The sequence below is a fragment of the Corynebacterium sp. KPL2850 genome (assembly GCF_040225855.1).
Taxonomy (GTDB): Bacteria; Actinomycetota; Actinomycetes; order Mycobacteriales; family Mycobacteriaceae; genus Corynebacterium.
Window position 1 is genome coordinate 1 of sequence record NZ_JBEHFV010000003.1, and the last position, 56,820, is coordinate 56,820.

Sequence of the window (56,820 nt, forward strand, 5' to 3'; positions counted from 1 at the left end):
CGAAGCCGCCGGATCAGCTACACTTACTATCGCATCTTGATTAAATCCCCGTGTCCACTTTCCGGGGTTCGGGCCCCGCGGAGGTAGGTGCGGAAAGTTAACACTAGGCAAAGTGCAGTTTACTTCTTAGAAACACTATTGGCTCAGCTTATTATTGCGGAGTACGCTGCACTTCGTACGCGACGCGTGACGGCGCCGTAATTGCACTTTCTTCTCATTTGTTAATTGCTTACAAGGGGCCAATGCTGTGACAGCGACTCTGATTATCTTGGGCATTGTGGTGTTTACCGCCTTAGCCTTCGACTTCACCAATGGTTTTCACGACACCGCCAATGCGATGGCAACCTCCATTGCTACTGGCGCGTTGAAGCCATTTACTGCGGTGGCGATTTCTGCCGTACTTAACCTCGTTGGCGCATTCTTGTCCGTGAATGTCGCGGCAACGGTGGCCAAAGGAATCGTCAACCTCGATTCCTATGACCTTTCGGGTGCAGCCGCTGACTCGGACGGCCAGGCCCTGTTGATGGTGGTCTTTACTGGCCTTATCGGCGGTATTCTGTGGAACCTTTTCACCTGGTTGCTCGGGCTGCCGTCCAGCTCTTCCCACGCCCTTTTCGGCGGCCTTATCGGTGCAGGCTTTGCAGCGATGGGCACTGGGGGAGTGGAGTGGACCTCTATTATGGCCAAGATCATCATTCCGGCGGTGGCGTCCCCGATTATCGCCGCGTTGGTGTCCGCCTGCGCCACCTTCCTCGTTTATTGGGTGACCAACACCATTCCAAATAAGGAAAAGAACGAGCACTTCCGCCATGGCCAGATTGTGACCGCCTGCTTGGTATCGCTGGCACACGGTGCCGGTGACGCTCAGAAGACCATGGGCGTTATCTTCCTCGCGCTCGTGGCTTCGGGCCACGCGGCTGCCGATGCTCGCATTCCAACCTGGGTCATCTTCGGCTGTGCGATTGCCATTGCGGTTGGTACCTTGTCCGGTGGCTGGCGCGTTATCCGCACCCTGGGTAAGGGCTTGGTGGAGATCGAATCCCCGCAAGGTATGGCAGCCGAGGCTACGTCCGCGGCCATCATCTTGACTTCCTCAGCCGGTGGTATGGCTCTGTCTACGACCCACGTGTCCACCGGATCTATCCTTGGTACTGGTTTGGGCCGCCGCGGCGCGGAAGTGCGCTGGGGCGTGGCGATGCGCATGGTGGCCGCTTGGCTCATTACGCTGCCCTGTGCTGCCTTCGTTGGCTTCGCGTCGTGGTGGCTGGCGCACGGCGTCTCTTCCGCTACCAATGTGGCAACCGGCGCTATCGTGGACTTCGTTCTACTTTTGGCCATGACGGCGCTCATCGTCATCCGCTCCCGTATGAACCCAGTTGATGCATCCAACGTTAATAATGACTGGGATGAGAACGCTGAGTCCGTGGATTCGTCCTTGGAGCCACGCGTTGGTGCGAAAGAGTCTGTCGCAGCTTCAGGGGGCATGACCCCAGTAGCGGCGGTCAACGGGGACAACGACTCCACCTCATCTACTCCACAAGAGGAGCGCTAGAACATGACTGTTGCAGAAATCTTCGAATCTATACTCCGCGTCGCCGGCCTAGCCCTTGTCTTCGGCGCCGGTATTCCACTGCTCTTCGCCTTGGGTATGCGTTCCATGACGGGTGATCCCATTCGGGATGACAATGGTGTGGTGGTAGGAGATACTCCCGCTAGCCGCCAAATGAAGCTGTTGGGTTGGACCGTTTATGCCGTATTGGGTGTCGTTATCGTGGTGGCAATCGCGTGGATCGCGCGCGATTCCCTGGACCACTACTTTGGTTTCGCACCATTTGGCGACCTTTAAGAGTAACCCGCGGACTATATAGCAAGCCCGTGACCATGCAATATGCCTCACAGCCACTTAAAGTTAACAATAGATTAACTTTAAGTGGCTTAGGGGTTGCTTAGTGGGTAAGTACCAAGTATATTTGTACCTATCAACAGAGCAACATTGAGAGGTGAGAGAGATGAACACGATGCGGACCTTCATTGGTGGCATTAGCGATATGTTCAAGGACTCCACCACGGGTACGGGTTTGGATGCCGTGTCTCAGGCACCGGTTTCTGCCCGCGTAGCGGAAAATCTCGTTGACGCGGGGCTTACCCCCGCGACGACCAAGGACGTCGCTGAGTCCTTCGCATTCGTTGTTGGCCACGCGCCAGATGAGCTGGAAATGCTCGATGTCGAGGCATTCTTGCTCGACTTTGACTGGCTGCAATAAGAGCCGTACTAGATAACCCCGCCACGCACCATAACGGTGCCGGCGGGGTTATCTGTGTCTTAGGGCTGGGCATCGTCAAGCGCCAGCTGGGTGACCGGAAGCTAGGAGCGCGGCGGCAGGATGGCTTCGGGGGTTTCGGGCAAGAGCTGACCGCCGTCAATAATGAGCGTTTGACCGGTGATATATCCGGCCTCGGTGGAAGCGAGGAACGCCGCCGCGTTGCCAATATCGCGGGGGCTGCCAAGCCGGTGCAGCGGAATGGAGCGCGTCATCTCATCGAGGTACTCCTGGCCCTGTGCTTCGAGGCCTTCGGTGAGGATATTTCCGGGCAAAACGCCGTTGATAGTGATGCCATCACGGGCGATTTCCAAAGCAGCGGAGCGGATAAAGCCCTGTTGGGCTGCCTTGGAGGCGCCGTAATGCGCCCAGCCGGGAAAGCCAGTGTGGGAACCGGTAATGGAGGTGGTGATGACGATGCGCCCGTAGCCGCGTTCCTTCATATACGGCAGGGCTTCTTGCACGACCTTGAAGGTACCGTGGGTATTGATTTCAAACATGGTTTCCCACTGCTTATCCGTCATCTCTTCCAGCGGGCAGTTGGGAAAGACCCCGGCATTGGAACAGACGATATCGATTGCGCCGTGCGCGGCGTGGGCCTTGGCAAACAGTTCTTTAATGGAGCCCCTATCGGTGACATCGACAGGGTAGGCGGTGGCACCGAGCTCCGCGGCGGTGGCCTCGGCCTTGTCGGCATCAATATCGGCGATGATGACGTTGGCGCCGGCTTCGCGCAGGGAGGCAACGATGCCCTTGCCGATGCCAGCAGCACCGCCCGTGACAATCGCGGTACGGTGGGTGAGGTCAAACATGAAATGGCTCCTTCGGCGGTGGTGGAGGTAGTGGAGGATCCACATCCAAGTTTAGTGGTGTGAGCGGATAAAGATTTGCGAATTTCGCCACGCGGAGGGAATGAATAGGAGCCGTGTCGGGTTGATTTACTAAGGTAGATTTTTGAACAACCAACCGCGGGGATGGAAGTGAGCGAGCCTTCCGCCCCACTTTTAAAAGCGGTAAACAAGAGCGAGTGTGAAAGTACTGAATGGCACGTATGCAAGAAAGCGCTGATCTCCTGAAGTGTTCCTTCTGCGGAAAGAGCCAAAAGCAGGTGAAAAAGCTCATCGCCGGAGGCGGGGTCTACATCTGCGATGAGTGCATCGAGCTCTGCAATGAGATTATTGAAGAGGAGCTCGGCCACGAGCAGGCCGAGGAGTCTTCCGAGGCGGAGGTGCGCCTGCCCAAGCCTTCGCAGATTTCTTCCTTTTTGGATAAGTACGTCATTGGCCAGGACAAGGCCAAGCGCGTGCTGTCGGTTGCGGTGTATAACCACTACAAGCGCATTAAGGCAGAAGAATCCGCTGCGTTAGATGCACGCCGGAAGAAGGCCGAGGGCGAAGAGGTAGAGATCTCCAAGTCCAATATTTTGATGCTGGGGCCCACCGGTTCCGGTAAGACCTACCTGGCGCAAACCTTGGCGCGCCTGCTGGATGTGCCTTTCGCTATCGCGGATGCCACCAGCCTGACCGAGGCCGGTTATGTCGGCGAGGACGTAGAAAACATCCTCTTGAAGCTGCTGCAGGCAGCGGATTTTGATGTGGAGCGCGCCCAACGCGGCATCATCTACGTTGACGAGGTAGATAAGATCTCCCGCAAGTCTGAAAACCCCTCCATTACCCGCGATGTTTCCGGCGAAGGCGTGCAGCAGGCGCTGCTGAAGATCCTGGAGGGAACCGTGGCTGCCATCCCGCCGCAGGGCGGGCGCAAGCACCCGAACCAGGAATTTATCCAGCTGGATACCTCCAATATCCTCTTCATTGTCGCCGGCGCGTTTGCGGGCCTCGACCAGGTGATCGCGGATCGCGTGGGTAAGAAGGGCGTTGGCTTTGGCGCGAAGCTGGGCACGGAAGACGAGCGGGAAAAGGTGGACCTATTCTCCCAGGTGCGCCCGGAAGACCTGGTGAAGTTCGGCTTGATCCCAGAATTTATCGGCCGCCTGCCCGTGGTGGCGACGGTGGATAACTTGGACCGCGAGGCCCTGGTCAAGGTATTGACCGAGCCCAAGAATTCCCTACTCAAACAATACAGCCGCCTATTTGAGATGGATGATTGCGAGCTGGACATGGATGCCGGGGCACTGGATGCCATCGCGGAGCTCGCCCTCGAGCGTAAAACCGGCGCGCGCGGTTTGCGCGCAATTCTGGAAGAACTGCTTGTGCCGGTGATGTTTGAGCTGCCGGACCGGGAAGATATTTCCGCCGTGCACATCACCGCGGAGTGCGTCACCCAGGGCGCAGAGCCCGAATTCACCTACAAGGATGAGGCGAAGGAATCGGCCTAGCGAGAGAAAGGCTGCGGTAGGAAGAAAGGGGGCATCGGCAAGCAGCCGGTGCCCCTCTTTTTATGCCTCGCCGTAGATATCTTGCGGGGAGGCCTCATCGCCCTCGTCGGCATCGGAAGACACTAAATAAGACTCGTGGCCGGAATCGGGGATATTGGCGGTGAGGAACGCCAGCACGGTATCGACGGTAAGCCTGTGCAGGCCGTCGATATTTGCCTGGCTGGACATATCCACGCCTAAGAGGTTGTCCATCATTGCCTGGTTGGTCACGCGGTACGAGGTGAGCGAGGCGATGATGGTGAAAATATCGTTGGTGGAAATGCCCGGGCGGAAGGCGCCGGCGTCTTGGCCCAACATCAGCAGGCGGTCTAGGTGAAGGGCGACGCCGCTGAAATCTGCGACGGGATGGGTAGAAGAACCCACGATAGACTGCGCGGTTTCCCAGGTCATCATGCGAATGGCTTCGGGGTGGTTGACGTACCGCCAGAAGATCCAGTCCACCAGCTTGCGCACGCCTTCGACTGGGACGGCGGAATCGAGCTCCAGATCCTCTTCGTCGGGGCGGAGGCGCTCGGCGGCGGTGCTTAAAGCGCTCAAGTACAGGCCCTGCTTATCGCCAAAGTGGTAGTGAATCATGCGCTTGGACATGCCGGATTCCGCGGCGATGGTATCCAGCTTGGTTTCAGAAAAACCCAACGCGGAAAACTGGGAAATGGCGATATCCACCACGGCATCGGTGCTGATGGAATCCGCAGCGTGAGCGTCGGAGTCCTCCGCCTGCTCCGCAGCGTGCAGCGGTTCGGTGTGCTCAGTGCTCATAGCATGTGTCCTATCTCTGCTTCGCGGCGCCGATGTGGCGATAGTGGGTAGTGTCTCGGGTAGTGCGCGGCGGGCCTAATGCTGGTCATGTGCGGCAGCAAGGTGACCAACGTGTAGCCGCCCAAAAGCAGGGAATGTATCCCTGCACGCGCACTCCCCGGTGGGGCTGTGCCGCCTCTATCATGCCCGATTGTTCCCACCCCGCGGGAGGAATGTGCTCATTGGGGGCGTTAATTTGGAGGTAAATGGGGGTAATATCCGGAAATTTAGCGGCGTTTTCCCTCCGAAAGAGGGGGATAAATTTCACAACACGCTACCTCCGGATAGCGCTAAGCTCGGGGGTGGATACATCCCGTGGAGGGTGGCGTGCATGAGTGGCGCTTACAACTCCACGACATACGAGGAGGAATGAGCATGACCCAGCCAGTAAAAGTAACCGTCACCGGCGCCGCCGGAAATATCGCCTACTCCCTGCTGTGGAGGATTGCTGCAGGAGACGTATTTGGCAAGGACACCCCGGTAGACCTTGCCCTGTTGGAAATCCCAGCGGTAGTAGAAAAAGCTGAGGGCGTAGCCATGGAGCTGCGCGATTCCGCCCTGCCACTGGTTAACTCGATTACGGTGACAGATGACCTCAAGGTCGCCTTCGAGGATGCCTCTGCTGCATTCCTCGTCGGCTCCCGCCCGCGCAGCAAGGGCATGGAGCGCGCGGACCTGCTCGAGGCCAATGGTGCCATCTTTACTGAGCAGGGCAAGGCCATCAATGACTACGCGGCGCGCGATGTCCGCGTGCTGGTGGTGGGCAATCCGGCCAATACCAACGCGCTGATCGCGGCGCACAGCGCCCCGGATCTCGATAACTCCCAGTTCAACGCGCTGATGCGCTTGGACCACAATCGCACCTTGGGGCAGCTGGCGGCCAAGACGGGCAAGGCCACCAAGGACTTTTCCAAGATTGCGGTGTGGGGCAACCACTCCGCAACCCAGTTCCCGGATATCGCCTTCTCCAACGCGGAGGTAGATGAGCAGTGGTACCGCGAGGAGATGATCCCCAAGGTGGCCAAGCGCGGCGCGGAGATCATTGAGGTGCGCGGCAGCTCGTCCGCGGCGTCGGCGGCATCTGCCGCCGTGGATCACATGCACGATTGGGTCCACGGCACCGAGGATTGGCGCACCGCCGCCGTGTCTTCGGATGGTTCCTACGGTGTAGACGAGGGCCTCATCTGCGGCTTTCCCACCATTTGCCGCGACGGCAAGTGGGAAATCGTCCAAGGCCTGGAGCTCAGCGATTTCCAGAAGGAGCGCATCGAGGCCTCCGTGCAGGAGCTGGGTGAGGAGCGCGAGGCCGTAGCCCACCTGCTGAAAGGTTAAGCCTCCAGCACCAAGTTATCGATGAGCCGCACCAGCCCCACATGCGCTGCTACCAGCGCCAAGGCGGGCCGGTGTTGTGCATCTACGGGCTCGAGCGTGGCCGGGTCCACCACGGTGAGGTAATCCACCGTCACGCCGGGGGAGGAAGCGAGCTGGGCCTCAGCTTCTTCACGTGAGGCGCCATCCTGCAGCGCGAAGAGTGCCTGGGATAAGGCGACCGCCTGCTCACGCTCGGCGGCACTGAGGCGCGCATTGCGGCTGGACTCGGCCACGCCGTCCGTTGCGCGCACGATGGGCACGCTGATGATGTCCAGCGGCAGGTCGAGGTCCGCCACCAGGCGGCGGATGATCGCTACTTGCTGCGCATCCTTTTGCCCAAAATAAGCGCGGTCTGGTGTGACAAGGTGAAACAGCTTGCTCACCACGGTGGCCACGCCGTCAAAGTGGCCGGGGCGCGAGGCACCTTCCAAGACCGAGCCCATCTCACCCGTGCGCACCCACACCCGCGGGGTGCCACCCGGGTACATTTCCTCCACGCTGGGGGCGAAGACCGCATCGACTCCCAACGAGTCCAGCAGTGCGGCATCCGCGTCGAGGGTGCGCGGGTAGGCGCGGTAGTCTTCGCAGTCGCCCAGGTCCGTGAACTGGAGGGGATTGACAAAGACCGAGCACACCACGGTGTCGTTGTCTTCGCGGGCGCGGCGAATGAGGGAAGCGTGGCCGTCGTGAAGCGCGCCCATCGTGGGCACCAAACCCACGGAACCGGACGCTGCCGCGCGGAAGGCACGGAGTTCGGATTTAGTTGTGAGGATCTGCATGGCTTAAGACTTTAGTCCTCGAAAGACTCCTCGGCGTTGGGGAAGGAACGTTCACCCACATCTGCGACATAGTCCTTCGCTCCTTCCAGCAGCGCGCCGCGCAGATTCGCGTAGCGGCGCACAAAACGCGGCGCCTTGGGACCTCCCAGGCCGAAGGCATCGGTCCACACCAGAATCTGACCGTCGGTCTGCGCGCCGGCGCCGATGCCGATGGTGGGGATGGGCAGCTCCTTGGTCACCTGCTCAGCAAGGGCTGCCGGGACCATCTCCAGCACCACGGCGAAGGCGCCGGCCTCGGCGAGGGCGCGGGCGTCGTCGTGAAGCTTCTCCGCACCGGCACCCCGGCCTTGGACCACGAAGCCGCCCAAGGCGTGGACCTGCTGGGGTGTAAAGCCAATGTGGGCGCAGACCGGGATGCCGGCGGCGACAAGCGCGGCAACAATGGGAGCGCGCTCCGCACCGCCCTCCAGCTTCACGGCCTGCGCGCCGGTTTCCTTCATGACGCGCACCGCGGTCTCCAGCGCCTGGGAGGGGCCGTCCTCATAGGAGCCGAAGGGAAGGTCCACCACCACGAAGGCGCGGGAGGTCGAAGCAACCACCGCGCGGGCCAGCGGGATCATCTCATCGAGGGTGAGCGAGAGCGTGGTTTCGCGGCCCAGCACCACGTTGGCCAGGGAATCGCCGACGAGCAGGAGATCGACCCCGGCTTCATCGAAGATTTCGGCGGTCAAGCAGTCGTAGCTCGTCAGGCACGCGAAGGCCTGAGAGTTGTCTTTGGCTTGGGTGAAGTAACGGGTGCGGAGGCGGGCGCGGTGGCCAGGGTTGTGAGACATGCCCTTACTCTAGACAGGCCGGTGGTGCCAGTTGACGCACAGGGTAGAGTTGGCCAGGTGACTGATCAGAATAAAGAGCAACTCGTTGGCACCAACCGCGCGGACCAGCTTCCCAAGTCCTGGGAGCCGCAGGCAGTAGAAAAAGACCTCTACGAAGGCTGGGTAAGCGCCGGTTACTTCACCCCGGATGCATCCTCGGAGGCGGAGCCCTATTCCATCGTGCTGCCGCCGCCGAACGTCACCGGCCAGCTGCACATGGGCCACGCCTTGGACCACACTCTGATCGACTCCATCATTCGCCGCAAGCGCATGCAGGGCTATGCCACCCTGTGGCTGCCGGGCGCTGACCACGCAGGCATCGCCACCCAGACCAAGGTGGAGGCCCGTCTGCGTGAGCAGGAGGGAAAGAAGCGCTGGGACTATGAGCGCGAGGAATTCATCAACAAGGTCTGGGAATGGAAGGAAGAATTCGGTGGCACCATCCAGAACCAGATGCGCGCCATCGGTGACTCCGTGGACTGGACCCGCGAGCGCTTTACCCTGGATGAGGGCCTGTCCCGCGCGGTGCAGACCATCTTTAAGAACCTCTACGATGAGGGCATGATTTACCGGGCCAACCGCCTGGTCAACTGGTCGCCGGTGTTGGAGACCGCCGTCTCCGATATCGAGGTCGTCTACAAAGACGTCGAGGGCGAACTGGTCTCGATCCGCTATGGCTCGCTCAATGACGACGAGCCGCACCTTATTGTTGCCACTACCCGTGTGGAAACCATGCTTGGCGATGTCGCCATTGCCGTCCACCCCGACGATGAGCGCTACGCCCACCTCGTGGGCCAAGAATTGGATCACCCCTTCCGCGATGACCTGAAGCTGAAGATCATCGCCGATGATTACGTGGACATGGATTTTGGTACCGGTGCGGTAAAGATCACCCCGGCCCATGATCCCAATGACTACGCCATGGGCACCCGTCATAACTTGGATATGCCGACGGTCATGGATACCACCGGCCACATCGCGCATACCGGCACCCGGTTCGATGGCATGACGCGCGAAGAAGCCCGCGTGGAAATCCGGGAGGCGCTGCGGGAGCAGGGGCGAATCGTCAAAGAAATCCGCCCCTATGTCCACTCCGTGGGCCACTCGGAGCGTTCCGGCGAGCCCATCGAGCCGCGCCTATCGCTGCAGTGGTTCGTCGATGTCGCGCAGATGGCGAAGGCCTCTGGCGATGCCGTGCGTGAGGGCGATACCGTCTTGCACCCGCAGTCGCTGGAGCCGCGCTATTTCGAGTGGGTCGATGACATGCACGATTGGTGCATCTCCCGCCAGCTGTGGTGGGGCCACCGCATTCCCATTTGGTACGGCCCAGAGCGCACGAACGAGTCCGGCGAGGTCGAACGCGACATCGTGTGCGTCGGCCCCGATGAGGAGCCGCCGGCAGGCTACGAGCAGGATCCGGATGTCCTCGATACTTGGTTCTCTTCGGCGCTGTGGCCATTCTCCACCTTGGGCTGGCCCGATAAAACCCCGGATTTGGAGAAGTTCTATCCCACCAACGTGCTGGTCACGGCCTATGACATCTTGTTCTTCTGGGTCGCGCGCATGATGATGTTCGGCACCTTCGCCGGCACCAAGACCCCAGAGCTTTTGGGTAAGGGCACCGATGGCCGCCCGCAGATTCCTTTCAAGGACCTCTACCTGCACGGCCTCGTGCGCGATGAGCAGGGCCGCAAGATGTCTAAGTCCCTGGGTAATGGCATTGACCCGATGGATTGGGTGCGCGATTACGGCGCCGATGCGCTGCGCTTTACCCTTGCCCGCGGCGCCAACCCGGGCGTGGATTTGCCGCTGGGCTCTGATGCCGCCGCGGCATCGCGCAACTTTGCCACCAAGCTCTTTAACGCCACCAAGTTCGCGCTGATGAACGGCGCCGGCGTGGCACCACTGCCAAAACGCACGGAGCTTTCCGATGCCGACCGCTGGATCCTCGACCGCGCCGAAGAGGTGCGCACCCAGGTCGATGCCTACTTGGACGATTATCAATTTGCCAAGGCCAACGAGCTGCTTTACCACTTCACCTGGGATGAGCTCTGTGACTGGTACCTAGAGATTGCCAAGACGCAGATCCCGCGCGATGGCGAAACGGCAGAAGGCCGCAATACCCAGATCGTCCTGGGCCGCGTCATCGACGTCGTGCTGCGCCTTTTGCACCCCACCATGCCGTACGTGACCGAGGTGCTGTGGAAGGCATTGACGGGCGGAGAATCCATCGTCGTCGCCCCATGGCCCACGGTGGCCGATACCAACGGTGGCGCCACCAAGGATGCGGTGGCCGCCCGCCGCATCGACGATGCCGATAAACTCATCACCGAGCTGCGCCGCTTCCGCTCCGATCAGGGCGTTAAGCCTTCGCAGAAGGTGCCGGGACGTCTCGACTTCGCCGCGGCAGACCTGCAGGGCCAAGAGGAATTGGTCCGCAACCTGGCCAGTACCACCGCGCCGGGCGAGGACTTTAACCCCTCGGCCTCCATTGAGGTGCGCCTGTCCCAGGCCACCGTGGAGGTAACGCTGGATACCCACGGCGCGGTCGACGTCGAAGCCGAGCGCAAGCGCCTGGAAAAGGACCTGGCCAAGGCCAATAAGGAACTGGAACAGACCGGCAAGAAGCTGGGCAATGAGAACTTCCTGGCCAAGGCGCCGGAAGAGGTGGTCAATAAGATTCGGGCGCGCCAAGACATCGCGCGCGAGGAAGTCGAGCGCATTACCAGCCGTTTGGAGGGCCTTAAGTAGTGTCAGATCAGCGCTTCAATCACGACGCCAACAGCAATGGCGAGGCCACCGGGGGAGAGGACGATTTTGAGATCGTCGACGCCCTTAAGGAGGGTACTGATGGCACCCCGGTGGAGATCACGGAATCGGGCCTGACCCTCAACCTGGGCATGGGCGAGGACGAAGAATATAACGACGCCGCGCCCCAAGAGGTATCCCAGGAGGAGCTGCAGGCGCTCGGTGAGGTGGAAGACGAACTCAACCAGCGCTGGCCGGAGACCAAGATCGAGCCCACCCTGGAGCGCATCGAGATGCTCATGGATTTGCTGGGACATCCCGAGCAGTCCTTTGATGTCATCCACATCGCAGGCACCAACGGTAAGTCTTCTACCGCGCGCATGGTCGATTCGCTGCTGCGTTCTTTCCACCGCCGCGTGGGCCTGGTCACCAGCCCGCACCTGCAGCGGGTCACCGAGCGCATCGGCATCGATGGCCGGCCCATCCACCCGCGCGACTACGTGCGCCTGTGGCACGAAATCAAACCGTATGTGGAGATGGTGGATGCGCGTTCCGATGTCCCCATGTCCAAGTTCGAGGTCCTAGTGGGTCTGTCCTATGCAGCGTTTGCCGATGCCCCCGTTGACGTCGCCGTCGTCGAGGTCGGCCTCGGCGGGTCGTGGGATGCCACGAACGTGGTCAATGCGGACGTCTCCGTAATTACCCCAGTGGGCCTGGACCACACGGATTACCTGGGCAGCGATATTCGGGAGATTGCGGGGGAGAAGGCGGGCATCATCAAGCGCCGCGCCGATGCCGAAAACCCGCTGACACCGAATGAAAACATCGCCATCATCGCCGAGCAAGACCCCGAGGCCATGCAGGTCATCCTGCAGCGCGCGGTGGATATGGATGCCGGCGTGGCGCGCTCCGGAGCGGAGTTCGCGGCCTTAGAATCCCGCATCGCGGTCGGTGGCCAGCAGGTCAATATCCAGGGCCTCGGCGGCATGTACGAGGATATTTTCTTGCCGCTGCACGGCGAGCACCAGGCCAAGAATGCGGCCGTTGCCCTTGCCGCGGTGGAAGCCTTCTTCGGTGCCTCTTCCGGGCATCCATTGGATATTGCCTCTGTGCGCAACGGTTTTGCCAAGACGATTTCCCCCGGCCGCCTCGAGCGCGTGCGCACCTCGCCCACGACGTTTATCGATGCCGCCCACAATCCCCACGGCGCCAAGGCACTCGGCGCGGCGCTCGACCGCGACTTCGATTTCGCCCGGCTTATCGGCGTGGTCTCCATCTTTGGTGATAAGGATGCCCAGGGCATCCTCGCCGCGCTGGAGCCGTATTTGAGCGAGGTAGTCATCTCCCAGAACTCCTCGCCGCGCGCGCTCGATGCCTATGAACTGGCGGAAACGGCCCGCGATATTTATGGCGAAGAACGCGTCTATGTGGCCGATGATCTGCCCGGCGCCTACGCGCAAGCCGTGGAGCTAGCCGAGGAATCCGAGGTGCAATCCGGCTCCGGTATTGTCATTACCGGTTCGGTGGTTACCGCCGGCGAAGCCCGCGCGATGTTTGGAAAGGAGCCCGCATGACCAGCCCCAATCCTAGGTCCCGCCCGCATCGTCCGCCTCGGCCGCCGCGCCGCGGTGATGAAGTCGCGGATAATGAAATCGGCCCATTGGGCTTGGGGCAGGATCCCGTCAAGGATCCGCTCAAGAGCTTTAATGGCATGGTCATCGCCAGCTCGCTCATCATGGAGTCGATCACGCTCGTATTGGCGCTGCCACTGTTGTACAAGCTGTATGACGGCACGCTGTGGACGCCGTTTAACTACGGCGTGGTCATAGGTGCCCTGATATTCCACCTGGGCATGATCGCGTTTATGAATAAGAAGTGGGCGCTGACCGTCATCGTGTGGGCACAGCTATTGGGCCTTATCCTTGGCTTCATGGCGCACTGGTCCATCGCCGCGATCTTCATCATCTTTGGCATGGAGTGGCTCCTTGCGGCGTATTTGCGCAGTAACTTGATCGCCCGCATGAAGCGCGGTTACTTAACTACCCAGCACCTCAACCAGAAGTAGTGGCCATGCGCACCGTCTATCTCGTCCTCGCGGCCCTGGCTTGCATTGCCGCGGTCGCTGCCCGCGCAGCCACGGGTACACCGTGGCTGCCGCTGGTAGCACTCATCATTGCCGCCGTGTTTTTAGTCCTTGCCCTGCGCGCTAATTTTCAACGGGCGGAAGAAGCCACCCTTGATGATTTGGATGAAAAGCAGCGCGCAGAGATTAAGCGCTTGCTGGGCAACGGCCAGTTCGGCACGGCGGTTAACCAAGTGCGCCTCTGGTTTAGGGGGACCTCCCACGAGCGCGCGACGGAGATAGTCCAGCAGCTTACTTAGTGCCGCCCACTGCGCTGCCCCCGCATATAGCCCTCGGTCGTGGAAGAATTGTGGGTATTCGGTACAGTATGGGGCATGACTGAACGTACATTGATCCTTATTAAGCCGGACGGCGTAAAGAACGGCCACGTGGGCGAGATTATTGCCCGCATCGAGCGCAAGGGCCTCAAGCTGGCCGAGCTGGACCTGCGAGTAGCTGACCGCGAGACCGCAGAAAAGCACTACGAAGAGCACAAGGATAAGCCATTCTTCGGCGAGCTGGTGGACTTCATCACCTCCGCACCATTGATTGCCGGCGTCGTTGAAGGCGAGCGCGCCATCGAGGCATGGCGCCAGCTGGCCGGTGGCACCGACCCAGTCTCCAAGGCCGCGCCCGGTTCCATCCGCGGTGACTTTGCACTCAGCGTGGGCGAGAACATCGTGCACGGCTCCGACTCCCCAGAGTCCGCAGAGCGCGAGATCGGAATTTGGTTCCCCAACCTCTAAGTACTGACGTTACCTAGATTTCAAGGAGGCCCGAGCATTAAGCTCGGGCCTTTTCATTTATAAGGGGATTTATTGAGGGGCTAAAAACTTTGCTTGATTCACAGTGTTGCAGACATATTAGGCCAAGATTTTAAGGTTGGCGGCTTTTTAGTCGAAGGAGAGTAGCTTGCACAGTGCGGTGAAAGCTTGCTTTTGCACTTCGTGGGTGACGGTGCGGCCAGTCTGTCGTTTGGCTAGGAGGCCAGCATCCCGCAATTTTGCAAGATGGTGAGATACCGTTGGCTGGCTGAGACCGGATAATGTGGTCAGTTCGGAAACGCTCATCGGGCCGCAGCCTTTATCGCACAAGATGGATAAAAGACGAAGTCGGGCGGGATCTGCAAGTACCTTGAATTGCTGGGCAAGATGCACGGAATCGGCCTGGTCTAGGGGGCCGTTGCTGAGTGAACAACATTCGTTGATGTGGGGATCTTTGGTCATGCCGTGCGAAGAAACCATGCCTTTAGTATATGGGCGTTTGACACACCCTTTCATATTGACAGGTATCGATATGAATGGCTACAGTGCTGCACGGTACGGTGCGACTTGGGTCAATGAAGGAGACAAGTATGGCTACCTCACAGCAGCCGCGTTTAGCTTTTCTCGATCGCTTTCTACCCCTGTGGATCATTCTAGCTATGGTCCTTGGCCTGCTCATAGGTCATTTCCTTCCAGGAATAGGGAACGCGCTCTCAGCTTTGGAAATTGAAGGTATTTCCCTCCCAATCGCTTTAGGGCTGCTGGTGATGATGTATCCACCGCTTGCTAAAGTGCGCTATGAAAAGACTCGGGAGATTGCCACTGACAGACGGCTGATGACCGTGTCGATCGTTTTAAATTGGCTTGTGGGGCCAGCATTCATGTTCGTACTGGCCTGGCTATTCTTGGCGGATCAACCTGAGTTGCGCACGGGTCTTATTATTGTCGGCCTTGCCCGCTGCATCGCTATGGTCTTGGTATGGTCAGACCTATCCTGCGGTGACCGGGAAGCCACGGCAGTACTAGTAGCAATCAACTCCGTTTTCCAAGTTGCGATGTTCGGAGTCTTGGGTTGGTTCTATTTGCAGATACTGCCAGGGTGGCTGGGCCTTGATACCACCTCTGTCGAATTTTCTTTCTGGTCCATTGTTACTTCAGTGCTCGTATTCTTAGGTATTCCGCTTTTGCTTGGGATCATCTCCCGAGTATGGGCAGAGAAGACTAAAGGGCGTGAGTGGTTTGAAAGCCGTTACCTTCCCGCCGTGTCTCCTTTGGCAATGATCGGTTTGCTGTACACAATTGTCTTACTGTTCTCCCTGCAGGGAGAACAGCTCGTGGAGCAGCCGATAGCGGTAGTTAGGGTAGCGGTGCCTCTGATGCTGTACTTTGTCGGGATGTTCTTTTTGGCTTTGGGCGTAGCTAAGGCTGTCGGAATGAACTATGCACAATCTGCTTCAGTGGCCTTTACCGCAGCGGGAAATAATTTTGAGTTAGCCATCGCGGTTTCCATTGGTACCTTTGGAGCTACCTCTGCTCAAGCATTGGCCGGTACTATCGGACCCCTTGTCGAAATTCCGGTTTTGGTTGGCCTGGTATACGTAATGCTCTGGATTGGTCCCAAGTTATTTCCTGGAGACCGGACTCTGCCGAATTAGCGCCTGCCAAATTGATATAAGCACCGCACGCCAGTAGGGGTGAGGGTGATGCGCCAGCTTTCTACTTTGGAGCGCAGCCCAATATTTTCTACCTTCACTAGCCCATGCTTTTTTAGTTCCTGGATCGCATCGGACAGGGTATTTAGCTCCACCTGCATCAGTCGGGACAAGGCCTTGGTGGTGGTTGTATTGCCCTGGACGGCCCCGGCGGTGACGAGGGCGGTGAGGATATCGAGGTGGGCATCGGCAAGCTGCATGGCACTATCTGTGACCCCTTCTAGTGGATCTTCAGCCACGATGCGCTGCATGCGGCGGCGGCCAATGCGAAAGGACTGGGAAAACATGGCCCACAATCCCAGTGGAAATGCGAACGCCGACACCGCGCCGGTTAAGATACCTTCCACGGGTGGGGCCAGGGAAATGTCCGGCAACCAGCCAGCCGCGGATAGCGGGGCCATGGCCAGCGGTAGAGCAAGTGGAATTACTGGCGCCCAATAAGCAATGGTGGGGTAATCGCCTTCGAGGTAGACATCCTGGCTAGCCCCAATGGAGCGGGGATAGTGGCGGATGAGGGGCACTAATCCGATGACCGCAAAGACCGCAAAAACGGCGGCGCCTATCAGCATGTAGCTGGTCTCCGTTTGGGCAAAACCGAGGGCAAAGCCGGCCGGAACGCCGAATAAGCACGCTTCTTTCGGCGTAATCTCATTGCGCTGCCGGTACTGCGATAATGTCCGTGCGGGGCGCGGTGCCAGTTCTACCATAACTTCAAACGTAGCATCGCCCACAGCCTGCTCGCCCCGCCAGGATTCTGTGACACAATGGAACTCACGCGCAGCGCGCGCATAATTTCATAACCCCACAAGCTTTAACGCAGTGCGTTTATCGCGGCTATTCGTGCGGCAGCGGCACAGCTCCTCTAGGGCTGTGCCTGCGCCCGAGTAGCTGGCGCACCATACAATCGAAGTACAGGAGTAAGCCCAACTAATGGTGGCACAGAACTCTCAAGAAACAACTGAAAACCTACAGGCAGCTGCGGCTTTGGCCCAGCGGATAGATCCGAGCGAGCTGAAAGATAAAACTCGCGTGTATGCGATGGCCAAAAAGCTCGGCCTATCATCACGCCAGCTGGTGGCCCAGCTGAAGGACATGGGCCTGAATAAGACCGCGCAGAGCTCTATTACCCGCGCGGAAGCAGGCGACCTCTTTGCCGCTTTGACGCGCCACGCAGGGGCTGCGGAGGCGGGGCAGCCGGCAGCCGCGGACGAGAACCCAGAGGATGCAAAGCCTGAGAACAAGGCCAAGACCACCAAGCGTGCTCGCCGCACCCGCAAGGCCACGAAGAAGTCCGCGCCCGCGGCAAAGAAAGAACCGGCGCAGGCCGATGCCGGGGAAGAAGCTGGCACCCCGGCTGACAACACCGCAGCCAATGCGGAAGAGGAAAAGAACCTGCGCTACCGCGTGCGCAAGAACGTGGACAATGAAATCTCCCAGATTGAGGAAAAAGTCGATGCTTCGCTGGTAAAAAACGCATTGCCGGATGTAAAGCAGGCACCGGACCGTCTGCCGGATCCTGAGCCGGCGAAAGCACCCGCGCGCGCTGAAGACGTTACAGACGCTGAAGATGCCGATGCTACCGATGCGGGCGCTGCGGATGCCGGTGAGGGTGACACGACGGGGACCGTGGATCCAGCCAAGTTGCATGAGGTGCTGGCAGAGGCCGGCGAGGATTTCGACGATGATTACTATGCACCGCGCATAGTCCCGCGCGCGGAGACGGACGACGATTCCGCCGCGTATGACTTCGCACCGCTATTTATGCCACCGCAGCAGCAGGAAACCGCCGATCTCGGTGAGGACGCGGCCGCGGACATGGCGGCGATCGCTGAAGCCGCAGATGCGGCGGATCCTGCCAAAGACGCCGAGCCCGCTGAGGCCGACAAGGCCGAGGCAGGCAATAAGGCCACGCGCGGGGGCTCCGACAAGCGACGCCGCGGCCGCCGCGGTACCTCCCGTGGGCGCGGCGGGAACGAGAATTCCAAGAATGATGCGGCGGATAAGGAGCCGGAGCTTATCGATGAGCCCAAGGCCATCCGTGGCTCCACCCGCATCGAGGCGCAGAAGCGCCGTCGCGCAGAATTGCGCGAAAAGGGTCGCGAGCGCCAGCACATCGTGTCCCAGGCGGAATTTTTGGCGCGGCGCGAGGCCGTGGAGCGCACCATGGTGGTCCGCGATAAGCAGCGCGAGGACGGCGCGGGCATCGTCACGCAGGTCGGCGTGCTTGAAGATGACCTCTTGGTCGAGCACTTCGTTACCACCGAGGCCCAGGCTTCCCTCATTGGCAATATTTACTTGGGCCGGGTGCAAAACGTCTTGCCGTCCATGGAGGCGGCATTCGTGGACATCGGCCAGGGCCGCAATGGCGTGCTCTATGCCGGCGAGATTGACTGGCGCAAGACCAAATTGCACGGGCGTTCCCGCAAGGTAGAAAATACCCTGAAATCCGGCGATCAAATCTTGGTGCAGGTGGCAAAGGACCCGATTGGCCACAAGGGTGCGCGCCTGACTACCCGGATTTCCTTGGCCGGGCGCTACCTCGTCTACGTACCAGGCGGGCGCAGTGCCGGAATCTCGCGCAAGCTCCCAGCGCCGGAGCGCAAGCGCTTAAAGGACATCTTGGGCCGCGTGGTGCCAGGCGATGGCGGCGCCATCATCCGCACCGCTGCCGAAAACGTTCCCGAAGAGGCCATCGCAACCGATGTGCAGCGCCTGCATAACCGGTGGGAAGATATTTCTGCCCAAGCCAAGAAGGAAAAGTCTTCCAAGGGCGCTAAGCCGGTCACGCTCTATGAAGAGCCGAATATGCTCATCAAGGTCGTCCGCGATCTCTTCAATGAAGACTTCCACCGCCTGATCGTGGACGGGAAGCGTTCCTTTAATACGGTCAATGCCTACGTGGAATCAATGGCACCGGACCTTGCGGATCGCGTGGTGCGCTATAAGCCGAAGGACCACGGCGGCCAGGATGCCTTTGCCGCCTACCGTATTGATGAGCAGCTGCATAAGGCGCTCTCGCGCAAGGTATGGCTGCCATCTGGCGGTACCTTGGTCATTGACCGCACTGAGGCTATGACCGTCATCGATGTCAACACCGGCAAGTTCACCGGCTCCGGCGGCAACCTGGAAGAGACCGTGACCCGCAATAACCTGGAGGCGGCCGAAGAAATCGTGCGCCAGATGCGCCTGCGCGATCTGGGCGGCATGATCGTGGTGGACTTTATTGACATGGTCCTGCCGGAAAACCAGGACCTGGTTTTGCGCCGCCTGAAGGAGGCCTTGGGCCGCGATCGCACGCGCCACCAAGTATCCGAGGTCACTTCCCTGGGCTTGGTGCAAATGACGCGCAAGCGTTTAGGCACCGGCCTGGTAGAGACCTTTTCTACCGAGTGTGAGCACTGCCATGGCCGCGGCATCATCATCCACGAGTACCCGGTCGATGAAGCTGAAGACAACCACTCCGGCCACCATTCGCACGGTTCCTCTAAGCCGCACAAGAAGCCTGAGCACGATCCCCAGCAGCACCCAGCTGCCGTGGCCATGCACGAACACGACGATGAGGACGAGCGCGCGGAGAAGAAGGGGCAGAAGGGCCGCAAGGGCCGCAGGAATGCCACGTCCCAGCCGCAAAAGTACCGGAAGACGGATGCCCCGCTCTACGGCAACGAGGATGAGCAGTCACCGTCCCTGGAGGAGCTCGTGGCCAATGTCGTCGTAGACGATGAGTCCGCCGACTCCACGCAGAAGGCCCCACAGAAGCGCGGCGACGACGCGCGCGGACACCGTGACGAGCGCAGCCGTGGCCGCAGCGAAGACAAGCAGAAGAAGCGCCGCCGAGTGCAGAAGAAGTCTGAGGTCTCTGAAATCGAGGCCATCGCCTATGCCGCGGCGGACAACGCCGCCGAAAGCGATGAGGTCCAGGAATTTAATTCCTATGTACCCGATGGCCAAGAAGCACCGGCGAAGGAGAAAAAGCGCACCCAGCGGGGCAAGAAGCCGCGCCGGGCAACGCGGACCTCGCCCGCGTCCCGTCGCACGCAGGAGCAGCCGAACCAGCGCCAGCAGGCCGCTGAAGAAAAGGCTGAAGAGAAGAAGGCAGAAGCTTCCGATGCCCCGGAGAAGACTTCTTACGAAGAGGCAGTCGCCGAGTATGAGGCTTCTCCGCGCCGCAAGCGCCGCACGCGCGGGAATTCGCGTTCCGATAATCGCCCGCGCCCAGAGGATTTTGCCCAGCAGCAACAGGCGGAATCTGCGGAGTCCTCGGATGAGGCACGGCGTGACGATGCGACCCAGCAGGAAGGCGAGCAGCAAAATCCCCGTAGCAAGTCGCGCGGGCGCGGTAGGCGTCGTAGCGTTCGCACCCAGCCGAACTCCCGCCGGGCAAATGTGCAGGCCTCGCACCGGGCTAACGTGCAAGATGTAAAGCAGAACAACAAGCGCGGGGGCACCTCGCGGACGGCGGAGCAACGCCACGAGAATATCAGTGGCGGGAAGAAGAATTCCTCGGTACAGGGAGGTCGTCGCGGCAAGCGCCGCGTGGTACGCACCAACCCAAGGGATAAGGCCACCTCGCACAACGCGGGTACGCCTACAGCTACACCTGTTCAAGGGGAGAAGGATTCCCAGAAGGCTAGTGCTCCGCAGGCCGAAACGAAGGTTATTCGCCGCGGGAAGAAGCGCGCGGTGAAAAAGACCGGGGCGCCGGCAGCAGCTGCGCGACAGGAACGTGCTGGGGAAAAGGTGCCCACTAACGCACCGGAGACCCCGCAGACTGGTGCTAAGGACGCGGGCCGGCGGCGGCGCCGCGTAGCACGGCGAGCTACGTCCTAGGGCATCGCCACGCGGGTGCGAAGTGCGTGGTTTGTATTTTGTACCCGCGGCGGGGTAGTCTTTGACAGTCGCTGTTTAGAACTCTCGGCGCTGGATCAGCCCACAATTGCCGCCCGGTGATTGAGGACATGTTCGCGCGGGGTCTGAACGCAATATGTAAGTGTCCATTCGGATAACGGCTTGGATGCCGTGTCCGAGCGAGTTTAGATAAGGGGTAACCCTCTATGTACGCGATCGTCAAGACCGGCGGCAAGCAGTACAAGGTTGCTGAAGGTGACCTCGTCAAGGTCGAGAAGATCGAGGGTGAGCCAGGCTCTGCCGTGGCTCTCACCCCGGTTCTGCTCGTCGATGGCGCCGCTGTGAAGTCCAAGGCTTCCGACTTGGAGAAGGTTTCCGTCGCTGCGGAAATCGTTGAACAGGGTAAAGGTCCAAAGATTGATATCCTGAAGTACAAGAACAAGACTGGTTACAAGAGGCGTTTGGGTCACCGCCAGCCTCAGACCACCGTGAAGATCACCGGTATCAAGTAAGCCTTAACCGGGCTGCAAATCATCCCCGAAGGAGGGAAACGACATGGCACACAAGAAGGGTGCTTCCAGCTCCAGCAACGGTCGCGATTCCGAGTCCAAGCGCCTCGGCGTCAAGCGCTTCGGTGGTCAGCAGGTTAACGCCGGCGAGATCATCGTGCGTCAGCGCGGCACCAAGTTCCACCCAGGTGAGAACGTTGGTCGCGGCGGCGACGACACCTTGTTCGCACTTGCTGCTGGCTCCGTGAAGTTCGGCATCAAGCGCGGCCGCCGGATGGTAAACATCATCCCGGCTGAAGAGGTTGCTGCAGAAGCTACTGCTTAAGCAATACCGCAGCGGTCAATCCTCGGGCAGCTTTCACTACGGGTGAGGGCAGCTCGAGGATTTTCTCGTTTTACCTCCCACTGTACTGGCAGGGCATGGGTTGGAGTCCGAGCTTGGCTACGCATTACACTGGCTAAGACAATAGATTTAAATAAGAAGGGTGTGGCACATCATGGCACGATTTATTGACCGCGTCGTCTTGCACTTGCAGGCTGGCGACGGTGGGCATGGCTGTGTGTCTGTCCACCGCGAGAAATTCAAGCCATTGGGCGGGCCGGATGGCGGCAATGGCGGCCACGGTGGCGACATCGTTTTGGAAGTTTCAGAGCAGATCCATACTTTGATGGACTTTCACTACCGCCCGCATATTAAGGCCGAGCGCGGCGGCAACGGTGCCGGCGATATGCGCAATGGCGCGCGCGGTGAGGACCTGATTCTGGAGGTTCCCGCAGGTACGGTTGTGCGCACGGAAAAGGGTGAGACTCTGGCGGATCTTACTGTGCCGGGCACGCGTTTCGTCGCGGCTGAGGGCGGTTTCGGTGGCTTGGGCAACGCGGCGCTTGCATCTAAGAACCGCAAGGCACCGGGTTTTGCGCTGCAGGGCGAGCCGGGCCAAGCTCATGATTTGGTGCTCGAGCTGAAATCCATGGCGGATGTGGGGCTTGTGGGCTTTCCTTCGGCGGGTAAGTCCTCGTTGATCTCTGTGCTCTCTGCAGCCAAGCCGAAGATTGGTGACTACCCGTTTACCACCCTGCAGCCCAATTTGGGTGTGGTGGATATGGGCGATAGCTCCTTTACCATTGCCGATGTCCCTGGCCTTATCCCTGGCGCCGCCGATGGCAAGGGCCTAGGCCTAGACTTCCTGCGCCACATCGAGCGCACGGCCGTGCTGGCCCACGTCGTTGATACCGCATCCATCGAGCCTGGCCGCGATCCGGAATCCGATATTGAGGCGCTGGAAAATGAGCTGGCTAAGTACCAGGAGGCGCTAGAAAGCGATACCGGTTTGGGTGACCTGCGCGAGCGCCCGCGCGTCATTATTTTGAATAAGGCCGATGTGCCGGAGGCGGAAGAGCTTGCGGAGTTCGTCAAGGATGACCTGAAGGAAAAGTTTGGCTGGCCGGTGTTCATCATTTCTGCGGCAGCACGCAAGGGCTTGGACCCGCTGAAATTCAAGCTCATGGAGATGGTCACTGAGCACCACAAGGCACAGCCTAAGCCGAAGCGGGATCCTTCCCATACCGTTATTCACCCCAAGGCCCAGGCGCATAAGAAAAACACCGGCAGCTTCGCAGACTTTAGCGTGCGACCGGATCCAGAAGTGCAGGGCGGATTCATCGTGGAAGGCGAAAAGATCGAGCGCTGGATTAGCCAGACCGACTTTGAAAACGATGAGGCCGTGGGCTACTTGGCGGACCGCCTGGCCAAGGCCGGAGTGGAAGACGAGTTGCACAAGCAGGGCGCGGTGGAAGGCTGCCCCGTGACCATCGGCGGCATTACCTTCGAGTGGGAGCCGATGACAGGCGGCGATCCCACTATGGCCAGCCGCGGCGAGGATGCCCGCCTCAAGGGCACCAACCGTGTGTCGGCGGCGGAGCGCAAGCGTGCCTCCCAAGCCCGGCGTGGCTTGGTCGATGAACTCGACTACGGGGACGAGGAAGAGATCACCCGCGAAGGCGCTAACCGTGACCGGTGGCAGGGTTAGTCGTTAACTCCTGAGGCAGGGAAGTGGGGGCAATTCCACCGGATGATTGCCCCCAGTTCAGACGCATTATACTGCGCACATGGGGGAAATGTGCCCCAATGAAGGGGGCGGGCGGCATAAGCTTTGTACACTATTGAGTTATGTCTGCTGATCAACAGAAAGAGCCCATTCTTCCGCTCCCCGTAGAGCCGTTTGATGGCCCTACCGCTGATACTCCGTTCCCCGAAGCCCTAGATGAAAACCCGATAGCCTCCGGGTTTGAATCCGAATTGCGCAACTCTATCGCTGAGGCGAAGCGCGTCGTTGTCAAGATTGGTTCCTCGTCGCTGACGGATGAGAATTTCCGCGTGGCGCAGGAAAAGATCGACCACATCGTTGATGCTGTCCACGCACGCATGGGACGCTCCGATGTCATCATCGTTTCCTCCGGTGCGGTTGCCGCCGGTATGGGTCCGCTCGGCCTGCACCAGCGCCCCACCGACCTGGCTACGAAGCAGGCCTCGGCGTCTGTGGGTCAGGTTCACCTCGCCTATGAGTGGGGCCGGTCCTTCGCGCGCTACCAGCGCACCATCGGTCAGGTGCTGCTTACGGCGTCTGATGCCGGGCACCGCGACCGCGCCCGCAACGCGCAGCGCACCATTGACCGTCTGCGCCAGCTGCGCACCATTCCCATCGTGAACGAAAACGACGCCGTTGCTACCTCGGAGATGCACTTTGGCGATAACGACCGCTTATCGGCCTTGGTCGCCAACTTGGTGGGCGCAGACGCGCTCTTCCTGTTCTCTGACGTTGATGGCCTCTATGACAAGAACCCGGCCGAGCCGGATGCGAAGTTCATCGACGAGGTGCGCACCGGTAAGGACCTCAAGGGCGTTGTTGCCGGCGATGGCGGCAAGGTCGGCACCGGCGGCATGGCCACGAAGGTCTCCGCCGCCCGCCTGGCCACCCGCGGCGGCATTCCAGTGCTGTTGACCTCCACCGATAATATTGGCCCCGCGCTTTCCGATGCCTCCGTGGGTACCGTCTTCCACACCCGCGAGGAACGCCAGCTTTCGGCCTGGAAGTTCTGGGCGCTCTACTGCGCCGATACCGGCGGAGCCGTCCGCCTGGATGAGGGTGCGAAGGAAGCCGTGACCAAGGGCGGTACCTCTTTGCTCGCCGTGGGTATTACTGATGTCCGCGGTGAATTCAACAAGGGCGAGATCATCGATATCTTGGGCCCGAAGGGCGAGGTTATCGGCCGCGGCGAGGTGCGCTTCGATTCCGAGGAATTGAACGCCATCAAGGGCATGCAGATGAGCGAGCTGCCAGAAGATAAGCGCCGCTCGGTCGTGCACGCGGATTACCTGTCTAACTTCGCCTCGCGCATCTAGCCGCGTACCGTACGCTGGTTCCCATGAAGTATTTTATGGGACCAGAAACCTGGCAGCCGACGGTCGATGACTTGAGTGCTGCCGGCCACGAGCGCGTAGAAAACCTCGACGACGCAGAGGTCTATGTCAATACCACACCCAGCCCGCGCCGCATCCCAGAGATGCCGGACAATATCGGCTGGGTGCAGCATTGTTTTACCGGCGTCAATCAACTCATCGATGCCGGATTGATTACCCCTGAGGGGTTGCCGTGGTGCAATTCCGCCGGCGCCTTTGCCAAACCTGTGGCCGAATGCGCCCTAGGCCTGCTGCTTTCCCAGGCGCACCAGCACAAGGCCTTTGCGCAGGCCGGCACGTGGTCGGTGGCCAAGGAGCTGGATGAGGCGCAAGAGTGGATCTATGACCAGCAGGGGCCGAAGAAGGTTGCGATTTTGGGCGCTGGGGGCATCGGCAAGCAGCTCATTGCCTTGCTCAAGCCCTTTGGGGTCCACATCACCGCCGTGAATCGCTCCGGCCGCCCGGTGGAGGGCGCCGATGAGGTGGTGGCCATGGCTGATGCCGCGCACGTGTGGGGCGAGGCTGATGTTATTTTTTGTATCCTCCCCGCAACGGCGGAAACGGAGGGGCTTATCGATGCCGCCAAGTTTCGCGCCATGAAACCGTCCGCGCTGTTTATCAACGTCGGGCGTGGCAGCACCGTGGTTACCGATGACCTTGTGGATGCCCTGCGCGAGGGTGAAATCGCCGGGGCCGGCTTGGAAGTTGTGGACCCAGAGCCGCTTCCCGATGGCCACCCGTTGCTCTCCCTGCCCAATTGCACCATGACCCCGCACATCGGGGCGACAAAGCATGTGGCGCAGTACCACATGGGCGATATTTTCAATGCCAATGCCGCCGCGTGGGACAAGGGCGAGCCCATGCCCACCCAGGTGGACCCGGAGGTGGGATACTAGAACAGATCAAAGCCACGGACAGTGATGGCTGAGTGCGTCGTGTGTGTACCGAAGAAAGGACGTACCGCCCACTGCCCGTGGCAAGTGAAAATAAAAGTTCAATGAGTTGAACTACTGCTAAGCTAACACTTATCCACGGACGACGCAAGTACGATTATTAAGATGGCGGATATGCACCTAGAACAACTCCCTACCCGCAGCCAGGATTATCTCAAGGTTCTTTGGGACTTATCGGAACACTCCGGTGGCGCCCCGGTAGCGCTGAAGGATGTGGCGGGGCGCCTGGAACAAAAGGTGCCTACTGCCTCAGAGGCGATTAAAAAGCTCGCCGCCCAAGGGCTGGTGGAGCATGAGCGCTATCAGGGCGTCTCATTGAGCCCTGCGGGCCGCGAGCTGGCGATGCAGATGGTGCGCCGCCACCGCCTATTAGAAACCTTTTTGGTTGAAACCCTGGAGTATTCCTGGGATGAGGTGCACGAGGATGCGGACCGCCTCGAGCACGCGTGCTCCGATCGCTTTATTGGCCGCATCGATGCGTTGCTGGGATCCCCCGACCGCGATCCACACGGCGATCCCATTCCCGATGTCGGCGGCGGGATCGAGGACCTCGGCACGCTCACGCTCGCCACCGCACCGCTCGATGCGCCCGTGACCGTGGAGCGCGTCTGCGATGAGGATCCAGGCCTGCTGCGCTACCTCGACCGCTTTGGGGTGGAGCTGGGCAATGAGTTGCGCGTAAGCGATAGCGTGGCCGGCCTGTTGACGGTGCAGACCAAAAGCGGAGAGATGTCGCTGGCGGAGGTGGCGGCTCGCGAGATCACCGTCCGCCTCGCCTCGGCTAGTTAACGCCAAGGCGCCAGACGCCGAGCGGCGCCATGCAGCTCCGCACGCTAGGAGACAGCCTTGTAGGCCGCCATGCTGGCGAGGTAAAACACGCCCGCCACGATAGCGATGGTGCCGCCTGCCGAAAGGCTCAAGTGCGCGGCGATAAAAAGCCCGGCGACCGCGATGGTGATGCCGATGATGGCCGCCCCGATGAGCAACGCCTCCGGCCGCGATACCCACGGGCGCAGGCCCGCGGCCGGGGCCACGAGCAAGGCGATGGACAAAATGGTGCCGACGGCGGGGATCACGGCGGCCATCGTCAAGCAGATAAGGCCCAGCGTTAGGGCATCGTAAAGCCCACTATGCGGGGAGGTGGTGGGGTCGAAATAGGCTTGGAAGAGGCGGCGCCGGCAAGCCAATACCGCAAGCAAACAGATAATGACCAATCCGGCCGCGACGGTGACATCGCGGTGGTTGACAGTGGTAAGCGAGCCCACCAGGAAGCTATCGACGTGCAGCGGCAGCGGCTGGAACCAGCGCAGTAATAAAATGCCCAGTGCAAAGCCTAGGGTAAGCGTCGTGCCCGCCGCAGCGGTGGAGGATACTCCGTGCACCTTGCCCAGGTAATGCATGAAAATCGCCAGCGGAATGCAGACCGCTACGGAACCGAGCATGAGTCCATCGCTCAAGTTAGCGCCCAGCGCATTGGCCACGACGACGCCGATGACCGCGCCGGGAAAGGTGCCGTGGGAGAGGCTTTCAGCAAAAAAGACACGATTGCCCAACACCATGAGCGTACCTACCAGTCCGGAGAGGCAGCCCACCGCGATGGCTTCGAAGAATGGCAAAGTTAAGACACCCATATGCGCCTGCCTAGAAGTGCGAGCGGAACGGTCAGGGACAGTGAGAGTGCGACGATGGCCTGCGGGGAAATCTGGTGGGACGTCACCGAGAGCATGAGCCACAGGCCCACGCATACGGCTAGTACCGCGCCAACCAGTGCCCAGCAGAGCATTTGCCCAGGGGTACTAGCTAGCACGCGCCCGACCAAGCCTGGAACCACGACGAAACCTAAAACAAGCAAAACGCCGATGGCGGAGCTAGCGGCGACGACGATAAGGCCCACCGCCACGTTGGCGATGACATCGACCCAGCCCACGCGGATGCCGGTTGCGCGCGCGGATTCCCGGTCAAAGGCCACGGCAATTTGCGAGCGCCAGGTGGCCAGGATGAGCAGGGCCGCAAGCACGCACAAAATGACAGAGGGCACCATGCGGTCGGTGGTGATATCGAGCAGGCGGCCAAACATGAGGGCCTCCAGCTGGCCGGAGCGATCCCCCACGGCGAGGCTGATGACCACGCCGATGCCATACATCAAGGTCAGCACCACGGCGGTGCCGGATTCATGATCGTGGCCATCGCCGCCGGAGTTAAGGCGCGCCAAAATGAGCACCGCGATGCCTGCGGCGACGGCGGCGCCGGGCAAGATGCCGGGAAAACCCGCCACGGCCAAGCCGATGACGATGCCCGGGAATACCGAGTGGACCAGCGCTTCGACGCTAAATTCCATGCGGCGCAGGTTGACTACCACGCTGACCACCGCGCCGGTCAGGGCTACGCACAGCAAAAACAGGGCGGCGCGCTGCATATAGGGGGCGGTAAGCAGAAGCGTCACATTTCCCCCTGCAATACCGACGTGGCCTCCAGGTAGCGCTCGACTGCATCTTCGGTATCGAGGACCTCGCTGTGACCGTCCACGATGAGCATTCCGGCATCGCAGGCGCGCTGCGCCAAAATGGGATCGTGGGTGGAAATGAGCAGGGCAACCCCGCTTTCCTTAAGCTTGCCGATGATCCCTAAAAGCACCTGCCTGCTGTCTTGGTCCAGACCATTGAAGGGCTCGTCCATGAGCACGAGATCCGGGTGGGCGGCGAGTGCGCGGGCGATAAATATGCGTTGGCGCTGCCCGCCCGAAAGCTTGTCCCAGCGCGTTTTAGCCTTATCCGCCATGCCGACAAGCTCTAACGCTTGCGTGATCTGCGGGCGCAGGCGTCGCATGCTGCCCATGCGCTCCCACCACGAGGCCTTAGTAAGCAGGCCCATTTCCACGACCCTGCCGGCGGTGACGGGGAAGGTGGGATCGCAGGTGTGGTGTTGGGGAACATAGCCCAGCGTGGCCGTTCGCTGGTGCTCGCCGCGCAGCGTGGCAAGGCCAGCGATGGCCTTAAGGAGCGTGGACTTACCAGCGCCATTAGCCCCCAACAGCGCGATGGCCTCACCTTCGTGGATGGTCAAGGAGACATCTTCCACGATGGTGGTGGTGCCATAGCCGCAGGAGGCGTGGGAAAGCTCTAAAAGCGGTGCACTCATTGTGCGTCGTCCAGGCTTTCTGGCAGATCGGCCGCTTCACCGTCCCAGGCATCTACGAGGGTGGTGACGTTGTGGATGATGGAGCCAATGTAGGTGGCGCCGTCGCTATTCGGCACGCCCAAAGAGTCGCCGTATAGCGCGTCTTCATCCGTAATAGCCTTGACCCCAGCGGCGCGAGCGATGGCTTCGATGGACTTAGAGTTATTGGAGTTTTCCGCGAAGATGGCCTTGGCGCCGGAATCGCGGACCTCCTTGGCGGCGTCCTCGATGTGTGAAGAGGTGGCGTCTTGCTGGTTATTAAAGTCCGTGAGCGCGGAGCCGATGAACTTCACGTCGTAGTCGTTAGAGAAGTAGCCGAAGGCATCGTGCGAGGTAAAGAGCACGCGGTCCTGCTCAGGGACGGTCTCCAAAGACTCGGTTACCCACTTATCCAGCTCATCGAGCTGCTTGGTGTATTTTTCACCGACCTCCTTAACGGAAGGTTCCTTATCGGCCAAGGCATCGACGATGTTTTCTACCTGGATCTTGGCGTTCTTAGGGGAGGTCCATACGTGCGGATCGTGGGTGAATTCTGGTTCCTCACCGTCCTCGCCGGGGAAGGGCCACGGGCGAAGGTCTACCTTGTGGTTGGAATCGTCATCGCCTGCGGTGACGATGGTCTCGCCATCGAAGCCGGAGGACTCCACGGCGTTATCGAGGAAGTGCTCGAGGTCGACGCCGTTTTTAAAGAGGAAGTCCGCATCCGCCATGGCGCTCATCTGCTGCGGGGTCATCTCGTGCTCGTGCGCGCTGGCGTTCGGCGCCAATAGGCAGGTGAGATCGAGCGTGGTATCGCCATCGCCCTCGGTGGTTTCCTCGCCGCTGGAATCCACCTTGTGGAGCGTCATGCCGCCCTGCGCAATCTGGGTGAGGTAATCGCAGATCTGCGTGGTGGTTGCGACGGCTTTGATGGTCTGGTCGTCGCCCGAGCCGGAGCCAGCGTCGGAACCATTGCCGCCGTCATCCGAGCTGCAGGCGGCGAGGGCGACCCCGCTCAAGGTCAGCATCAGGCCCAGCTTGGCCACGTTCTTTTTCATGAGTGCTCCTTATTTCAGAGTGAAACTTATCAAACAAAGAATAAACATACCCAAGCAAGTATTTCAAGCAATTGAACAATAGGCTTTGATATTGTGAGCTTTACCGCACTTTCGGGTGAGGGTAGAGGGGGCAGTTTTTCTGCGTGGCCTGCCCAATTTGGGTAAAGGGCGAGGTACGAGGCGGGTGGCTGAAAAACTCGGGCGGGTACGTTACTCTGGTATGACATGAGCAACACTGAACGCGAAGAAGTTCTGTCCAAAGCCCGTGCTGCTAAGGACGTTGCGCCCGTCGTGGCGCAGCTGTCCACGCCGCGCAAGAATGAAATCTTGCAGCGCGCAGCCGAAAACCTCATTGCCCACACCGATGACATCCTTGCTGCCAACCAGCAGGATATTGAGGCAGGTCGCGAGCGCGGCATGTCCGATTCTTTGATTGACCGCCTGACCTTGGACGCTGCCCGCGTCGAAGGCATTGCGGATGGCCTGCGCCAGGTCGCTGGCTTGCAAGACCCAGTAGGTGAGATCCTGCAGGGACGTACCATGGATAACGGCATTCAGATGAAGCAGGTGCGAGTCCCGCTCGGTGTGATGGGCATGGTCTACGAGGCCCGCCCGAATGTCACCGTGGATGCCTTCGGCCTCGCTTTGAAATCCGGCAACGTGCCGCTGCTGCGCGGTTCCAAGTCCGCGCGCAACTCCAATACCAAGCTGGTGGAGCTCCTGCAGGACACCCTTGCAGAGTTTGATCTGCCGCGCGAGGTAGTCCAGCTCCTGCCCTGTGAGACCCACGATTCCGTCCAGGACTTGATTACCGCCCGCGGCTTGGTGGACCTAGTCATTCCCCGTGGCGGTGCCAAGCTCATCGAGGCTGTAGTTACCGGCGCTACCGTTCCGGCCATCGAGACCGGTACCGGCAACTGCCACTTCTACATCGATGCTTCGGCCGATATGGACAAGGCCATCGACATGGTCATCAACGGCAAGACCCGCCGCACCTCTGTCTGCAACTCCACCGAGTGCGTGCTTATTGATGCCGCGCTTGATGATGCCACCAAGCTGCGTATCGTCCGCGCCCTCCAGGACGCAGACGTCACCGTCCACGGTGATGTAGACGAGCTCGAGGGCTTCGGCGCCACGGACGTTGTTCAGGCTACCGAGGAGGACTGGCGCGAAGAGTCGCTGTCCATGGATATCTGTGCGAAGGTGGTCGACGGCGTTGACGCTGCCATCGCCCACATCGCGGAATTTACCACCGGCCATACCGAGGGCATCGCCGCCCAGGATGCGGACGTCTTGGTCAAGTTCGGCAACGAGGTTGATGCCGCAGCCGTCATGCTGAATGCCTCCACTGCCTTCACCGATGGCGAGGTCTACGGCATGGGTGCAGAAATCGGTATTTCCACCCAGAAGCTGCACGCTCGTGGCCCAATGGCCCTGCCGGAGCTGACCTCCTCCAAGTGGGTCCTCCAAGGCACCGGTCACGTACGCCCATAAGAACGTGCGCCTTTTTCCTCTCTCTCGCGCCGCCGCTGGCTTTGTAGCTATCTCCGCCACGGCGGCGCTTGGCATGTCTGTGCTCACACCTGTCGCGGCAGCGGGGGAGACTCATCCGCCGGCCGAGACCTGCCCCGACTATGTATTCCTTGCCGCGCGCGGCTCGGACCAAAATGAGGAACACGGGGAGTACTTCGGCCCGCAGCGCTATTCGGACCAGGGCGCGGAATCCAATGGCTATGAAGGTCCCAACCTCGCAGCGCTCTTCCACCTGGTAGAACAACGCCACCCCGGAACCATGGATAATGCCTACGTGCTGGCGTTGGATGCGGATGCATATCCGGCCTCTATGAACCTTCCACCGTTGGCCCAAGAGGGCGAAAACCTGGGCCCGCTGCAGCTGATGCGCCGCTTGGGCGGGGTGCTGCTGGAACACCCCTTGCACGAGCTGGTCTATCAGGTCACCGTCGGCTTTGTGCAGAGCCTGCGCAGTGGCATGAACAACGCGCCGCGCGTGGTGGAGAAGTACGAAGAGGAAACGGGTTGCAGCCCGCGCTATATCACCGCTGGGTATTCGCAAGGAGCCATTATCGCCACCAGCGCGGAGCGCTACCTCGCGTCCCAGGACAAGCTTGCCGGGGCGATCTACCTGGGCAATCCCTTGCGGCGTCCCGACGGCATGGCCGGGCCGATTCCGCGATATCTCATTCCTCACAGCGCCGCACTGCAGGCCGATCGCCGGATCGATTACTGCCTTGCCGGCGACTTCGTCTGCGACCTCAACCTGCGCAATGCCAAAGACGCCCTGGCCACCAAGGCCGCCCACCACGCCTCATATTTCCGCGATAGCGAAGGCGATGCGGCAGTGGAACAGGACAATGCCCGCGTGGCCGATACCGTGGCTGGCTGGCTTAACTCCCCAGCAGGGTAGCGGCTATACTCTCCAGCCATGACTAATTCCCAGCGCATTGGGATCATGGGCGGCACCTTTGATCCAATCCACAATGGCCACTTGGTCGCCGCCAGCGAGGCGGCGCACCGCTTTGCCCTCGATACCGTAGTCTTTGTGCCCACCGGCAAACCGTGGCAGAAGGCCTCCCGCGAGGTCACCGCCGCGGAGCACCGGTATTTGATGACGATGGTGGCAACTGCCTCCAACCCGCGCTTTACCGTCTCCCGCGTGGACATCGACCGCAAGGGCCCTACCTATACCATCGATACCCTGCGGGATCTGCGCGAGCTTTTTCCGGACACCGAGTTTTACTTCATCACCGGTGCGGATTCCCTGCAATCCATTATGAGCTGGCATAACTGGGAAGAGATGCTGGAAATGGCGCACTTCGTGGGCGTCACGCGCCCGGGCTACGAGCTGAGTACGGACATGCTGCCCGCCGGTTCGCGGGAGGATATCAACCTTATCGATATCCCGGCCATGGCCATTTCTTCCACGGATTGCCGCGAGCGGGCCGCCCAAAACCGCCCGGTGTGGTACCTGGTTCCGGATGGGGTGGTGCAATACATCACCAAAAATAACCTCTACTCGGCGCAGCCGGATAAACCTTTATAGTTCAAGTTTGGGCACAATCGCGCCGAACGTGCAAGAATAGACAGCTAAAAGACACTTCCTCACCAGACGCGAAAAGGGAATTTTTATACATTGTCTATTTCTGATCTCGCCCGCCGCATGGCGGCAACCGCGGCGCATGCCGCACAGGACAAGCTAGCAAGCAATATCGCTGCAATCGATGTCTCCGATGTCCTCGCCATCACCGAGGTTTTTGTGCTGGCTTCTGCCGATAATGAGCGCCAGGTCGGCTCCATCGTGGATGAGGTGGAGGACCAGATGACGGCTCAGGGCGTCGAGCCGCAGCGCCGCGAGGGCAACCGCGAAAACCGCTGGGTGCTGTTGGATTATGGCAATATCGTCATCCACGTGCAGCGCACGGACCAGCGGGAGCACTATGGGCTCGACCGCCTCTACCACGATTGCCCTTTGGTGGACATTGAGGGCATTGAGCCACCCGAGCGCCCCGGCGATTGGACCAACGGCATCAATCCGCGCACCGTGGATTCCATTGATGAGCTGCCATTGGCGCAAAAGGCCCCTGGCGAGGACGAGGAGCTTTAACCCCACCATGAGCCGCCGCCTGATTCTGATCCGCCACGGACAAACCACCTACAATGCCTCCGGCCGCATGCAGGGCCACTTGGACACTGAGCTTTCCGATGTCGGCTATGAGCAGGCCCGCGCCGCCGCCCGCCTGCTCCGGGATCAGGGCGTGGTAAAAATCGTCGCCTCCGATTTGCAGCGCGCGCGAGAAACCGCGCGGGTGGTGGCAGAATCGCTCGGCCTGGACTTTTCTACGGATCCTCGCCTGCGCGAAACCAATCTGGGGCAGTGGCAGGGTAAAAGCTCTGCCGAAGTGGATGCTGAATTTCCCGGCGCCCGCGCCATCTGGCGCCACGATCCCACCTGGGCCCCGCCAGAAGGCGAGTCCCGCGTAGATGTGGCGCGGCGCGCACGCCCAGTCGTCGACGAGCTCATGCAGGAATTTTCCGGCTGGGATGACGGAGCCGTGCTCATCGTCGCCCACGGTGGCGCAATCTCCGCGCTGACGTGCCACCTGTTGGGCTTGGATCACGGCCAGTACGGCATTTTGTCCGGGCTGAAAAATACCCACTGGTCGCAGCTCACCGCCCGCCCGGATTTCAATCCGGAAACCCCCGTAAACTCGCTTGAATTTACACCGGAGACGGTGGCGAGCGCACAGTGGTACTTTGACGGCTGGAATATGGGTGGCGAGGTCACCGGTGATGGAGGGGCAGATACCTAGTGACCGTTCGCGTCATTACTGACTCCGCGGCCAGCCTGCCCCCAGAGATTGCTGCAGAACTCGATATCACCGTTATTGACCTGCACGTGATGGATACCGAGGATAAGGGCGGAAAACTGCGCACCACCTCGGGCCTTTCCTCCCTCGAATTGGCCGCGGCCTACGGCCGGGAGATGGAAAAGGCACAGGATGATGGCGTCATCGCCATTCACCTGTCCAAGGAGCTTTCGTCCACGTGGTCGGCGGCGGTGGCCGCGGCTGGGGTTTTCCCCGATACGGTGCGGGTTATCGATTCCGGTTCGGCCGGCATGGTCATGGGTGCTGCGGCAATGGCGGCGGCCACCAAGGCGGCACAAGGCGAAGCGCTGGAAGAATGCCACGCGGCGGCGTTAGACAGCATCGAGCGCGCGGCTACCTGGGTGTACCTGCATTCCACGGAGGATATGCGCCGCTCGGGCCGCATGTCTGCCGCCACCGCCATGTTGTCCACCGCGCTTTTAGCCACCAAGCCGATTATGTCCATCGTGGACGGCAAACTGGAATTGGTGGGAAAAACCCGCACGCAGACAAAGGCTTTTACCAAGGTGGTAGAGATCATCGCCGCCCGCGCCGCCGGGGATCCAGCCTTCATCGCCATTCAACACAATCAGGCTAGCGAGGCGGCGGACGAGCTGCAGGGCCTCTTGCGCGATGCCCTGCCAGAAGGCACGTCCTTTATCACTACGCCCTTAACCGAGGTGCTCGCCGTGCACGCTGGACCCTCCGCCATTGGGGTATCTGCGGTATTTAGCTCCTAGGCCCTCGCACGCACGGGCGAAGCCCGACGGCCTGTGCACCCCCGATTGTGGATAACCACCCCGCCAGGACCCGTTTGGTTGCTTCCTACAACGACTTATCCACAGCGCCTCCGCCCACGTTCTCGCACCGCACGCGGCGGCTTCCTAGCCTGTGGGCTATGGCGGCACCCAAAATCAGCGAACGACTCCGCGAATTTACCCAACCCACCGGCGAGGAAGAACTCCTCCATGTCGATTACCCGCGCCCGCGCGTGCACATCAGCCGCTGGCAGGCCTGCGCGGTAGCCATCATTGTGGTGGTGGGCGTCATTATCTGGCTGGGCCTTAGTACCCGCAATTCGGATGAGTCCGGCATGCCCGAACCCGCGGCGATGGGCAGTACCACCGCCGAGCCTAGCGCGGAGGCGAGCGAAATCGTCGTATCCGTCGTCGGCGAAGTTGCAGCGCCCGGCCTGAAGACCCTCGAGCCTGGTGCCCGCGTCGCCGATGCCCTCGCGGCCGCCACGCCCTTGCCGGAGGCGGAGACCATGACGCTCAACCAAGCGCAGCGGCTTGCCGATGGCCAGCAGCTCCACATCCTGCCCCAAGGTGCTCCGCCCGACCCCGCGCTTGCCGATGCCCCCACCGCCGCACCCGCCGGCGGCGATAAAGTCAGCCTCAATTCCGCGACCGCCGCCGAACTCATGGATCTCAACGGGGTAGGGGAGGTCACCGCGGAAGCCATCGTCTCCTTCCGCGAAGAGCGCGGGGGTTTTAAGGACGTCGAGGAACTCCTCGAGGTCAGTGGGATTGGCCCTGCCAAGTTTGCCAAGCTCAAAGATAACGTGCAGCTGTAGACGTAAGAGGCCACACCGCGATGAAAGAACTCCGCTTGCTTCCCGGCGCCCTGACCGCGTGGGTGGCGGTCATCGCGGTGCTGGTTTTCGGGCAGGGGTGGGCCGTGGCGTGCATCGGCAGCGTCGTAGGGATATGCCTGCTCGCCCGGCACTGGGGCCAAGCCATTTTTTGCGGCGTACTCGCCAGCGCCGCCGCCTTCGTAGCCGCCGTGCGGCAGGCGCGTGCGGCCGCCTTCGATTTCGGCCGCGAGATCACCGGCCGGGTGGTCACCGCGCCGACCCAAACGAGCACCGGCGGCTGGCTCATCCGGCTCGATGTCCCGGGCTATCCCGCGCAGCTTCCGGTCTTTAGCCCCGAACCACTGAGCGCACCCGCCGGAACGCAGGTCACGGTAGCGGTACAGCTTTCCGAGTCCGACCAACCCGGAGTCGGGACCGTGATAGCAAACGCCTCCCACCTGAGCATCTCTGCGCCACCTTCGGGCCTGGCCGGCTGGGCCGCACGGGTGGCCGATAACTTCCGCGCGGTCGTACTAGAGACAGTAGGCCCGAGCAGCCAGGGGCTTATCCCAGGCATGGTGCTTGGCGATACCTCCCTGCAAAGCCCCGCGGACCGCGAACTCTACATCGATACCGGGCTATCGCACCTCAGCGCTGTATCCGGTGCCAATGTGGCCATCGTCTGTTCCTTTGCCGCCATCGTCTGCGCCGCGTGCGCCGCCGGACCGCGCACCAGAGTGGCGGTGTCCTTGGCCGCGCTAGCCATTTATGTCGTCTTGGTGGGCCTTGAACCGTCGGTGCAGCGCGCGGCCGTCGCCGGGGTAGTAGGCCTGCTCGCGGTGCTGCACTCGTCCACTATGGAACCCATCCACGCGCTCAGCCTCGGCATCCTCACCCTGCTTTTCGTGGATTCGGACCTCGCGGTGCACTTTGGTTTTGCATTATCGTGTGCGGCGACCTTCGGCATCGTCATGCTGAGCCCGCTTATCTATTCGCAGCTCGCGGTCACCGGCTGGCCCGCCATCTTCCTGCGCGCTGTCGCCGTGGCGATTGCCGCCGATATCCTCACCCTGCCGCTTATCGCCCTCATGTCCGGCGAGGTATCCGTCGTCTCAGTCCTCGCCAATGTCTTGGTAGCACCCGCCACCGCACCCATTACCGTGGTGGGGCTGCTTGCGGCCATCGCCGCGCAGCTGGGCCCCCTGAGCATCATCGCCGCGGGATTATTGAAGCTCATCGAACCCGCAGCGTGGTGGATCAATACCATCGCCCACGGCGTGGCCAGCCTGCCCGTGGTCACCATCACCGCCCACCCGCTATTTACGCTCCTCGCGTACGGATGGGTCATCGCCGGGCTGCTCTATCACAGGCCGTGGCTGACCTTGGCGGGGGTTATCGCTTGTCTAGGTGCGTTTGCCGCCTAACGCTAAAATGGTGGGCATGCCTCCCGTACACCTCATTCTCGGCGATGATGAATTCCTCACCGAACGCGCCCGCCACACCATCCACAAGGCAGCGGCCGAAGGCGAGGCCAATCGCCCCGAATTGATGACGCTCAAGGCCTCCGAGGTTTCCGAGGGCGAAATCCTGGAGGCCACCAGCCCGTCGCTGTTTGGCGATAACCGCGTCATCGTCATCACGGACTGCGAACGTGCCGGGAAAGAGGTAGTCGATATCATCCTGCGCGCCTGCGTTAATCCCGCGCCGGGCATGACCATGGTGGTGGTTTATTCCGTGGCCGCGAAGACACTGAAGAAAAAGAAGAAGGCGCCCGAGCTGGTGGCGAAGCTGCGCAAGATTGCGGAGGTGCACGAAGTCTTTTCGCTCTACCCCAATGAGCTGGGCCAGTGGGCCACCCGCGAGTTCGCCTCCCACGGCGTTCGCCCCACCCCGGATGTCGTGCACGCGGTACTCGACGGCGTCGGCTCCGACCTCCGCGAGCTTGCCTCCGCCATCTCCCAGCTCGTGGCCGATACTGGTGGAAACGTGACGCAGGAAGCGGTGCGTAATTATTACGTCGGCGTGGCCGAGGTAGCCAATTGGGACATTGCCGATGCCGCCGTCGCCGGCCGCGTTGAGGCCGCCGTCTCTACCTGCCGGCGCGCCCTCCAACTCGGCGCCAGCCCCGTGGCCATCGCCGCGGCCTTGGCCAATAAGGTGGGTGCCATCGCGCGCCTGTATTCCGCCCGCGGGGACCAGTACACACTTGCCAGCCAAACCGGGCTTGCCCCGTACGTTGTAAAAATGACCCAACCGGTAGCCAGGCGCTGGACTGCCGATGACATCACCGCCGCCGTCATCCTCGTCTCTGAACTGGATGCCGCCGTTAAAGGCCAAGGTGGCGAGCCCGAATTCGCCGTTGAGGCGGCCGTAAAACGAATCGCGGAATTGGCACGTTAAGCTAGAGTCCATGTCTGAGGAACAAGTGCAAGAATTCGCCGGCCGGCTCTTTGACATGGCGCGGGAAGGAAACCCGGATCTCCTGAACTATATTGACCAGGGCGTCAATATCAATCTGGTCAACCAAGAAGGCCAGTCTTTTCTCATGCTTGCCGCCTACCACGGCCACGCGGAACTCGTCACCGCGCTAGCGAAGGCCGGCGCCGACGTGAGCTTGCTCAATGATCGCGGCCAGTCACCCCTGGCAGGTGCGATCTTCAAAAAAGAAGACGCGGTTGTCGATGCCCTCCTAAACGCCGGCGCCTCCGCTACCGCCGGCCAACCAACCGCCATCGATTCGGCCCGCATGTTTGGCCGCGAGGATCTGCTCGGCCGCCTGGAAGGCGAGTCCGCGCAGTGAGCTGGACTTCATTTTTCACCATCCTCCTGATGAACCTGGTGGGTGTGGCCTCGCCAGGCCCGGATATCATCCTGGTCACCCGCTACGCCACCAAGTCGCGCCGCCATGCCATCGCCGCGGCCGCGGGCATTCAAATCGGCGTGTTGTTCTGGTGCGGCGCCACGGTCTTTGGTGCGGCCGCCCTCCTGACCGCTTTCCCCGGAATCTTAGGCGCGGTCCAGGCAATCGGCGGCAGCTTCCTCGTTTTCATGGGATGGCGGGCGCTGCGCAGCGGCCTCGAACAGCGGACCAACCCGCCCGTTGATCTGGAGGACGCCGAGGCCAAGCTGGGCCGGCTGCGCCATTCCTTCAAGATGGGGCTGGCAACGAACCTGTCCAACCCGAAGATCGTATTGTTCCTCGCCGCCATGATCGCCCCGCAGCTGCCGGCATCCCCGCCGTTGTGGCTGGCCATCGCCTTAACCCTGGCGCTGGCGCTATCGGCCTTCGCCTTCTTCCTCGTGGTGGCCACGGTGATTTCCACGAATGCGGTGCGCCGCAAGCTCATCGCCGCGGGCCCGTGGATCGATATCGGATCGGGCCTGTTCTTCATCATTGCTGGCCTCGCGCTCGTGGTCGCTGGTGTGCAGCAGCTCGTGGCTTAAAGCCCAGGCAGGGTTTCAGGTTCGCCCACTGCCACCACATCCAGCGCCCACTGGATCCACCGCGCCACCGTCGAGGCCCTCCGCCTCGCCGTGCCAGCGCCCAAGCCGAGTCCTTCTATCGCCGCCGCAATCTCGTGTGTCTCCGCCACCTTCCCACGCCGCAGGCTCATTTCCAGCGCCTGCCGGAATACCCGCCGCGCCGCTAACGCGCGCAGCAGGGCAGCATTGCGCGCATCGCGCCGGGGCTGCGCGATGGCCTTGTCACCGCGAGGGGTGAGCTGATAGTGGTCATCGGCAAGCGCCAGCAGCCCGAGGTAGCAGGCCGCATTGGCGTAATAGTCTGCCTGGCGCAGATGGAAGTCGTACTGCTCCGCGATTTCCTCCTTGCTCATCGGCTGCTGCGCGATGAGCTCCACCAGGTTGACCACGCGCTCGAAGCTATTGGCCTGCGGGAAGGGAATCCCCGCCGGCTCCGGCTCGGCATCGACGGAGCCAATGATGCCCAGCGCATCCTCCACGCTGAGGTGCGAAGCGCTCAGCGCGTAGCGGGCGTGGTCTACCAGCGCGATGCTGCGAAAATCCGCGGGATCGCTGAAATCGTACCGGTACAGGTGGAAAATGCCATTCGAGTAGACCAAAAAGACGGGCACCACGGCTTTAGTTAGCCACTGCTGGAAGCGCCGGTACGGAAAATACAATTGCCGGATATTGAAATCTTCGGAGAGGTGATTTTTCGCCTCCACCAGCACCAAATGCTCGAGCGATTCAAAGCCGCCGTCGATTTCCATCTGCGCGCGGTCGACCTTAACCTCCAACCCCAGATCCGGCACCGGAATCGTCATTTCCAGCGACGACATGCGCCCGGCAACGGTGGCCTGCAATGGTTCGCATCCCAAGAAGTGCTCAAGCATGCCGCTTGCCGATGCCACATTCAACGCCATCGACTCCGAGTTCACGCTTTCGATATCAAGGGTGTCAAGGCCGGCGGGCATGTCCAAGGTGCGCACAGAACCCGCCCCGGCGTGGGTGGGTTCCGGGAACCGTTCGTACAGGTCCAACGGCCCGATGAAGTATTCGCTGCGGCTCACCGGGAGGATCCCCAGGCCCAGTTCCTTGAAAATCCACGGCCGCGAGGTGGAAAAATCGTGCTTGGCCATCAACCGCGGTTCTCGGCCGGAAAGCTCCTTTAGCTCCTTGGCCGTGAGGTAGAAGTATCCTTTCTCTTCCAGTTCCTCGCCATACCCCGAAGCCAAGATGCGCAGCCATCCCCAATCATCGAGGCCAAGCTTTTCGCCTGCTGGGACGCCGAAAAGCGCGCGAAGCTCCCGCTGCTCCCGTGCACTCGGTGCGTTACTCATGGCCTATTTCGTAGTTGCGCACGAGCACTTCATCTACCTTGCCGCGCCGCGATCCCACGGAGTTGATGGCGCGGGTGGCTGCAACGGTGTCGATGGAAAAATCCGCGTAGAGGTCGCGGATAAACTCCGTGGCGGAATTGGACAGGAGGAACTTCGCCCCGCGGGCATCGAGGTCATCGCACACCGCCTTCAGACGCTCTTGTTCCGCGCGGTCAAAACCGCCCTTTTGATAACCGGTAAAGGAGCTGGTGACATTGACTGGGTCATAGGGCGGATCGAAATAGACAAAGTCTCCTTCACCGGCATCTGCTACCGCCGCTGCGAAATCGCCCTGCGTGAAAGTGACGTCATTGTCCCGAAAATACTGGTGGACCCCGTGCAGCGTATCTGCATCACAGATGGTGGGATTCTTATAACGACCAAAAGGCGCATTGAATTGCCCCGCGGAATTGACGCGGTATAGGCCGTTATAGCAGGTCTTATTCAAATAGAGCGTCCGCGCGGCCCGCTCTGTAGCAGAAAGCGCCGCGAACCGTTCCGCATCGCGGTCTACCGCGCGCAGCCGATAGAAAAAATCGGCGTCGTTCGGGTAAGTCGACACCAAGCTAATCAGCTCGTCGACGCCTTCGCGCACTACCTCATATAAATTAATCAGCTCCGAGTTGAGGTCATTGACCCGCGCGGAGGCCGGAGTGAGCGAAAATAAAACTGCGCCGCCGCCGATGAAGGGTTCATAATAACGCCGCGGGGTCCCAGCGGGCAGGGCGGCGTGAATATGCGGCAGGAGCTGGCGTTTCCCGCCGGCCCATTTCACCAGAGGCTTGACGTTTTTCATTGGTCACCTATCTTAGCCGCCCATGCAGACACGAACACTATCACCCTTTCGAACATACAAGCCCATAAACTGGGCGCTCCAGTGCAAAATAACCATGCGGGCAAGCTACCGCTTCAGTAGCTGTCTTAACATCTGAGTTGGCGCCTGCTTTACCGTCGTGGGCGGGGAATGCCGCTTTGGCATGCCGAAACTTCGGCGATTCGTAGTGGTTAGGGAAGCCTACCAAGGGTCGGTTTTTCTTGGTGGGGAGAAAGACTATAAGGTGAAGAAAATACCATATTTATGGGGTTGAATAGTTGGGTTTCCCACGGGTTGAATATCGTGAGGAAGAGGGGAGAGAGTATGCCGCGCATTTCAGAGATCCGAGTCGCAGCACTGCGACTCGTTATTGACCACGGTTATGACGGGTTCACTATGGAAGAGCTCGCGCACGACGTCGGGATATCTCGGCGCACCCTCTTTAACTACGTCAAGGACAAGGAGTCAGCGGTACTCGGCCCAGAAGTTTCGGAAAAGTTCGACCAGCAATTGCAAAACTTCGCCGCTGGCCTGCCCACCGGTAGCCTGCGGGAGGATTCTGCAGTCATGGCAAACACGGAATTTGAGCACGCTGTGGGCAACGATCATTTCCCGGAAATTTCCCAATTGACCGCCCGGGCGCTCTCCCAGGATGAGAAATTATTGTCCATGTACTGGCGCCGAAACGAGCGCGTCATGATGCACATCCGCCGAGCATTGCAAGCCCGCGAGGGGTGGAGGGCCTCGGATCCCCGGCTCATCCCGGCGGTCAATATCATCCACACGCAGTTTCAAACCGCCATCCAGACTTTTGTGGAAACCCATGGCCGGACATCCTTGTCGGTGGCCTATGCAGATGCGGGCAAGATCTTCGAGGCCTACTTTGCCGATGATCTAGCCTAGATCCATCAGGTGCAATGGAAACGGCGCAATAAAAATCCCCCGAACAAGCCGCTGCACGCAGGCAGCGCTTTGTTCGGGGGGGGAGACAAGAAGGCTAGTTACTAGTCCATCTTGTTGAAGGCGGTGGCCAAACCGGACTTCTTGTTGGCAGCAGCGTTGCGGTGGAAGACGCCCTTGGAAACGGACTTATCCAGCGCACGGGAAGCAACGCGCAGCTGCTTTTCTGCTGCAGCCTTGTCGCCGGTCTCTACGGCTGCGTGGAACTTGCGGATCTCGGTGCGAACCGCGGAACGCACGCTCTTGTTGCGCTGACGAGACTTCTCGTTGGTCAGAACGCGCTTCTGCTTGGACTTGATATTAGCCATGAAAATACCTCTTGATAATCGAAGATGATTGATTCAGAAACAAACCCACCGGACGTGTCCCGCGATCCCCGCCAAGTGCGGGAACCGCTCGGCGCTGGTATTCGAAGAGCGAACCCAAGGTCCTGCCCGCCCCGACCAACGCGCCCGGAAAGTAAGTAACTCGCAAATAATAGCAGCGCAGCCGACCCTGATCCAAGTTCGCAGCCGCCAGGCCGCCGAATTAGGCCCAGTGGTACCGCGAACGCAGCCGGTTGGCAATTCTTTCGAACCTGCGTTCTGGAAAAAGAATACCCTGGCGGCGCACCTGTTCCTCGGAAACCTCCAATAAACGGTCCAGGCGCACCCAACAATTGCGCCCGGAGGCGTCCCATTCGCCGCAACCGATTTCTAGCCAGGCATCGTCAAGCGCATGCTCCGGATTGGCGGAAATGAGCAGGCCCGTCACGGTGGTGCGGGTGCGCCCGACCACCAAGATGGCGCGCTCGCGGGGAGGGGACTGCTTGCCTTCCGATGGCGTCCACACCCACACGACCTCGCCGGAATCGGCCTGGCCGTCCATATCGGGGGAGAAGAAGATGGAACGGGGGTGCGCCGCGGTGGCCTCGACCTGGATGGAGGCGGCCTTGCGCGGCTCGCGGCTTTGGGTGGATCTGTCCAGCCCTAACTGGGAGTTGATGCGGTTGAGGCCGGAGTCCACGGGCTCGCGCTCGCTGATTCCGAGCGCCTCGCGCAGACGGGTGAGCATGCCGGAATTCATGTCGACTATTGTAGACGTATGTCTAAAAACTTTGCGGCCACGACGTTTACGGATCCCTCCCGGATCCGTAACTTCTGCATTATTGCTCACATCGACCACGGAAAGTCGACGCTGGCAGACCGCATCCTGCAGCTATCTAAGGTGGTTGCGGAGCGCGATATGCGTGACCAGTTCCTCGATAACATGGATATCGAGCGCGAACGCGGCATTACTATTAAGGCGCAGAACGTGCGCCTGCCGTGGGTGCCGCAATCTGGGGCATCGGCAGGCGAGCAGATCGTCATGCAGATGATCGACACGCCCGGCCACGTGGACTTTACGTACGAAGTCTCCCGTGCGCTCGAGGCGTGTGAAGGCGCCATTCTGCTTGTCGATGCCGCCCAGGGCATCGAAGCCCAAACCCTCGCCAACCTGTACCTGGCGATGGAAAATGACCTGGAAATCATCCCAGTGCTCAATAAGATCGACCTGCCTGCGGCGGATCCGGAAAAGTACGCGCTGGAAATCGCCAATATCATCGGCTGCGAGCCCGAGGAAGTGCTGAAGGTATCGGGCAAGACCGGCGAGGGCGTGGTCGAGCTGCTCGATAAGGTCTGCGAGTTGGTGCCGCCACCCTCCTCGGAGCACACTCCCGATGCCCCCGCGCGCGCGATGATTTTTGACTCCGTCTATGACACCTACCGCGGCGTGGTGACCTATATCCGCATGGTGGACGGCAAGCTCACCCCGCGCCAGAAGGTGACGATGATGTCCACCAACGCCAACCACGAGCTGCTGGAAATCGGCATCGTCTCGCCCACGATGCAAAAGTGTGAGGGATTGGGCCCTGGCGAGGTGGGCTACCTGATTACCGGCGTGAAGGACGTGCGCGAGACCAAGGTGGGCGATACCGTTACCTGGTCCCACGGCGGCGCCGAGACCCCGCTGAAGGGCTACAAGGACCCTGACCCGATGGTCTATTCCGGGCTTTTCCCCATCTCCCAGGCCGATTTCCCCGACCTGCGAGATGCGCTAGAAAAGCTGCAGCTTAACGATGCCTCCTTGACTTTCGAGCCCGAGACCTCCGTCGCCCTGGGCTTTGGCTTCCGCTGTGGTTTCTTGGGCCTGCTGCACATGGAAATCACCCGCGACCGCCTGGAGCGCGAGTTCGGCCTCGACCTGATTTCTACCGCCCCGTCCGTGACCTACCGCGTGGTGGCAGAGGACGGCGAGGAAAGCTGGGTTCACAACCCCTCGGACTGGCCGGAAGGCAAGCTCAACGAGGTCTACGAGCCCATTGTCTCCATGACCGTCATCGTGCCCGAGCAGTTCGTCGGCCCGACCATGGAGCTCTGCCAATCCAAGCGCGGCCAGATGGGCGGGATGGATTACCTGTCTGAAGACCGCGTGGAGCTGCGCTACACCATGCCATTGGGCGAAATCATCTTCGACTTCTTCGACATGTTGAAATCCCGCACCAAGGGCTACGCCTCGCTCAACTACGAGGAGGCCGGCGAGCAGCAATCTGACCTCGTCAAGGTCGATATCCTCCTTAATGGTGACCCAGTGGATGCTTTCTCCGCCATCATCCACCGCGATTCCGCCCAGTGGTACGGCAATAAGATGACCAAGAAGCTAAAGGAACTGATTCCACGCCAGCAATTCGAGGTTCCCGTCCAGGCGGCCATTGGCACCAAGGTCATCGCCCGCGAAAACATCCGCGCCATGCGCAAGGACGTGCTGGCCAAGTGCTACGGCGGCGATATCTCGCGTAAGCGCAAGCTGCTGGAAAAGCAGAAGGCGGGTAAAAAGCGCATGAAGACCTTGGGCTCCGTGTCGGTGCCGCAGGAGGCCTTCGTGGCGGCGCTGTCGACGGACGCGGACGACTAGGCACTGGAAAGCGCAGCGTAATAGTACCTTAACTTTCAGTTAACAATCTTTGTGGCGTCGGCTGTGCAAAAGCGAGGTTGAGCTGCACATATAGGGCATTCCTGAGACTGGGAATGCCCTTTTTGAGTGTTTGCGGTTTATGGTTTCGCGGCGTTTAATTTCGATTCGAAAGCGACCGATGACTCTTCGGCGAGCCACAGCCACTTTCTCCCTCTTTGTTTCACTCGTTTAACTTAAGGCGGAAAATAAGATGAAGCTTCGCTCTCGCGCTGTGGCAGTGTGCGCCGCAGCCGCTGCTACGACCTCCTTGGTCCCCGGTATCGCACAGGCAGAAACCAAAACCCCCATCGACCACGTCGTGGTCATTTACTCCGAAAACATTTCCTTCGACCACTACTTCGGTACCTATCCGAACGCGCTCAATGACGAGACCGAAAAGCTGCAGGGAAGCGAGAAACCCGCCCCTAAGTTCACCGCCAAGGCCAACACCCCTAAAGCGGATAATCTCGAAAACAGCGGCAAGCTGAAGGACAATCCGAATTCCATCGATCCTTTTCGCATCTCGCCTGAACACGCCGTGACCACGGACCAGAACCACCACTACGCCGATGAGCAGGAAGCCTACAACGGCGGCAAGATGGACAAGTTCCCGGAGACGGTCTCCACGGACATCGATAAGTATGGCGAAGGCTCCTACGCCACTCCCGGCATGACCATGGGATACTACGACGGCAATACCGTGACCGGCATGTGGAACTACGCGCAGAACTTTGCGCTGAATGACAATAGCTTTTCCACCATCTTCGGCCCCTCCACCCCGGGCGCGCTGAACCTGATTTCCGGCACCGTTGCGGATGCCACCATGCACGACCCGGACACGGGCGACCAGCAGAAAATCGAGGATGGCAAGAACCACGCCTTGGCCGGCGTATCCGAGGACGGTTCTACCGCCACCGTGGTGGGCGACCCTGACCCGCTTTTCGATGACTGCTCCAACAACTCCTCCGCTGGTACCAACCAGGTCACCGCGATGCACTCCAAGAACATTGGTGACCAACTCAACGATAAGGACGTCACCTGGGGCTGGTTCCAAGGTGGATTCCGCCCCACCGATAAGGCAACGAAAGACTCCCGCGCCCGTTGCGGCTCTTCGCACACCACGCTGACCGGCCAGAATCAGACGGACTACAATCCGCACCACGAGCCGTTCCAGTACTACGCCTCTACCGCCAACCCGCACCACCTAGCTCCGTCCAGCGATGACATGATTGGCAAGACCGACCAGGCAAACCACCAGTACGACCTCGCGGACTTCGATACCGCCATCGAGCAGGGCAACCTGCCTTCCGTGTCCTTCCTTAAGGCCTCCAACTACCAGGATGGCCACGCCGGCTACTCCAACCCGCTAGATGAGCAGGCGTTTATCACTCACTACATCAACGAGCTGCAAAACTCCCCGGAGTGGGATTCCACCGCAGTCGTCATCGCTTATGACGATTCCGATGGCTGGTACGACCACAAGGCGCCGGAAATCCTCAACGGTTCCACTGATCCGCACCAGGACAAGGAAATCTGCACCGCCGCTGCCGCGAAGGTAGGCATCAAGGGCGATAAGAACGGCCAGTGCGGCCCCGGCACCCGCCAGCCCCTCTTGGTTGTCTCTCCCTACGCCAAGACTAACCACATCGATTCCACCTATACCGAGCAGACCTCGGTGACCAAGTTCATCCAGGACAACTGGGGTCTCGGTCGCTTGGGCGGAGATTCCTTCGATGACCGCGCGGGTGAGCTCACCGGTATGTTCGACTTCGCGGCTGCAGACAGGGCCCCGAAGCTCTTCCTCAATGAAACCGATGGCACCGTCGCGGAGGATTATGAATCCGTAGAGCGCGTGGATGACACCTCGCGCGCTGGCACCAACTTGAAGCCGGTTGTCGATGGCATGAATGACACCAAGGTCACCGAGCAGGGCGTTCCTGCCGTGACCACGATGGATAAGGCCCAGCAGCCGGATACCAACCACGCCGCATCCAGTTCCACCAAGGTGGGCATTATTGGTATTCTCGCCGCATTGGGCGTAGCCGCTGGCATCATCGGTTGGGTCATGAGTGGTCACCCCGGCTTGGATTTGAAAAACCTGCCTAAATTTCCGTTCTAATTGATGAAGATTTCCCGTTTCGCCACCGCATTCGTGCTCGCCGTTGGACTTTCCATCCCGCAAACGGGTGCCCAGGCCACGCTCAGTGGGCAGGGCAGCGAGCAGCCCACGCGCGAGCTCGCCGTGCGCGATGTGTATTCTTGCCCGGCACCTGAGGACGTGCAGGGCGAGGCGAAATGGAAGATCAATAACACTACCGGGCTTGCCCTCACGGTCTACGTTTCAGATGACAAGGGCAACGCTTATCAGGTCCTCGAGCGCGTCGGCACCCCTGCCGTGCGCGAATGGAATCCGCAGCTGGAGGATGGGACCTACCATCTGACCTGCGTATTCCACAACGATTCCGCTGTGGAGTCGGAGGATTTCACGGTGACGGGGTCCACGGTGAGAAATGCGCCCAAGATGGTTCCCATTACGGATCACGAGGTTGCCGCGGTTTCCATCAAGCAGGCTGAAGAGCAGGAAAAGCGCGTGCCGGAGTTGCAAAAGCGCGCCCATGCGCTTGCCGATGCCACCGCGTCCTCCCGCCCCGCCGCCCAAGCCGCCTACCTGGACTACCTGGAGTATTACCGCTCCTTCGACGATTCCAGCGCGGAGTGGCCGGGCCCGGAATTGGAGGGCTACGAAGACATCGAGCGCATCCTGTGGTCCAGCCGCCCGCCGAGCGATGCCGCCCGCCCCGCCGCCGAGCTTGCCGATGCCACCGACCAGACCGCCCACGCCCTCGACACCTCCCATTTCGCTATCCCCGCCCCGGATTATGGGCTGCGCGCGCATGAGGTGATGGAGGAGTTCGAACGTTTTGACCTGCGCGGCGAGCGCGATTTCGGCGCCCACGCCCTGCCTACCGCCCTGCGTGGAATCATAATGTCAACGCGGATGACGCTGGATCCCGTGCGCTCTTTGGTCGAGGATCGCGGCTTGGACACCGCGCCCATCTACGATCAGCTCGCAGACTTAGACTCCCTTGCTGAGGAATTCGACGATAAATACGGTGGTACGCCGAGCGTGGCTTTTGAGGACTGGTCGCAGGAGGATCGCTTGCGTTTGCAGGCGGGCGTCGCCAAGGCGAATGAGCTGCTCGCCCCAGTTGCCACCATGACCGTTATTCGGAGGATGAACTAGTGCCGTGCCCGTTTAACTTTTCCCGCCGCTCTTTTCTGTCTGGCCTCGCCGCCTCCGCGGCCGCAGGCGCAGCTGCCCCCGGAGCAGAGGCGCAGTCCACCTCGCTTCCACTGGAATCCGCCGATTCCTTGGATCAGCCGGGTGCGCTAGATTTTCACGGCGAACACCAGCAAGGCATCATAAATCCCCCGCAGAAATACGCGGAAATCGTGGCTTTGGACGTGCAGGTCAAGACAAAAGCCCGTTTGGACAAGCTCCTGCGTACGCTAAGTGAAAGGGCACGCTTCTTAACCGCAGGTGGCACTCCCGCGCCCGATGGCATTGCTTACCCGGCGATGGATTCGGGCGAGTTGGGCCCTGAACTTCCAGCCGATCATTTATCTATCACCCTCGCTGTGGGCGATTCGCTTTTCGATGACCGCTTCGGCCTTGCCTCCCACAAGCCCGCCCACTTGCGCGCGATGGAAGCGTTTGCAGATGACTCCCTGCAAGAAGAAATGTGCCACGGCGACCTCGCTTTACAGATTTGCGCCGATGAACGCGATACCGTTCTCCACGCGCTGCGCGATATATTGCGCCATACCCGCGGCGATGTGGCGGTGCGCTGGCGGCAGAATGGTTACATGAATTCCCCGCGGCCATCGGGCACGCAGCGCAATCATTTGGGGTTTAAGGATGGCATCGTCAATCCCAGCCCCGATGATTATGATTCGCTTGTGTGGGCCGGTTCGGATGAACCCGATTGGGCTGCGGGCGGTAGCTATATGGCGGTGCGGCTTATTGCCATGTACACCGAGTTTTGGGATCGCATTTCCATCGCCGAGCAGGAGCAAATCTTTGGCCGCGACCGCGTAACCGGCGGCCCGCTATCGGGCGGCGATGAGCACGCCGAACCGGATTACCTCGATGATGCCACCGGTGATGTCATTCCCACCGATGCCCACATCCGCTTGGCCAATCCTCGCACCCCAGAAACCGCTGACCAGTTGATGCTGCGCCGCGCTTATAACTACGACAATGGCGTGCGCGATAATGGCACCCTCGACGTGGGGCTGGTGTTTATCTCCTTCCAACAGGACTTGGAGCGACAATTCATTACGGTGCAAAAACGCCTCGAGGGCGAACCGCTGGCGGACTATATCCGCCCCTACGGCGGCGGCTACTTCTACGCACTTCCCGGCGTTACCGACGACTCCGATTACTTCGGCCGCAGCCTCCTCGAGGCCTAAAAGCCCGCTGCCCAGCTAATCTCTGGGCAACCACGCATTTTGCTTCCACCGCAGTGCAAAGGGCGTGGCATTGCCTCGATCTAGCGAGAAGGCACGCCAAATTGCACCGCCAGCACGCAGGGCCCACGACACACCAAAACGTACCCTGCTCGCGACGCCCCAGACCACACCGCAGGTTCACAGGTCTCACGGCGCGCCAAACCGGCAACCGCTGGACCAGCGATTGCTAATAGAGGTGGCAAGTTGAAAAGCGACGGCAGGCGGAGCGCAGCTTTCCAGGCGAGTGCAGAATCACTCCGGCTCCAGATCAGTGGCGCCAGTCTAAGGGAGCACCTAGCTGGGCGGCGAGGCCCAGGGTGGTAGCCATTCGATGCGGCCGCGGTGGCGATGCAGGCGACCACGCACCGGTGGGGCGTGCGGGTCATCGTCATTGACGCCGTTGTGGTAGGGGCAAGCAATGGTCAGGTTATCCATATTAGTCTCGCCGCCGTGCTTCCACGCTTGGAGATGGTGGACCTGGCATTTATCGGCTGGGTAATTGCACTCCGCCCACGGGCAGGAGGGGTTTTCGGCAGCGGCCATCAGCCGCTGCTTTTCGGAGGCGAACCGCGAGGTTCTATAGAGGTTGACCGGGCCCTCGAAAGGATGAATGAGGGTGACAAGTCCAACCTCGGCAAGCTTTTTCTCCACCAGCTTGGCCCCGGAAATTTCGGCACCGTTGGTCATCTGCAGCGTGACCTCTTCACCGCCGCCGCTTAAGATTTTATCCAGCTCATCGAGGTGGATGATGATATTGGTGCTAGCCACTGGGCGCGTGGCACCACCGCGAAAGAAGATGCGGTCGACGGCCTCGAGCGGGGAATCCTCCCCTATGGTGGAGTGCAGGTCAGCGATGAAATCGGAATCGCCCGTAATAGACAGCGTGGAGGGCCCGCCCTTGCGCCGGGTCATGCGCACCCCGCGCTGGGGCTGGCGGGGAGGATACATCTCCTTGAGCCGGGTGCGCGCCAGCTTGTCGATGTCCCGCGACGTCGCACACAACTCCGCCCGCAGCGCCCAAGCGTCTCGCTTAGTCTTGGTGCGGGAGACGTATTTTTCAATCAGCTTGAGCGTGGTTAAGCAGTGCTTGGTTTCCCGGCACGTGCGCTGGCGGCGGGTGAAGGAGGTGGGGCCGAAGTAGGCATCGGCAAGCAGCAGCAATTCGCGCGATTCTTGCCGGGAAATGCCGAGCCGCCGCAGGTCCGTCTCGGCAAGGCCGAATACCTCGCCGAGAAGCTCCATCGGCGAGGTTAATTGTCGGGCGTAGTCCTGCAAGCGGGTCATGCCTGCGAGGTTAAGCCACCGTCCACCCACGCGAAAGCCCGCTCCGCCTCGCCTGTGGATAACTCGCCCCACGCGTCACACCTGTCGCCTCGCCGCCCATTCACCCTGTGGATAACCTGCGGTAATGTCGAATATGACAGCGAGTAAAGGAGCCTACATGACTGATCCCACGAAAATTGTCCGCCCCAACCACCCCGGCCGTAAGTCCGCGCCGCGCCAAGCGCAGGAGTTGCCGCCGCTGCCGGTGACAAGGGCGCGCATCGGCAAGCAGCCGGCGACGGAGATTTTCCAGGACATGGGCGAAAACATGGTGGAGGACCTGCAAGAAATTCGCCGCGATTTGCACCGACACCCGGAAATCGGGCTGGACCTGCCGCGCACCCAGAAAAAGGTTCTTGAAGCGCTTGAGGGACTGCCGCTCGAGATCCATGTGGGGCAGGACCTTAGCTCCGTAGTGGCGGTGCTGCGCGGTGGCAAGCGCGGCGAGCGGCCGGTATCGGTGCTGCTGCGCGCGGACATGGACGCGCTGGAGGTGCATGAGCAGACCGGCAGCCCCTTTGCGTCGATCAATGAGTACATGCACGCCTGCGGCCATGACCTGCATACCGCGGGGCTGGTTGGGGCGGCGCGCATGCTGTGTGAGCACCGCGAGGAGCTGCATGGCGATGTCACCTTTATGTTCCAGCCCGGCGAGGAAGGCCCGGGCGGTGCCCAACCGATGATCGAGGAGGGCGTGCTCGATGCCGCTGGCCGACGCCCAATCGCCGCCTACGGCCTGCACGTCGGCCCGCAGGATCGGGGCACGTTCCACTATGTTCCCGGGCCGATGATGGCAAGCTCGTCCAACCTAACCATTACGGTGCTGGGCAAGGGCGGGCACGGGTCCCGCCCGCACGATGCCATCGATCCCGTCGCGGCGCTGGCGGAAATCCAGATGGCGCTGCAGACCGCGCTCACGCGCCGCTTCGACGCGCTGGAGCCCATCGTGATCACCGTGACCAACCTGTGGGCGGGCAATGGTGCGTATAACGCGATTCCGGATCGCGCGGCGCTGGGGGCGACGGTGCGCGTGCTTCGCGACGAAAAGATCGACGCCGTCCGCCAAATGATTACCGAGGTCTCCAGCTCGGTGGCCGCCTCGCACCGGTGCACCGCGCAGGTGGATTTCGAGGTGTTGTATCCCACGACGAAGACAAACCCGCGGGAGAATCAATTCGCCGCTACGCTGTGGGGGCAGATGTTTGGCGCGGAAAACATGCAGCCTTTCGAGGCCCCGATGATGGCCTCCGAGGACTTCGGCTATGTCCTTTCGCAGGTGCCGGGCACGTTTTTGTGGATGGGTACGGCCAACCCTTCGACACCCGAAAACCAGCGCGAGTGGAACCACTCGCCGATGATGCGTTTCGACGACTCCGTGCTCGGTATGCAGGCGGCAGCGCTCGCCGCCGTGGCTTTCGAGCGCCTAGCCACCGAAAACGAGCACCCTTCCGCGCAGACCAAGGCCATGCGCGAGGCCGCCGGCGTGCAGAAGTAATTCATCCCTGTGAACTGCGCGTGCGCCAGAGTAGTGGGCAGGTCGCTGGAGGTGCCGTGCTCGGCGGCTAAGGCCGTCGGATAAAGGCAGAGGCAAGGCCGATGAACGCGATGGCGCCGACAATGACCGAGGCCACCGGCCAGTATTGCGGGAAGTACTTGAGTGTATAGCCAAAGACCTGACCGTCATCGAAGTGCCGTGCCAAAGCGAAAGGCATCCACCACAGCTTGCTCACCGTGAGCACCGCGCCCAGTACACCAGCGATGACCCGCCCGCGCCCGCGCAGGAATAAGCTGGCGGCGACGAGCGCGATGCCGGCGATGGTGAGCGCGAAGAGCAGGGGAATGTTGGTGCTAAGCGGCGAGCCGCGCAATAAGAATTCGTGGTCAATCTCGTGTTGCTCGATGAGGGTGTAGCCATCGAGGACGACCTCGCTGGGAAGACCCATTACTTCTCCTCATCCTCTGGGGCGTAACCATCGGACCATTCGCCGGTTTCGAAGTCATAATCGACGTTTTCGCCTTCTTCATCCGTGCGCTGGTACCACTCTGTATAGCGGTCCGCGGTGGAATCAAAGTCATGCCCGGCCCCGCGGCCGTCTTCGGCGTGCTGGACGGAGAACTCGAATTCATCGCCATGCTCTGCGATGCCGCGCATGACCGCATTGTCCATCGCCGAACGGGCATAGGTGCGGCGGATAAACATTGGATCAGAGCGCAAATCCTTGATGAACGCCACCATCATGGCCAGCAGCACGAGGCAGAAGGGCAGCGCGGCCAAGATGGTGAGGTTTTGCAGGCCAGTGAGCACGTCTTCGCCGCCGGTCAGCAGCATGACGATGGCAATGCCCATCATGCACAAGCCCCAAAAGATGACGATGAGCTTATTCGGGGTCGGGTCGCCCTTGGAGGACATGGTGCCCATGACTACGGAGGCAGAGTCAGCCGAGGTGATAAAGAAGACCGCGAGGATGACTAAAAGGATAAACGGGGTGATGGTGCCAAGGGGGAGATCCTGGAACATCGAAAAGAGCACCTGCTCATTGGAGGATTCACCGTCGAAACCCTCTACGCCATCCTGATTGAAGGAAATGGCGGTGCCACCAAAGATGGTAAAAGCCAGCGCCAAAATGGCGGTGGGCGCGAAGATGGTGACGGCGGCGAATTCGCGGATGGTGCGGCCGCGGGAGATGCGGGCGACGAACATGCCCACAAACGGCGTCCACGCAATCCACCAGGCCCAGTAGAACGCCGTCCAGTACGACTGAAATTCAATGGTCTCATCGCCCCACGACAGCCCCTTGGCCATCATGGGCAGGAATTGATTGATGTAGACCACGATGCCCGAAGGAATCAGGTTCAGCAGCAATAGGGTGGGCCCGACCAAGAAGACGAAGGCAATTAGCCCCAAGGTCAAGGTGATATTGAAGTTGGACAGGTAGCGCACGCCGCGCGCGACGCCAGAGACTGCGGAGACGATAAACGCGCAGCCCAAAACGGCGATGACGATGATGAGCGCGGAATTGGTCATGGGGCCTGCGCCGCGAATGATGCTGACACCTTCGCCGATTTGAATCGCAGAAAGCCCCAGGGTAGCGGCGGTGCCGAAGAGGGTGGCGATAAGCGCCATGACATCGATAAGCTTGCCCAGCGGACCATCCGTGGCGCGGGAGCCGAAGAGCGGCTGGAAGATGGAAGAGATGAGGGGAACGCGCCCGCGCCGGTAGGAGGAGTAGGCAATCGCGGCGCCAACCAAAGCATAGGCTGCCCACGGGGAAATGCCCCAGTGGAAGTGCGATTGGGCCATCGCTTGGTGCAATGCCTCGACGGAGCTGCCGTTATCCACGGTGTGCGGGGGAGGGCTGAGGTAGTGCGATAGCGGCTCGGAGGGCCCGTAGAAGAAGATGCCGACGCCGATGCCGGCGCCAAACATCATCGCTACCCAGCTGAAGTAGCTGAATTCGGGCTTTTCCGTATCCGTGCCAAGCTTGATGCGGCCGAGGCGGGAGAACCCGATATAGGCCATGGTCACGGTGGCCAGCAGCATGGTGATGTTCAGCAGCCATCCGGTATTGGTGATGGCCCAGTTAAAGGCGGTGGAGGAGGCGGCGGCCAGGTTATCGGGCATGGTAATGCCCCAAATAATGAAGGCCACGATGAGGACGGCGGTGATGGAAAATAGCGATTTATCCAGGCCGAAGCGGTTGCGTTGGTCCTCAACGCTGATGCCGGGCACCAGCCCGGGGTGCATATTGTGCGGGTAGAGCCCGACGGCGCTGCCCTTATCGTGCGGTTCGAGGGAGCGCTTATAGGCGCGGGAGGAAGAAGTCACGGTGTCCTTAGCTCGGCGAGGGGTAGTGGCTTCAATTGTTCAGCACCGCAACGCATTCCACAAGCTAGCGCGGGTGGGCATGCGCGGCGTGAATCTGCTTGACGATGCCATCTAGTTCCTCCCTGCTTGCCATCCTGAACGGGTGCGTGGAGCAATAATCGAGTAAGAAATACCCCGCGTGCTGGATGGCGATGTGCCGCGGCCACAATTCTCGCGCGGTGGCGGGGTTATCGGCGGCGAGGGATTGGATGGCGCGGCGCTCGGATAACAACTCGTATTGCAGGTCGCGGCGGCTGGCGAGGACCTCTTCGGGAGTATTGATAAACAGGAGCCCGAGCAGGGTGGACATGGATTCCATGGCGCGGGTTTGCAGGCGGTGCTGGTTGCGGATGGGCGCGGAGCGCTGCCAGAACCACAGCACGATGGTGGCCACGATGATGGAGATGAGGACCTCGCTGATGCGCGCCTGGATGGTGGGCCAGAGGGGGCGCTGCGCGGAATTGCCCATCAGCAGCGCGAGCGGGGTGGAGAAGATGACGCAGATGGCGTAGTTCTTGGCTACAAAAATCTCCGCGCAGAATTGGCAGGCGGCGAGGGCGAAGAGCAAGCTCCACCCGGACACGCCGAAGTAGTGGAAGATAGAAAACAGCATGACGCCGACGATGGAACCGAGCATGCGGTGGATGCCGCGGACGGTGCCGGCGACGTGGTCTGGCCCCCACTGCAGCATGAGGAAGGCGGAGACCACGCCCCAGTCTGGGCGGTCAAAACCTAATGACAGGCTGACTACCGTGGTGATGGCGGCGGAGACCACGATCTTCTGCGTGGTCACCATGGCATGCGAATCCCGCACCGCGGCGCGGTAGATGCGGTAGCGCCCGGTGGGGCGGGTGTGCGGGATGGCGGTGCGGTGCGGATCCACATCGGTGGCGTAATCAGTCAGCAGATCGGAGGAAGAACCCAAGTCCAGCGCGCGGTTATGCGCGACGATGCGCCTTTGGGCCTGCAAGGTGCGATCCACCAGGCCTGCGGCGGCGGAGTTGATGATGCGGCCGCCGCGGATAATGCCGGCATCGGCAAGCGCTTGCCAGGCCGTCGACAACGCCGTCTGGGCCTGGTGGTGGCGGGCGAGGGAATCATCTTCACCGGAGACAAACGCGGCGGTGGCCTTTTCCAAGGCTGCGACGGCGCGGCGTTCGGGGCCGTGCACATCAATGAGCGCGGGCGCCATGCCCAAAATCAAGCTGGCCAGCACGCCGGTTAGGGACCAGAGGAACAGCTGGCTAACGCTCGTATCCGTCCGTGCCAGCATCACCGAACCGCCGCCGACCAAGACGAGGAAGAAAGCGCCTGGCGGCGGCAGGCGCAGCGCGTTCTGGATAAAGCCGCAGAGCGCGGCGAGCAGGAGGGAATAGAGACCTGCGAGCAGCAGCCACCAGTGCCCGTGCCCGGGGACGAAAATGAGGTGGCCGACCAGCACGCCCACGGTCGCCACGGTGGTCAGGGCCAAGCCAGCGGTGAGGATGACGCGGGGCCGAGTGCGAAAGGGATGGCCTTCGCCGAAAATCACGGCAAAGGCGCCGGTGGCCAGCAGCAAGATGGCGTAGTCGTGGCCGGTGAGCATGGCGAAGGCGCCGGGAATCAGCAGCGCCAAAGCCGCGCGCAGGGCACCGGGCCAGCGCACGGAGGCGGTATTAAAGGCGGTCAGCAACTGGGTGGTGCTGGGGCGTTGCGGGATAGG

Annotated in this window: 53 protein-coding genes (1 of these 53 only partly in view); 35 read left to right on the forward strand and 18 right to left on the reverse strand. The window is 60.8% G+C overall.

The genetic code is table 11. The features are described from left to right. The first annotated feature begins 247 nt into the window (after window positions 1–247). The 3 genes from ABRP93_RS01420 to ABRP93_RS01430 all read left to right on the forward strand — a co-directional run bounded on the left by ABRP93_RS01420 (window position 248) and on the right by ABRP93_RS01430 (window position 2,264). Complete coding sequence (locus ABRP93_RS01420) at window positions 248–1,552, forward strand: inorganic phosphate transporter (protein WP_349886580.1); 1,305 nt, start codon at window positions 248–250, stop codon at window positions 1,550–1,552. A 3-nt stretch (window positions 1,553–1,555) separates the two neighbouring features. After that, window positions 1,556–1,846 carry a hypothetical protein gene (locus ABRP93_RS01425; RefSeq protein WP_023023571.1) on the forward strand — a complete coding sequence of 97 codons (291 nt, stop codon included), beginning with the start codon at window positions 1,556–1,558 and terminating at the stop codon, window positions 1,844–1,846. A 163-nt stretch (window positions 1,847–2,009) separates the two neighbouring features. Then, a complete protein-coding gene (locus tag ABRP93_RS01430; RefSeq protein WP_023023569.1) occupies window positions 2,010–2,264 on the forward strand; it encodes a hypothetical protein in 255 nt (84 codons plus the stop codon). Between the two features lie 101 nt (window positions 2,265–2,365). On the opposite strand, the gene fabG is transcribed toward ABRP93_RS01430, so the two are convergent. Further along, entirely contained in the window at window positions 2,366–3,133 is a 768-nt protein-coding gene (gene fabG / locus ABRP93_RS01435) for a 3-oxoacyl-ACP reductase FabG (protein ID WP_023023567.1), read from the reverse strand. A 230-nt stretch (window positions 3,134–3,363) separates the two neighbouring features. Here fabG and clpX point away from each other — a divergent pair, with 230 nt between their 5' ends. Continuing rightward, window positions 3,364–4,659, forward strand: coding sequence for an ATP-dependent Clp protease ATP-binding subunit ClpX (gene clpX / locus ABRP93_RS01440; RefSeq protein ID WP_284782284.1), 1,296 nt, complete (start codon window positions 3,364–3,366; stop codon window positions 4,657–4,659). A 60-nt stretch (window positions 4,660–4,719) separates the two neighbouring features. Here clpX and ABRP93_RS01445 read toward each other — a convergent pair whose 3' ends face one another. Continuing rightward, on the reverse strand, window positions 4,720–5,478 hold the full coding sequence (locus ABRP93_RS01445; protein WP_349886582.1) for a TetR/AcrR family transcriptional regulator: 759 nt from the start codon (window positions 5,476–5,478) through the stop codon (window positions 4,720–4,722). 408 nt (window positions 5,479–5,886) lie between these two features. Between ABRP93_RS01445 and ABRP93_RS01450 the strand changes: the two genes are divergently transcribed. Beyond that, window positions 5,887–6,849 (forward strand): malate dehydrogenase, encoded by a 963-nt coding sequence (locus ABRP93_RS01450; RefSeq protein WP_349886583.1) that lies wholly within the window; start codon window positions 5,887–5,889, stop codon window positions 6,847–6,849. On the opposite strand, the gene panC is transcribed toward ABRP93_RS01450, so the two are convergent. Next, a complete protein-coding gene (gene panC, locus ABRP93_RS01455) occupies window positions 6,846–7,667 on the reverse strand; it encodes a pantoate--beta-alanine ligase (protein ID WP_349886584.1) in 822 nt (273 codons plus the stop codon). The two genes, ABRP93_RS01450 and panC, sit on opposite strands and share 4 nt — an antisense overlap. An 11-nt stretch (window positions 7,668–7,678) precedes the next feature. Continuing rightward, window positions 7,679–8,500, reverse strand: coding sequence for a 3-methyl-2-oxobutanoate hydroxymethyltransferase (gene panB / locus ABRP93_RS01460; RefSeq protein ID WP_005277923.1), 822 nt, complete (start codon window positions 8,498–8,500; stop codon window positions 7,679–7,681). A gap of 57 nt (window positions 8,501–8,557) precedes the next feature. On the opposite strand from panB, the gene ABRP93_RS01465 reads away from it, so the two are divergent. From ABRP93_RS01465 to ndk, 5 genes are all read left to right on the forward strand, one after another. Continuing rightward, entirely contained in the window at window positions 8,558–11,290 is a 2,733-nt protein-coding gene (locus ABRP93_RS01465) for a valine--tRNA ligase (protein ID WP_349886586.1), read from the forward strand. Beyond that, window positions 11,290–12,861: a bifunctional tetrahydrofolate synthase/dihydrofolate synthase gene (gene folC / locus ABRP93_RS01470; protein WP_502879642.1), complete on the forward strand. Its 1,572-nt coding sequence runs from the start codon at window positions 11,290–11,292 to the stop codon at window positions 12,859–12,861. Before ABRP93_RS01465 ends, folC begins: the two co-directional genes overlap by 1 nt. Continuing rightward, a complete protein-coding gene (locus ABRP93_RS01475) occupies window positions 12,858–13,352 on the forward strand; it encodes a DUF4233 domain-containing protein (RefSeq protein WP_023023554.1) in 495 nt (164 codons plus the stop codon). Before folC ends, ABRP93_RS01475 begins: the two co-directional genes overlap by 4 nt. A gap of 5 nt (window positions 13,353–13,357) precedes the next feature. Next, a complete protein-coding gene (locus ABRP93_RS01480) occupies window positions 13,358–13,669 on the forward strand; it encodes a hypothetical protein (protein WP_023023552.1) in 312 nt (103 codons plus the stop codon). Between the two features lie 75 nt (window positions 13,670–13,744). Then, window positions 13,745–14,155 (forward strand): nucleoside-diphosphate kinase, encoded by a 411-nt coding sequence (gene ndk, locus ABRP93_RS01485; protein ID WP_005277934.1) that lies wholly within the window; start codon window positions 13,745–13,747, stop codon window positions 14,153–14,155. A gap of 147 nt (window positions 14,156–14,302) precedes the next feature. Here the strand turns inward: ndk and ABRP93_RS01490 are convergent, their stop codons facing one another. After that, window positions 14,303–14,653 (reverse strand): ArsR/SmtB family transcription factor, encoded by a 351-nt coding sequence (locus ABRP93_RS01490; RefSeq protein ID WP_284771605.1) that lies wholly within the window; start codon window positions 14,651–14,653, stop codon window positions 14,303–14,305. Window positions 14,654–14,763: 110 nt separating this feature from the next. On the opposite strand from ABRP93_RS01490, the gene arsB reads away from it, so the two are divergent. Further along, a complete protein-coding gene (gene arsB / locus ABRP93_RS01495; protein WP_349886588.1) occupies window positions 14,764–15,828 on the forward strand; it encodes an ACR3 family arsenite efflux transporter in 1,065 nt (354 codons plus the stop codon). Here the strand turns inward: arsB and ABRP93_RS01500 are convergent. Then, the gene (locus ABRP93_RS01500) at window positions 15,825–16,592 is read right to left on the reverse strand and encodes a hypothetical protein (RefSeq protein WP_349886590.1); all 768 of its coding nucleotides are present in this window, start codon (window positions 16,590–16,592) and stop codon (window positions 15,825–15,827) included. The genes arsB and ABRP93_RS01500 overlap by 4 nt on opposite strands. 223 nt (window positions 16,593–16,815) lie before the next feature. Between ABRP93_RS01500 and ABRP93_RS01505 the strand changes: the two genes are divergently transcribed. The 7 genes from ABRP93_RS01505 to ABRP93_RS01535 all read left to right on the forward strand — a co-directional run bounded on the left by ABRP93_RS01505 (window position 16,816) and on the right by ABRP93_RS01535 (window position 26,444). Then, the gene (locus ABRP93_RS01505; RefSeq protein WP_349886592.1) at window positions 16,816–20,715 is read left to right on the forward strand and encodes a translation initiation factor IF-2 N-terminal domain-containing protein; all 3,900 of its coding nucleotides are present in this window, start codon (window positions 16,816–16,818) and stop codon (window positions 20,713–20,715) included. A 224-nt stretch (window positions 20,716–20,939) separates the two neighbouring features. Further along, window positions 20,940–21,245, forward strand: a complete 306-nt coding sequence (rplU, locus tag ABRP93_RS01510) for a 50S ribosomal protein L21 (RefSeq protein ID WP_349886594.1) — start codon at window positions 20,940–20,942, stop codon at window positions 21,243–21,245. A gap of 43 nt (window positions 21,246–21,288) precedes the next feature. Further along, entirely contained in the window at window positions 21,289–21,567 is a 279-nt protein-coding gene (gene rpmA, locus ABRP93_RS01515; protein WP_005277951.1) for a 50S ribosomal protein L27, read from the forward strand. A gap of 172 nt (window positions 21,568–21,739) precedes the next feature. Next, window positions 21,740–23,272, forward strand: a complete 1,533-nt coding sequence (obgE, locus tag ABRP93_RS01520) for a GTPase ObgE (protein ID WP_349886595.1) — start codon at window positions 21,740–21,742, stop codon at window positions 23,270–23,272. Between the two features lie 140 nt (window positions 23,273–23,412). Beyond that, window positions 23,413–24,645 (forward strand): glutamate 5-kinase, encoded by a 1,233-nt coding sequence (gene proB / locus ABRP93_RS01525; RefSeq protein WP_284770221.1) that lies wholly within the window; start codon window positions 23,413–23,415, stop codon window positions 24,643–24,645. A 23-nt stretch (window positions 24,646–24,668) separates the two neighbouring features. Beyond that, window positions 24,669–25,598, forward strand: a complete 930-nt coding sequence (locus ABRP93_RS01530) for a D-isomer specific 2-hydroxyacid dehydrogenase family protein (RefSeq protein ID WP_349886597.1) — start codon at window positions 24,669–24,671, stop codon at window positions 25,596–25,598. Window positions 25,599–25,754: 156 nt separating this feature from the next. Further along, window positions 25,755–26,444 (forward strand): metal-dependent transcriptional regulator, encoded by a 690-nt coding sequence (locus tag ABRP93_RS01535; protein ID WP_349886702.1) that lies wholly within the window; start codon window positions 25,755–25,757, stop codon window positions 26,442–26,444. 44 nt (window positions 26,445–26,488) lie between these two features. Here ABRP93_RS01535 and ABRP93_RS01540 read toward each other — a convergent pair whose 3' ends face one another. Genes ABRP93_RS01540 through ABRP93_RS01555 form a run of 4 tightly spaced genes read right to left on the reverse strand, consistent with a single transcriptional unit; the run spans window position 26,489 to window position 29,869 of the window. Beyond that, a complete protein-coding gene (locus tag ABRP93_RS01540) occupies window positions 26,489–27,286 on the reverse strand; it encodes a metal ABC transporter permease (RefSeq protein WP_349886599.1) in 798 nt (265 codons plus the stop codon). Continuing rightward, complete coding sequence (locus ABRP93_RS01545; protein WP_349886601.1) at window positions 27,274–28,098, reverse strand: metal ABC transporter permease; 825 nt, start codon at window positions 28,096–28,098, stop codon at window positions 27,274–27,276. The genes ABRP93_RS01540 and ABRP93_RS01545 overlap by 13 nt, the downstream gene beginning before the upstream one ends. Beyond that, entirely contained in the window at window positions 28,095–28,793 is a 699-nt protein-coding gene (locus tag ABRP93_RS01550) for a metal ABC transporter ATP-binding protein (RefSeq protein WP_349867958.1), read from the reverse strand. Before ABRP93_RS01550 ends, ABRP93_RS01545 begins: the two co-directional genes overlap by 4 nt. Next, window positions 28,790–29,869: a metal ABC transporter substrate-binding protein gene (locus tag ABRP93_RS01555; RefSeq protein ID WP_349886603.1), complete on the reverse strand. Its 1,080-nt coding sequence runs from the start codon at window positions 29,867–29,869 to the stop codon at window positions 28,790–28,792. The genes ABRP93_RS01550 and ABRP93_RS01555 overlap by 4 nt, the downstream gene beginning before the upstream one ends. 225 nt (window positions 29,870–30,094) lie before the next feature. On the opposite strand from ABRP93_RS01555, the gene ABRP93_RS01560 reads away from it, so the two are divergent. The 11 genes from ABRP93_RS01560 (at window position 30,095) to ABRP93_RS01610 (ending at window position 39,274) form a co-directional block, all read left to right on the forward strand. Then, window positions 30,095–31,363: a glutamate-5-semialdehyde dehydrogenase gene (locus tag ABRP93_RS01560; RefSeq protein ID WP_239268691.1), complete on the forward strand. Its 1,269-nt coding sequence runs from the start codon at window positions 30,095–30,097 to the stop codon at window positions 31,361–31,363. 4 nt (window positions 31,364–31,367) lie between these two features. After that, window positions 31,368–32,294: a cutinase family protein gene (locus ABRP93_RS01565; protein ID WP_023023520.1), complete on the forward strand. Its 927-nt coding sequence runs from the start codon at window positions 31,368–31,370 to the stop codon at window positions 32,292–32,294. An 18-nt stretch (window positions 32,295–32,312) separates the two neighbouring features. Further along, complete coding sequence (gene nadD, locus ABRP93_RS01570; RefSeq protein WP_349886604.1) at window positions 32,313–32,930, forward strand: nicotinate-nucleotide adenylyltransferase; 618 nt, start codon at window positions 32,313–32,315, stop codon at window positions 32,928–32,930. A 117-nt stretch (window positions 32,931–33,047) separates the two neighbouring features. Beyond that, window positions 33,048–33,491, forward strand: a complete 444-nt coding sequence (rsfS, locus tag ABRP93_RS01575) for a ribosome silencing factor (protein WP_349886704.1) — start codon at window positions 33,048–33,050, stop codon at window positions 33,489–33,491. Window positions 33,492–33,498: 7 nt separating this feature from the next. Next, entirely contained in the window at window positions 33,499–34,197 is a 699-nt protein-coding gene (locus ABRP93_RS01580) for a histidine phosphatase family protein (RefSeq protein WP_023023513.1), read from the forward strand. Continuing rightward, window positions 34,197–34,994, forward strand: a complete 798-nt coding sequence (locus ABRP93_RS01585) for a DegV family protein (protein ID WP_349886606.1) — start codon at window positions 34,197–34,199, stop codon at window positions 34,992–34,994. The genes ABRP93_RS01580 and ABRP93_RS01585 overlap by 1 nt, the downstream gene beginning before the upstream one ends. A 158-nt stretch (window positions 34,995–35,152) precedes the next feature. Further along, entirely contained in the window at window positions 35,153–35,830 is a 678-nt protein-coding gene (locus tag ABRP93_RS01590) for a ComEA family DNA-binding protein (RefSeq protein WP_349886608.1), read from the forward strand. Window positions 35,831–35,850: 20 nt separating this feature from the next. Beyond that, window positions 35,851–37,254, forward strand: a complete 1,404-nt coding sequence (locus ABRP93_RS01595; protein ID WP_349886610.1) for a ComEC/Rec2 family competence protein — start codon at window positions 35,851–35,853, stop codon at window positions 37,252–37,254. A gap of 7 nt (window positions 37,255–37,261) precedes the next feature. Then, window positions 37,262–38,230 carry a DNA polymerase III subunit delta gene (gene holA, locus ABRP93_RS01600; protein WP_023023504.1) on the forward strand — a complete coding sequence of 323 codons (969 nt, stop codon included), beginning with the start codon at window positions 37,262–37,264 and terminating at the stop codon, window positions 38,228–38,230. A gap of 10 nt (window positions 38,231–38,240) precedes the next feature. Continuing rightward, entirely contained in the window at window positions 38,241–38,630 is a 390-nt protein-coding gene (locus ABRP93_RS01605) for an ankyrin repeat domain-containing protein (protein ID WP_349886612.1), read from the forward strand. After that, window positions 38,627–39,274 (forward strand): LysE family translocator, encoded by a 648-nt coding sequence (locus ABRP93_RS01610; protein WP_239268680.1) that lies wholly within the window; start codon window positions 38,627–38,629, stop codon window positions 39,272–39,274. The genes ABRP93_RS01605 and ABRP93_RS01610 overlap by 4 nt, the downstream gene beginning before the upstream one ends. Here ABRP93_RS01610 and ABRP93_RS01615 read toward each other — a convergent pair. Together ABRP93_RS01615 and ABRP93_RS01620 are read right to left on the reverse strand one after the other, a co-directional pair. Next, the gene (locus ABRP93_RS01615) at window positions 39,271–40,632 is read right to left on the reverse strand and encodes a type II restriction enzyme (RefSeq protein WP_349886614.1); all 1,362 of its coding nucleotides are present in this window, start codon (window positions 40,630–40,632) and stop codon (window positions 39,271–39,273) included. The two genes, ABRP93_RS01610 and ABRP93_RS01615, sit on opposite strands and share 4 nt — an antisense overlap. After that, window positions 40,625–41,467, reverse strand: coding sequence for a DNA adenine methylase (locus ABRP93_RS01620; protein WP_349886615.1), 843 nt, complete (start codon window positions 41,465–41,467; stop codon window positions 40,625–40,627). The genes ABRP93_RS01615 and ABRP93_RS01620 overlap by 8 nt, the downstream gene beginning before the upstream one ends. A 342-nt stretch (window positions 41,468–41,809) precedes the next feature. Here ABRP93_RS01620 and ABRP93_RS01625 point away from each other — a divergent pair, with 342 nt between their 5' ends. Continuing rightward, complete coding sequence (locus ABRP93_RS01625) at window positions 41,810–42,388, forward strand: TetR/AcrR family transcriptional regulator (RefSeq protein ID WP_023023495.1); 579 nt, start codon at window positions 41,810–41,812, stop codon at window positions 42,386–42,388. A gap of 101 nt (window positions 42,389–42,489) precedes the next feature. Here the strand turns inward: ABRP93_RS01625 and rpsT are convergent, their stop codons facing one another. After that, window positions 42,490–42,753 carry a 30S ribosomal protein S20 gene (gene rpsT, locus ABRP93_RS01630; protein WP_023023493.1) on the reverse strand — a complete coding sequence of 88 codons (264 nt, stop codon included), beginning with the start codon at window positions 42,751–42,753 and terminating at the stop codon, window positions 42,490–42,492. A gap of 220 nt (window positions 42,754–42,973) precedes the next feature. After that, window positions 42,974–43,510, reverse strand: a complete 537-nt coding sequence (locus ABRP93_RS01635) for a type II toxin-antitoxin system PemK/MazF family toxin (protein ID WP_349886618.1) — start codon at window positions 43,508–43,510, stop codon at window positions 42,974–42,976. 18 nt (window positions 43,511–43,528) lie between these two features. Here ABRP93_RS01635 and lepA point away from each other — a divergent pair, with 18 nt between their 5' ends. The 4 genes from lepA to efeB all read left to right on the forward strand — a co-directional run bounded on the left by lepA (window position 43,529) and on the right by efeB (window position 49,891). Further along, a complete protein-coding gene (gene lepA / locus ABRP93_RS01640) occupies window positions 43,529–45,379 on the forward strand; it encodes a translation elongation factor 4 (protein WP_349886620.1) in 1,851 nt (616 codons plus the stop codon). A 250-nt stretch (window positions 45,380–45,629) separates the two neighbouring features. Continuing rightward, window positions 45,630–47,537, forward strand: coding sequence for a phospholipase C (locus ABRP93_RS01645; RefSeq protein ID WP_349886622.1), 1,908 nt, complete (start codon window positions 45,630–45,632; stop codon window positions 47,535–47,537). 3 nt (window positions 47,538–47,540) lie between these two features. Further along, the gene (locus ABRP93_RS01650; RefSeq protein ID WP_023023487.1) at window positions 47,541–48,662 is read left to right on the forward strand and encodes an EfeM/EfeO family lipoprotein; all 1,122 of its coding nucleotides are present in this window, start codon (window positions 47,541–47,543) and stop codon (window positions 48,660–48,662) included. Then, window positions 48,662–49,891 (forward strand): iron uptake transporter deferrochelatase/peroxidase subunit, encoded by a 1,230-nt coding sequence (gene efeB, locus ABRP93_RS01655; protein ID WP_349886624.1) that lies wholly within the window; start codon window positions 48,662–48,664, stop codon window positions 49,889–49,891. Before ABRP93_RS01650 ends, efeB begins: the two co-directional genes overlap by 1 nt. 333 nt (window positions 49,892–50,224) lie before the next feature. On the opposite strand, the gene ABRP93_RS01660 is transcribed toward efeB, so the two are convergent. Further along, window positions 50,225–51,214 carry an HNH endonuclease signature motif containing protein gene (locus ABRP93_RS01660; RefSeq protein ID WP_349886626.1) on the reverse strand — a complete coding sequence of 330 codons (990 nt, stop codon included), beginning with the start codon at window positions 51,212–51,214 and terminating at the stop codon, window positions 50,225–50,227. 157 nt (window positions 51,215–51,371) lie between these two features. On the opposite strand from ABRP93_RS01660, the gene ABRP93_RS01665 reads away from it, so the two are divergent. Further along, complete coding sequence (locus tag ABRP93_RS01665; RefSeq protein ID WP_349886627.1) at window positions 51,372–52,748, forward strand: M20 metallopeptidase family protein; 1,377 nt, start codon at window positions 51,372–51,374, stop codon at window positions 52,746–52,748. 67 nt (window positions 52,749–52,815) lie between these two features. Here ABRP93_RS01665 and ABRP93_RS01670 read toward each other — a convergent pair whose 3' ends face one another. The 3 genes from ABRP93_RS01670 to ABRP93_RS01680 form a co-directional block, all read right to left on the reverse strand. Beyond that, the gene (locus tag ABRP93_RS01670; RefSeq protein ID WP_349886629.1) at window positions 52,816–53,196 is read right to left on the reverse strand and encodes a hypothetical protein; all 381 of its coding nucleotides are present in this window, start codon (window positions 53,194–53,196) and stop codon (window positions 52,816–52,818) included. Beyond that, window positions 53,196–54,998: a BCCT family transporter gene (locus ABRP93_RS01675; protein ID WP_349886705.1), complete on the reverse strand. Its 1,803-nt coding sequence runs from the start codon at window positions 54,996–54,998 to the stop codon at window positions 53,196–53,198. Before ABRP93_RS01675 ends, ABRP93_RS01670 begins: the two co-directional genes overlap by 1 nt. Before the next feature lie 145 nt (window positions 54,999–55,143). Continuing rightward, window positions 55,144–56,820, reverse strand: the 3' portion of a protein-coding gene (locus ABRP93_RS01680) for an FUSC family protein (RefSeq protein WP_349886631.1). 15 nt of this gene lie beyond the right edge of the window; the window shows 1,677 of its 1,692 coding nt (coding positions 16–1,692); the start codon falls outside the window, past its right edge; it ends in the stop codon at window positions 55,144–55,146.

Bases quoted from the DNA above. Each gene is read 5' to 3' on its own strand.
- ABRP93_RS01425 (WP_023023571.1), top strand. From the start codon at position 1,556: ATGACTGTTGCAGAAATCTTCGAATCTATACTCCGCGTCGCCGGCCTA.
- ABRP93_RS01430 (WP_023023569.1), top strand. From the start codon at position 2,010: ATGAACACGATGCGGACCTTCATTGGTGGCATTAGCGATATGTTCAAG.
- fabG (WP_023023567.1), bottom strand. From the start codon at position 3,133: ATGTTTGACCTCACCCACCGTACCGCGATTGTCACGGGCGGTGCTGCT.
- clpX (WP_284782284.1), top strand. From the start codon at position 3,364: ATGGCACGTATGCAAGAAAGCGCTGATCTCCTGAAGTGTTCCTTCTGC.
- ABRP93_RS01445 (WP_349886582.1), bottom strand. From the start codon at position 5,478: ATGAGCACTGAGCACACCGAACCGCTGCACGCTGCGGAGCAGGCGGAG.
- ABRP93_RS01450 (WP_349886583.1), top strand. From the start codon at position 5,887: ATGAGCATGACCCAGCCAGTAAAAGTAACCGTCACCGGCGCCGCCGGA.
- panC (WP_349886584.1), bottom strand. From the start codon at position 7,667: ATGCAGATCCTCACAACTAAATCCGAACTCCGTGCCTTCCGCGCGGCA.
- panB (WP_005277923.1), bottom strand. From the start codon at position 8,500: ATGTCTCACAACCCTGGCCACCGCGCCCGCCTCCGCACCCGTTACTTC.
- ABRP93_RS01475 (WP_023023554.1), top strand. From the start codon at position 12,858: ATGACCAGCCCCAATCCTAGGTCCCGCCCGCATCGTCCGCCTCGGCCG.
- ABRP93_RS01480 (WP_023023552.1), top strand. From the start codon at position 13,358: ATGCGCACCGTCTATCTCGTCCTCGCGGCCCTGGCTTGCATTGCCGCG.
- ndk (WP_005277934.1), top strand. From the start codon at position 13,745: ATGACTGAACGTACATTGATCCTTATTAAGCCGGACGGCGTAAAGAAC.
- ABRP93_RS01490 (WP_284771605.1), bottom strand. From the start codon at position 14,653: ATGGTTTCTTCGCACGGCATGACCAAAGATCCCCACATCAACGAATGT.
- arsB (WP_349886588.1), top strand. From the start codon at position 14,764: ATGGCTACCTCACAGCAGCCGCGTTTAGCTTTTCTCGATCGCTTTCTA.
- ABRP93_RS01500 (WP_349886590.1), bottom strand. From the start codon at position 16,592: ATGGTAGAACTGGCACCGCGCCCCGCACGGACATTATCGCAGTACCGG.
- ABRP93_RS01505 (WP_349886592.1), top strand. From the start codon at position 16,816: ATGGTGGCACAGAACTCTCAAGAAACAACTGAAAACCTACAGGCAGCT.
- rplU (WP_349886594.1), top strand. From the start codon at position 20,940: ATGTACGCGATCGTCAAGACCGGCGGCAAGCAGTACAAGGTTGCTGAA.
- rpmA (WP_005277951.1), top strand. From the start codon at position 21,289: ATGGCACACAAGAAGGGTGCTTCCAGCTCCAGCAACGGTCGCGATTCC.
- obgE (WP_349886595.1), top strand. From the start codon at position 21,740: ATGGCACGATTTATTGACCGCGTCGTCTTGCACTTGCAGGCTGGCGAC.
- proB (WP_284770221.1), top strand. From the start codon at position 23,413: ATGTCTGCTGATCAACAGAAAGAGCCCATTCTTCCGCTCCCCGTAGAG.
- ABRP93_RS01530 (WP_349886597.1), top strand. From the start codon at position 24,669: ATGAAGTATTTTATGGGACCAGAAACCTGGCAGCCGACGGTCGATGAC.
- ABRP93_RS01540 (WP_349886599.1), bottom strand. From the start codon at position 27,286: ATGGGTGTCTTAACTTTGCCATTCTTCGAAGCCATCGCGGTGGGCTGC.
- ABRP93_RS01550 (WP_349867958.1), bottom strand. From the start codon at position 28,793: ATGAGTGCACCGCTTTTAGAGCTTTCCCACGCCTCCTGCGGCTATGGC.
- ABRP93_RS01555 (WP_349886603.1), bottom strand. From the start codon at position 29,869: ATGAAAAAGAACGTGGCCAAGCTGGGCCTGATGCTGACCTTGAGCGGG.
- ABRP93_RS01560 (WP_239268691.1), top strand. From the start codon at position 30,095: ATGAGCAACACTGAACGCGAAGAAGTTCTGTCCAAAGCCCGTGCTGCT.
- nadD (WP_349886604.1), top strand. From the start codon at position 32,313: ATGACTAATTCCCAGCGCATTGGGATCATGGGCGGCACCTTTGATCCA.
- rsfS (WP_349886704.1), top strand. From the start codon at position 33,048: ATGGCGGCAACCGCGGCGCATGCCGCACAGGACAAGCTAGCAAGCAAT.
- ABRP93_RS01580 (WP_023023513.1), top strand. From the start codon at position 33,499: ATGAGCCGCCGCCTGATTCTGATCCGCCACGGACAAACCACCTACAAT.
- ABRP93_RS01590 (WP_349886608.1), top strand. From the start codon at position 35,153: ATGGCGGCACCCAAAATCAGCGAACGACTCCGCGAATTTACCCAACCC.
- ABRP93_RS01595 (WP_349886610.1), top strand. From the start codon at position 35,851: ATGAAAGAACTCCGCTTGCTTCCCGGCGCCCTGACCGCGTGGGTGGCG.
- holA (WP_023023504.1), top strand. From the start codon at position 37,262: ATGGTGGGCATGCCTCCCGTACACCTCATTCTCGGCGATGATGAATTC.
- ABRP93_RS01605 (WP_349886612.1), top strand. From the start codon at position 38,241: ATGTCTGAGGAACAAGTGCAAGAATTCGCCGGCCGGCTCTTTGACATG.
- ABRP93_RS01615 (WP_349886614.1), bottom strand. From the start codon at position 40,632: ATGAGTAACGCACCGAGTGCACGGGAGCAGCGGGAGCTTCGCGCGCTT.
- ABRP93_RS01620 (WP_349886615.1), bottom strand. From the start codon at position 41,467: ATGAAAAACGTCAAGCCTCTGGTGAAATGGGCCGGCGGGAAACGCCAG.
- ABRP93_RS01625 (WP_023023495.1), top strand. From the start codon at position 41,810: ATGCCGCGCATTTCAGAGATCCGAGTCGCAGCACTGCGACTCGTTATT.
- rpsT (WP_023023493.1), bottom strand. From the start codon at position 42,753: ATGGCTAATATCAAGTCCAAGCAGAAGCGCGTTCTGACCAACGAGAAG.
- ABRP93_RS01635 (WP_349886618.1), bottom strand. From the start codon at position 43,510: ATGAATTCCGGCATGCTCACCCGTCTGCGCGAGGCGCTCGGAATCAGC.
- lepA (WP_349886620.1), top strand. From the start codon at position 43,529: ATGTCTAAAAACTTTGCGGCCACGACGTTTACGGATCCCTCCCGGATC.
- ABRP93_RS01645 (WP_349886622.1), top strand. From the start codon at position 45,630: ATGAAGCTTCGCTCTCGCGCTGTGGCAGTGTGCGCCGCAGCCGCTGCT.
- ABRP93_RS01650 (WP_023023487.1), top strand. From the start codon at position 47,541: ATGAAGATTTCCCGTTTCGCCACCGCATTCGTGCTCGCCGTTGGACTT.
- ABRP93_RS01660 (WP_349886626.1), bottom strand. From the start codon at position 51,214: ATGACCCGCTTGCAGGACTACGCCCGACAATTAACCTCGCCGATGGAG.
- ABRP93_RS01665 (WP_349886627.1), top strand. From the start codon at position 51,372: ATGACTGATCCCACGAAAATTGTCCGCCCCAACCACCCCGGCCGTAAG.
- ABRP93_RS01670 (WP_349886629.1), bottom strand. From the start codon at position 53,196: ATGGGTCTTCCCAGCGAGGTCGTCCTCGATGGCTACACCCTCATCGAG.
- ABRP93_RS01675 (WP_349886705.1), bottom strand. From the start codon at position 54,998: ATGCACCCCGGGCTGGTGCCCGGCATCAGCGTTGAGGACCAACGCAAC.